This is a genomic window from Nitrospiraceae bacterium (assembly GCA_035623075.1).
Lineage (GTDB): Bacteria > Nitrospirota > Nitrospiria > Nitrospirales > Nitrospiraceae > DASPUC01.
Genome location: DASPUC010000003.1, coordinates 1 through 57,104, shown reverse-complemented (window position 1 = coordinate 57,104; position 57,104 = coordinate 1). Strand labels below are relative to the sequence as shown.

Here is a 57,104-nt window from a genome sequence, read left to right as displayed (position 1 = left end):
CCTTCAAGCTTCACCGCCTGCGCCCCGGCTTGGATGAATCGTCCAGCATTGCGAAGCGCCTCTTCTCTGCTCACTTGATAGGACATGAACGGCATGTCGGCGATGACCAGCGCGCGCTCCGCAGTTTCAGCCACCAGCTTCGCATGGTACAGCATCTCCTCCATCGTCACCGATAAAGTGTTGGCCTTCCCCTGCACGACCACTCCCAGTGAGTCCCCGACCAGGATAGCCTCGATACCGGCCTGTTCTACAATTCGAGTGAAGAGGGCATCGTACGCTGTCACGACGATGAGCTTCCTGCCTTCGCGCTTGGCTTTTTGGAATTCAGGGATGGTCATCAGCCGATTTGGGCCTTGGTGATAATGTCCGGTAAGCGGTGGGTTGCCTTAATCGCCATGATATGGACGCCATCGCAATGTGGCCGCACTGCGTTGATGGTACGCACCGCGATCTCCACTCCGACATCCTCGGCCAGTTTATCGCCGGCCTTCCGAAGTTCCTCGATCATGTCCTGCGGCACGGATACACCGGGGATATTGGCATTCATGAATTCGGCCATCTTGGCGTTACGCAACACCAGAATCCCGGCCAACACTTTGACTTTAAACCGACGAACCGCCTTCATGAAACTCGCAAACTGCTCGGGATGGTAAATCGCCTGCGTCTGAAAAAACTGGGCTCCCGCTTTCACCTTCACTTCAAACTTTGCCAGCATGGGGCCGAGCGGATCCGCTTCAGGGGTCACGGCGGCCCCGATCGTAAAATTCGTTGCTCCATCCAACTTATGTCCGGCATAGTCGCGCCCATGATTGAGTCCCTGTACTAGCTGCATCACTTGTACTGAATCGAGATCATACACCGGCTTGGCATCCTTATGGTCACCCACCGTCGGATAGTCGCCGGTTAAGCACAGAATATTCCGAATGCCCAGCATCGACGCCCCCATGAGATCGGACTGCATGGCGATCCGGTTCCGATCACGGCAGGTGAGCTGCATGACGGGATCATGCCCCAGTTCGTAGAGAAGGCGGCATACAGCCAGCGACCCGGCTCTGACGATCGCCGCGGTATTATCGGTGACGTTAACTCCATGTACCCGCCCGATTAGCTGTTTGGCGTTGTCCAAAACGCCCGCGATGTTGGTCCCTTTCGGAGGATTGTACTCGACCGTCACGGCGAATTGTCCCTGATCAAGCACGTCTTTCAATCGCCGCGGCTCCCGACTCATTGAGTTCTCCTCGCTCCGACCACTTATCACCCTCAGGTCTAGATGCAGGGTGAATTTCCCTGCGCGTGTCCACCGAGCACCGCCCTTAATGTAAACAATACCATGGTCTCCTGTATGCGCGGTGCACGAGCAAGAAATCTACCCTGCACCTAGACTCCTGCCATTCTCTTCGCCGATTCCACCGTGTTCTCCAACAACATCGCAATCGTCATCGGCCCGACTCCGCCAGGCACAGGACTGATCCAGCCCGCTACTCGGCTCACCGGTTCGAAATCGACATCACCGACTACTTTTCCATCCGGCAAGCGATTCGTGCCGACATCGATCACCACCGCTCCTTCACGCACCATATCCGCCGTAACGAATTTCGCCTTGCCGATGGCGACCAATAAGAGTTCCGCCTCGCGACAGACCGCGGGCAGATCCTTGGTTTTCGAATGGCAGATGGTCACGGTCGCATTACGTTGGAGCAGCATCAACGCCAGTGGCTTGCCCACGATGTTGCTTCGCCCAAGGACGACCGCCCGCTTGCCTTCGATCGTCACGCCGGTGGACTCGATCATCTTGATCACACCCTTGGGTGTACAGGCTTCGAACACCGGATGGCCCTCCACCAACCGACCGAAGTTGTAGGGATGAAACCCGTCGGCGTCCTTGTTCGGCGACACGGCGTCCAAGATGACCTTACTGTCGATCTGCTTCGGTAGCGGGAGCTGCACGAGAATCCCGTGGATTTTCGGATCGGCATTCTTCTTTTCAATCAACGCCAGCAACTCGGCTTGCGTCGTGTTGGCCGAAAGCTTGTGGTCGTCGATATAGATACCTGCTGCATCACAGGCTTTTTGTTTATTTTTCACATAGAGATGCGACGCGGGATCGTCGCCGACCAAAATCGTTGCCAGCCCCGGCCTGATGCCTGTCTGAGCAAAGAGTTCGGCGGACTCCTTGGCCAGTCGTTCACGCACTTGCTGTGCCAATGCCTTTCCATCTATCAGTCGTGCTGTCACAAGAACCTCCTCCCCGAGCAGTAGGACAAAAAATCAGCGCACCATATCAGGGCATTTTTATGCAAGTCAACGTGTTGGTTGGCGGGCACGAGGTGCGAGGCAAGGGGCAAGAGGCGACTCTTGGGTTTTCGGCCGTTACCCCCCAAGCCTCTGGCCACTCGCCTCGTTTCCTTGACAGATTCTGAACCCCACCGTTACGATGGTTTGCCTCGAGATTCACACACTGTGATTCACCATTGATCAAACCAGTCACACAACATCCTCCCAATTTGTCCGATTTCAGAGTTTCCATCGGACTGTTTGCCTTTTTATTCGCGTTCTTTGTCTCTAGTGCGGCGCTGGCACAGATCACGGTCACGGAACTGGCATCTCCATATAGCTTCGTCTCCGATACCGCAGGCACAGAGTACTTCATTTCCAGCGTCAATGGCGATCCGGATGCTCGAGACAACAACGGCTTCATTACCAAACTCGACGCCAACGGGAAGATCATCAGCCGCAAATTTATCCAGGGGGGCGTTGGGGACACCACGCTCCACGCTCCGAAGGGCATGGCCGTCGTCAACCACGTACTGTATGTCGCTGATCTGGATCTGCTGCGGGGGTTCGACGCAAGCACCGGCAAGGCCGTCCTGACGATTCCCATCCTCCCAGCCAGCAGGTCTTCGAACAGAGCCTCTCCGGGACACATCAGCGATGTGGCATTCGACGGAAAGGGGATGCTCTATTGCTCCGACCAGCTGAACAACACGATCTATCGGATAGATCTCGCCACACAACAGGTGACGGTCCTCGTGTCCGACAAAACTCTCGCAGGACCATCTGGTGTCGCAGTGCATCCAAAAACAGGGCAGATCATGGCCGTCAGTTGGGACAAGGGGAAAATTTTTGAAATCTCTCCGGAAGGTGAGCTGACGGAAGTGTTCTCGAACGGATTTTTTTCCGCACGGTTTCAGAATCTCCGTGGGGTCGACTTCGATCGATGGGGGAACATGTACACGTCTGATTTCACGACCGGCAAGGTTTGGCGGATGACACGGGACAAGCGGTTTCAGGTCATTGCCGAATACCTGCCGTCCCCCGGCGACCTCGGCATCGATCGGACCAACAATCTGATCCTCGTTCCGTATCAATTGGCCGACGCCGCCGAAATGAACGGGCTCGAGACTCCAAGCGATGGGAAGCCTAAAAAAGAAAAGCGCACGCTGGCCGACTATGGGTTCGTTCCCCCGCCACCGAAGACGGAACCAGGAGGATCGACCGCGAAATGAGCCGCTGTGTCTATTGCAAGCAACGAAAGGGTAAACGGTCCTGTCCGGCCTTGAACGGGCTGATCTGCAGCCAATGTTGCGGCGAACACCGGATCGTGCGCGTCTCCTGCCCGACTGATTGCGTGTACCTCGGAACCGGCAGCGACTATCAACAGAAGCGGCTGGGTGAGCAGTTTATGCCGGTTCGGTGTGAATTCTATCGTGCGGTGAGTGAACTCGGCGGCGAAAAAGCCGTCGCTCTCTTCAACCTCATCGAAGTCGTCACGTTCAGCTATTTTCAGGGGCGACGCGATGGACAGGATGCGGAAGTGGTGGCGGCGATTCAAGCCTTACGGCGAACCCTTAGCCCCTTGCACGTCCCGGCAGCGCCGATGCCGGTCTTCGCCGAACATCTCAAGAAGGAGTACGACACGTTTAAAAAACAGAACCCTCAACAGATTGCCGACACCTCGATGGCGCCGGAGGTCTTGGACTGCGCCATCAAATTTGTCTCGGAGTTTTCCGGAACAGACTTTCAGTCACAGCGATTCCTTGGAGGATTGGTCGGCTATGTCCGTGCGTTCCACCCGGAGATTGCCGAGCATTTGACCAAGCGGCACGAGCCAGGACACATTGTGCTCCCGGGCCAGCAGTTTATGCCGCCTTCAGCTCCTGAACCGCACCAGCACGGCCCGGGCTGCGAACACCACCATCACTGACGCCAGGGCATTCTGGTTCTCTCGCCTCGTTCCTTTGGAGCCCAGGCCAATCATAGCTTGCTTTGCGCAAAGCATCTGCGCCGTCGCTCGGGAAGGGGAGACTACGGCACGATCGTCACAGTCATCTCGACCCGCTCATTCGGGAGATCGCGATCGTCCCGCGGTAAATTCGCGATCTTGTCGGCAACGCCGAGACCTTTAATGACCTCACCGAATACCGTGTACTTTCGATCGAGAAACGGGGAGTTTTCGACCACAATGAAAAACTGCGATCCGGCTGTATCCGGGTCGGCGGCTCTCGCCATCGAGACAATGCCACGTTTATGCGGCGTATCGCTGAACTCTGCTTTCAACAGAATCGGATCGCCTTTCTCGTCTTTCGGGCCACCCTGCCCGTAGGTGTCCTTCTTTAGCGAGTCTTTGGTATTGGGATCGCCGCCTTGGATCATGAAGCCGGGGATTACCCGGTGGAAAATCGTGCCGTTGTAAAACCCCGAATTCGCCAGCTTAATGAAGTTCTCGACATGCTTCGGCGCCAAATCGGGATAAAATTTTACGTGCATGTCGCCAAACTTGGTCTTGATGATGGCCTTGGGGCCTGGGTCGGAAGGAGGATAGTAGACAGGCTTCGCCTCCGGCTTTCCTCCGCAAGCCGTCAACAAACTGATTCCGACAAGCACCGCACTCATCATCAGCCTTTTCACGACGCCTCAACTCCGGTCATCATTCCTCCCCTCACAGGCCTATTCCATGATCGTAATCGTCATCTCCACTCGCTCGGTCGGAAGATCTCGTGGGTTTCGTGGCAAACTGACAATCTTATCCGCTACCTCGATCCCCTTCACCACCTCGCCGAAAGCCGTATACTGGCGGTCAAGGAAGTTCGAATCCTTCACGACGATGAAGAATTGAGATCCGGCACTGTTGGGGTCGCTGGTGCGAGCCATTGACAAAATCCCGCGGTGGTGGGGGATATCATTGAACTCCGCGTCGATCCGCTGGCTCGGGCCCCCCATGCCGTAGGTCTCCGGTTTTGTGGGGTCCTTCGTATTCGGATCGCCGCCTTGGATCATGAAACCCGGAATCACGCGATGGAAAATCGTGCCGTTATAGAACCCGGATTTCGCCAAAGAGACGAAGTTTTCGACGTGCTTGGGCGCCTTGTCGGGGAAGAACGTCACTTCCATATCGCCGAACTTGGTCTTGATAATTGCTTTGGGGGTCTTTGCAGCCGGTGCCTTGTCAGTCGCACGCAGCAATCCGGTGTCCAGTAACAAGGATCCGGCGAAGCCCACCATTACGGCAAGTACACTGATCATCGCTCGTCTCTGCATGAACATCCTCCTTCCTTCACATTGGCGGCGCTGGAGATCATCTTACCATGCGCGATCGTCACATCATGACTCGTTCCAGCGCTTGCTTGGCAGCCTGTTGCTCCGCTTCCTTCTTACTTCGTCCTGATCCGACACCAACGACTTCACCAAGGATGGTCACTTCCACATCGAAACACTTGTCGTGGTCCGGACCCGATTCCCGAATCGTCTTATAGCGCGGCAAGGTGTCATGCCGTTTCTGGCACCATTCTTGGAACTGCGTTTTGTAATCCTCGGCTCCGGCATTGTGCCCACGCAGCCCGACTTGACTGACCTCCGCCGCAAAGATGTGCAACGTCACCCGGCGACTGGCTTCAAAGCCGCCGTCCAGGTATACCGCTGCCAGGATCGCTTCGACCGCGTCGGCCAAGAGCGACGACTTCTCTCTCCCGCGTGATAATTCTTCTCCTCGCCCAAGCTTGAGATATCCTCCCAATTGCAGTCGCCGTGCAACCCGTTCCAACGACGATTCGCTCACGAGCTGCGCCTTCAGTTTCGAAAGGGCCCCCTCGGTCGACTCGGGCAGGCGAGAGGCAAGATACTCGCTGATCACGAGCGACAGTACCGCATCGCCGAGAAACTCAAGTCGCTCGTTGTCCTGACAAGCGACGCCTTTCTGTTCATTGACGTACGACTTATGCGTCAACGCTTCATCGAGTAGGGCTTGATCCTGAAAGCGATAGCCCAACGTCGCCTGGAGAGCTTCAGCGGAAGAGACCGAAGTCATGACGGCACGAACGATGAGTCCTTAAACAATCCGAGAAGGGAGTCGAGACGTCTCCGGTCTGGATGAAACCTGAGTCGGCAGACCGGGAGTGAAAGGAGACGCCGCCGCCGGGATCGGAGAAGGGGAGAAAGAAGCGCTTTCAATCGTCTGCTAGGCATGCAGTTTCTTGAAGAGTAGGCAGGCATTGACGCCGCCGAATCCGAATGAATTCGACAGAGCCACGTTCGCGGTTACCTGCCTCGCCTTGTGTGGTACATAGTCGAGGTCGCACTCGGGGTCGGGATGATCCAAGTTGATCGTGGGAGGAAGGATGCCGTGATAGAGCGCCAAGATGCTGAACACCGCCTCGATACCGCCGGCCGCACCCAGCAAATGACCGGTCATCGATTTCGTTGAGCTGACCGGAATGCGATAGGCCCGGTCTCCGAAGACCTGCTTGATGGCTCTGGTCTCGATGGCATCGGCCATGGTCGACGTGCCGTGAGCATTGATATAGTCGATCTGATCTTTTCCGATCCCCGCATCCTTCAATGCCAACTCCATACACCGAACCGCTCCTTCTCCCTCTTCGGACGGCGCGGTAATGTGATAGGCGTCGCTGTTCATGCCATACCCGATGATCTCAGCATACATCTTCGCCCTTCGTTGGCGTGCATGGTCGAGTTCTTCCAGTACCACTACACCCGCTCCCTCGCCGAGCACGAAACCGTCGCGATCCTTGTCGAACGGACGGCTGGCTTTTGTCGGCTCATCGTTTCGGAACGACAGCGCTTTCGACGCGGCAAATCCCGCTACGCCCAACGTGGTGATGGCTGCTTCCGCTCCCCCTGCGAGCATCACATCCGCATCCCCACGCTGAATCAACCGATAGGCATCACCGATGCAATGGTTTCCTGTGGCGCACGCTGTCACGGCGCAGGAATTCGGCCCCTTCGCTCCTAATCGAATGGCCACTTGACCGGAAGCCAGGTTGATGATGGTCATGGGGATGAAGAACGGCGATACGCGCCCGGGGCCTTTCTCAAGGAGGATCTTGTGGTAGTGCTCGATCGAGCCGAGTCCGCCGATCCCGGATCCAATATAGACGCCGACTCTTGTCGTCTCTTCCGGAGCAACCTTCAGCCCCGCATCATCCGCCGCCATCTGGGCTGCTCCAACGGCATAGTGAATGAACGTGTCCATTTTCTTGATTTCTTTTTTCTCGATGAACTGGGCGGGGTCGAAATCTTTGACTTCTCCGGCTATTTGGGCATCGTATCCCGTGGGATCGAACTTCGTGATGCGGCCGATGCCGGATTCGCCGGCACACAGCGCCTTCCACGTTTTTTCCACACCGGTCCCCAGCGGTGTCACAAGTCCGAGACCGGTCACGACGATGCGTCTGGTCGATCGCTCACCTATCATGGCGAAGCCGCCTATGCTTTCTCCTTGATGTATTCTAACGCTTTCCCGACGGTGAGAATCTTTTCTGCATCTTCGTCCGGAATTTCAATGCCGAATTCCTCTTCGAGCGCCATCACGAGCTCGACCGTATCCAGCGAATCGGCTCCGAGATCCTCCACGAAACTTGCCTCAGGAGTCACCTCGTCTTCCTCCACGCCCAATTGCTCTGCGATGATCTTCTTGACTCGTTCATCTACCGTAGCCATCGATATCCTGACCTCCTTCCCATCATGATCCTGAATCCTCCCGCAGCATCACGGCTGCGGCATCAAGCTCGTCACCGTTTTACGCCATGAGCATGCCGCCGTTGACATGCAGCACATGCCCGGTCACATACGCTGCATCTTCCGAGACAAGAAACCGGACCGCCGCGGCGATATCCGCCGGCGTACCGAGCCGCCCCAAAGGAATCTGCTTTTGCAGAGCCTCCTTCACCTCAGCCGGCAACCCCTGCGTCATCGCGGTATCGATAAACCCCGGCGCAACCGCATTCACGGTCACGTTGCGGCTTGCATACTCACGCGCCACGGTTTTGGTAAATCCGATCACCGCCGCCTTGGAGGCCGCGTAGTTGGCTTGCCCGACATTGCCCATCGCTCCGACAATGGATGCGATATTGACGATGCGACCATACCGCTGCTTGGTCATCGGCTGCAAGACCGCTTTGGTGCAGTTAAACGTGCCGTTCAAATTCACCTGTAAGACCAGATTCCAGTCCTCTTCCTTCATCCGCAGCAACAATCCATCACGGGTGATCCCGGCGTTGTTGACGAGAATATCGATCTTCCCCCAAGCCTTGATAACCTGCTCCGCCATTGCCTTGGTGTCATTGGCGTCGGCGACATTCACCGTGATGTTGAGTGCTTTGCGTCCGATCTTCTCCACCGCTGCCACCGCGTCGGCCGACCGTCCAGGATCGAGGTCAGCCACCGCAATGTCGGCTCCGGCCTGGGCGAGCGCTTCGGCGATCGCACGCCCGATTCCCTGCGCCGCTCCCGTGACGATTGCAACCCTGCCTTGCAATGACATTCGATCGCTCCTCACACCCCCTCACGCAGTAAGCGCGACGCGCGTTGCCTCAAGTGTTTTGGGATCGTTGACGGTCCATGTGGTGGCCTCTGGAAGAATACGCTTGATCAGTCCTGACAAGACGGCTCCCGGTCCAACTTCGACGAATGTGGTGACCCCCATGACAGCCATCGTCTTGATCGAGTCTTCCCAGAGGACCGAAGACGGAAGTTGCCGAACCAGAGACGCCTTGATCTCGGCAGCCTTTGTCAGAGCCTTGGCCTCCGCATTATTGACCAGCGGCATCTTCAGATCCGACCAGTTCACCATCGCAAGGTCAGCGGCCAATCGATCCGCAGCTTTTTGCATCAATGGAGTATGGACCGGAACACTCACCGGTAGCAGAATGGCCTTTTTACAGCCCTTGGTCTTCGCGAGTTCGATCGCCCGTTCAACTGCGGCCTTCTCCCCCGCGATCACGACTTGACCGGGAGAATTGAAATTCGCCGCTGTCACTACTCCTATTGAAGACGCTTCACGACAGACCTCTTTGGCCACGTCAGCTGCCAGGCCGAGAAGCGCTGCCACAAGCCCCGTTCCTGGTGTTACAGCCTCGGCCATATAGCGACCCCGCTTCTGCACCACCGCTACGGCATCGCGATACGAGAGGCCCCCTGCTGCCACCAGCGCCGAGTATTCTCCGAGGCTATGTCCTGCCACGGCAGCAGGAACGAGGCCGATCGGATCCAACGCACGCAGCGCCGCGATGCTGCTCACCAACAGGGCCGGTTGGGTGTACTCGGTGAGATTCAGTCGTTCTGTCGGTCCCTCAAAACAGAGCGCAGCCACGTCGTACCCGAGCACCGATGAGGCTTCGTCGTAGACCGAGCGAAGCGCCGGTTGCGCTTCAACCAACGCTCTGCCCATCCCGACAGACTGGGAACCTTGGCCTGGAAATACAAAGGCAATGTGGGACGACATCGTGATTTGGAGAGTCGCCATGCTACAGAGGCGATAGTACGAGGCGACTCGCTATCCTTCTGTGTGTTTCCTGCGTGCTGGGAAAGGTTGAGACCCCATCCTAGCGGGGTTAGATATCGTCGAATTTGCCTTCAATGTCAACGGGAAAAACGCTTTGGGCAAGCCATCGGCCATTGGCCTTCAGCGATCAGTTACGGCTTCTAAACTCCCGAACTCATAGCTGATGGCTGATCGCTTCTTCCGCTACCATTTGATCAACGCCGAGGCCCATGTCAATCCTGCTCCAAACGCGCCGATCATCACGAGTGACCCTTCCCTGATTCGGCCGGCTTGCACCGCTTCGTCAAGCGCGATCGGAATCGAGGCCGCCGAGGTGTTTCCATAGCGATCGAGATTGAGCATCATCTTTTCGGACGGAAGACCCAGCCGGTCCGCGACAGACATGAGAATCCGCGCATTCGCCTGATGCGGCACATACAGGTCAAGATCCTTGACGGTGAGGTTGTTCGCCGCCAATGTTTCACGGGCGATGTCTTCCAGTGTACGTACCGCCACTTTGAACGTCTCGTTTCCCTTCATCTTGATGTACTGCATCCGCTCCGCAACGATCCTGTCAGACGGAGGATTCCGCGATCCCCCGCCTGGCACCGCGATCAAGTCACATAGCGCCCCATCGGATCTCAGATGACATGAGAGAATGCCCCGCTCCCCGTCGCTGGCACTCACGACTGCCGCGCCGGCTCCGTCGCCGAACAGGATACACGTGTTGCGGTCGGTCCAGTCCGTAATCGCTGACATAACTTCGGACCCAATTACTAACACGTGACGCATTCCGGTTCTGACATACGCATCCGCTACGGACAAGGCATAGACAAACCCACAACAAGCGGCCGACAGATCACAGGCGGCAGCGCGGGTTGCTCCGAGTCGGTGTTGGATGAGGCAAGCGGTGGCTGGCAGCGGATAGTCGCCCGTACAGGTTGCCAGGAGGATCAGGTCCAGTTCAGCGGCGTTCACTGCGGCGGTCTTAAGGGCCCGCTCAGCCGCTTTGACAGCCAGATCAGAGCAAGCTTCACCAGTGCTGACAAGACGACGCTCACGAATCCCGGTTCGTTCGGTGATCCATTCATCCGACGTCGCCACCATGCGCTCGAGATCGACGTTCGTCAGCACCTTGGCAGGAACGTAGGATCCGGTCCCAGTAATGCGTGCTTTCATGCCGTCGGTTCCTCTATCGATCGCTAGCGACTCAGGCTTTCCTCGATGTCGCGCTGAATCAACTCGTCGACACGGTTTTCTGCCAATCCCTTGGCACGACGGATGGCATTCTTGATCGCCTTGGCCGACGACCGGCCATGACAAATCATCGTGATTCCGTTGACACCGAGCAACGGCGCGCCGCCGAATTCTGCGTAATCAATCTTCCGCTTCAAATTCAACAGCGGCACGGCAATGAGCGGATAGGCCAACCGACCGAAGAACGAGCCAGAAATTTCCTTGAGCAAGAGTTTCTTGATGGTGTCGGCTACGCCTTCTGATATCTTGAGCGCCACATTTCCGATGAAGCCATCGCACACCACCACGTCTGCCTCACCGCTGTACACATCCCGGCCTTCCACGTTGCCGATGAAATTAAGCGGGCTCGACTTCAGAAGTTTGAATGCTTCTTTGGTGACTTCGTTGCCCTTGCTGTCCTCTTCGCCGATGCTCAAGAGTCCGACGCGGGGATTCGGTTTGCCGAACAGGTATTTCCCATATTCGTGGCCCATAATGGCGAACTGTTCGAGATGTTTGGCAGAGCAATCCACGTTGGCGCCAACATCCAACATGATGGCGGTGCCGGTCAGCGTGGGAAGACTCGTCGCGATAGCCGGGCGCTCGACGCCCTTCGTCAGCCCTAGCACGAAGAACGAGGCCACCATGCTCGCACCCGTGTTGCCTGGACTCACGACGGCTTGAGCATCCCCGCTCTTGACCAATTCTGTGGCGATCCAGATTGAAGAATCTCGTTTTTTCCGCGCGACCGCCGCAGGAGATTCGTGCATTTCGACCACTTGCGGGGCATGGCGAATCGTGAGACGGGCATCAGTGCAACCAAGACGACGACATTCACTGCTCAAGGCTGCTTCATCTCCGACGAGAATGATGTCGACGTCGAATTCTCTGGCCGCTTGCGCGGCACCTTCGATGGCGGGACCCGAGCCGTGGTCCCCGCCCATCGCGTCGAGGGCAATTTTCATACGGGATTGAGCGTTCACAAAGGATCGTGTGGACAATGGAGGTGTATGGATAACATTCGCGGCCTGGTCGCTTGGGCTGGAAGCTTACAGTAGAATATGCGGCGGCACAACAGGATGGTGAAAACAGGTTTCTGGGGACGCGAATCGCCCCTGGCTGCTCCTCTTACTCCCCATGGACGGGGTGGCTCAATAAGGTCCTCTTTACCATCCTCTTCATGTTTCTTCGACCTGGATAACCGCCTTGCCCTTGTAGGTCCCGCAATTGAAGCAGGCATAATGTGGCAGTTTCAATTCGTGGCATTGGGGGCATACCGACATACCGGGCGGTGTCATGCGCAACTTGGCCGTTCGTCGCTTATCGCGTCTGGCTCGTGAGTGTTTATGCTTCGGATTTGGCATGGCTGCTCCTTAGGACGGCTACCACGGTTGGTTAAGCGGCGCCGTGATCACCGGTCTGTTGTTTCGTGCTCCGGATCACTCGGAATGTTGATGCCGGTGGATCGCCTGCACAGAGACAGGGGCCCTCGTTCAAATCTTTTCCACATGAGGCACAAAGTCCCGCACAGTCCTCTGTGCACAACGGCTGCATCGGCGCTGCCAGGATCACGTGCTCCCGCACCATCGGCGCCAATTCAACATGATCACCCTGATAATGATATTGATCGTCCAATTCCTCTTCTGAATCCTCTCCCGACTCGACGGGAACTAATTGCGATTTTCTCACAGCCACCTGCTTGGGACGCCGCTGGGCGGCTTTGACCTCAGGCGCGTAGGCCGCTCGAATGGAAAATGCGAGCGGATCGTCATACTCTCTTAAGCATCGCACACACTGCCGAACGATCGTGCCTTCCACCACTCCTGTAACCGTGATGAGCCCATCGGCTTTGGCCAGATCCATCGTCACCGCAAGCGGAGCCTTAATGACGGCCTCGGCTTCACTCAATCCCAGCTCTTCGGCAGTCACCTCACCGGACAACGAGAGCCCCGCCGCAGCAATGTCAGCGATTTTCGGTGTGAGGAGGTCCATCGCATCACCTATGAGCATTTCCATCCCGAACATATCCCTTATCGTTCTTCCGCAAAGCTGATCAGGGCGATGTGACGCGCCCGTTTGATGGCCACCGTCAATTCGCGCTGATGGCCCAGGCAATTTCCGGAAATGCGCCGGGGAACAATCCGCCCGCGCTCCGTGAGAAAGTTCCGCAGCAATCCGACGTCTTTGAAATCAATCGACCCCTTATCGAGACAAAAACGGCACGGCCGACGGCGTTGAAAAAATCGTCCGCCTCCCCCACCGCCTTCTCGTCCGCTACCATCTCCCCCACGATCACGATCCATGACGACTCTCCTCAATTAGACATGTTCTTCAGATTCAAAGCCTACATCCTCCGGCATCGGTGGCTCACCACCGCTGGTCTCGCCGCGCTTCGGCATAAACGTGACCGTCTGCGCGACAACTTCGTGCTTACTCCGCTTTTGACCGTCTTCTGTTTCCCAGCGACGCTGCTGCAACCGGCCTTCGATGATCGCGCCGTTCCCCTTGCTCAAATATTGCCCGCAATGTTCGGCCTGCTTCCCGAACACGACGATGTCGACGAAGCAGACTTCTTCTTTCAACTCCTCGCCTTGCTTGAATCGACGGCTGGTGGCTAAGCCAAAGCTCGCTACCGGCGTGCCGCTCGGGGTATAGCGCAATTCCGGATTGCGCGTCAGATTCCCCATGAGGATGACTTTGTTAAATCCTGCCACCAGCGAACTCCTCTGACGGGGCTTCCATCGGCCGACGCGGCACCAACTCTTTCTCGAGATGCACGGTCAGAAATTTGATGATGTTGTCTTCCAAGCGATACGCACGCTCCAGTTCACCCACGGTATTGTTGGGCGCCTTGAAGTAAAAGTAAACGTACGTGCCCTTCCGCTCCCGACGGACTTCATAGGCAAGCTTCTTCCGACCCCAATTTTCGGCTTTGATGAACTGCGCGCCGGTTTTGTCGGCAACGCCCTTCATCTTCTCGATGAGCGTGTTCGTCTCCTCATCGGAGACGGATGGACGAATAATGAATAGAGACTCGTAGAGCTCCATGAAGCAATCCTCCTGGACAAAGGCCCTCAAACGCGTTGAGAGCGAGGTGTAGGGCGCCTCTGCGGCGCAACGAACGGTGGACGGTACCACGGGCCTTACAAAACTGTCAACACAGACTGGAGATCCCGTATTCTTACTCTCTCGCTATGTGGTGGTTGGCGACTGCTATACATTAAACCGGAAATAGACCACATCCCCTTCTTTGATCACGTATTCTCTTCCTTCGAGCCGAAACAACCCCTTCTCCTTCACCTTCGCCTCCGATCCGCAGGCTACAAGATCATCGTAGTGATACACCTCGGCCCGAATGAAGCCTCGCTCCATGTCGGAGTGGATTTTGCCCGCTGCCTGGGGAGCCGTGAGTCCTTTCCGTAACGGCCAGGCGCGTGACTCAGTTTCGCCGGCGGTGAAGAACGTAATCAGATTGAGCAACGCATAGGCTTCGCGCGTGAGGCGCACAAGACCCGATTCCGTGAGTCCCATGTCTTTCAGAAAGGCGCCCCGGTCCTCTTCCGGCAACGCCGAAAGCTCGGCCTCGATCTGGCCGCAGATCGTCACGACCCGCGCACTGCGCTTCTCGGCGAAGTCACGCACCGTCTTGACCATCGCCTCGTCGGCGTTAGCCCCATCCGAGATGTTCGCGACGAACAGGACCGGCTTGGCCGCGAGTAATTGGCACTCGTCCAAAATCACCCGCTCCTCGGGCGTGTAATGCAAGTTCCCCAACCACTCACCCTTGTTCAGCAATTCCGTCAACCGTTGGAGAAACGTCATCTCAAAGCCGGCTTTCTTATCGCCGGCCCTCACTTTTTTCTCCACACGCTGTTTGCGACGATCCAGCGTTTCCAAGTCGGCAAGCAAGAGTTCCGTTTCGATGGTGCCGATGTCGCGAATCGGATTGACACTGCCACTGACGTGGACCACGTCACCGCCTTGGAAACAACGGACGACGTGCATCAGCGCATCCACTTCTCTAATTTGTCCCAGAAACTGATTGCCCAATCCTTCGCCGGTGCTGGCTCCCTCAACCAATCCCGCGATGTCCCGCACCTCCAGCGTACTCGGCGTCTTCTTCTTCGATTTGAAGATCTCGACAAGCTTGTCGACCCGCGGGTCCGGGACCGTCGCGATACCGACGTTCGTCTCCACGGTCGAGAAGGGATAATTGGCGACGACCGCACCAGCGCCGACCAGCGCATTGAACACCGTCGTCTTCCCGACGTTCGGCAATCCGATCATGCCGCAACACAGTCCCATATCTATCGTGATGTGTGAAACGTGATGCGTGACGAGTTTCGCCTGCTCGTCACCGGTCACCTGTCACTCGTCACTCTTCTCCTTCTCCCGCACGTTAAACTCGCTCATTGCCGCCGCCACTCCTCGATGCACCAAATATTCCAGCGCGTCGACCGCACGATCGAGACAGGGGTTGAGAACTTCAACCTCGTCGTTTGTGAACGGTTCCAGCACATAGTCGGCCGGATTCTGATGTGGTGCGGGCCTCCCGATGCCGATCTTCAGCCGCACGAACTGCTGTGTATCCAGCGTTTCGATAACCGATTTGATTCCGTTGTGGCCGCCGTCACCACCGGTTTGCTTGATCCGCAGCCGACCTGGTTCCAGATCCAGATCGTCGTGAATGAGGACGAGATCGTCGATGGTTAGCTTGAGCTCGCGCAGGAGCCCTTTCAGCGGAGGACCTGTGACATTCATCCAGTCGAGGGTACCGGCAAGTTCGAGCAACTCGGACCCCAACCGCCCGGACCCGCGCTGGGCTGTACCGCGTGTGGTGAGACGGATCGACCACCGAGCGGCCGCTCGTTCGACGACCCGCGTGCCGACATTGTGGCGGGTTTTGGCGTAGGCGCTGCCGGGGTTGCCCAAACCAACAATCAGGCGCAACGTTACTTCTTCTTCTCGGGTTCCTTCTTCTCAGCTTTTGGTGCTGCCGCCGCGGCCGGTTCCTTTTTCTCGCCTGGCTTGGCTTCGGCACCAGCTGGGGCGGCCGCTCCAGGCGCTGCTGCTGCAGCCCCTTCCGCTGCTTCAGCCACCGCCTTCCCTTTGAGGGCGACTTCCGGTTCCTTCGCTCCTTCCGGTCCCACAGCTTGACTGGTCAAGAGCGCTTCGAGCTTCGCATCAGACATCGGCGCCGCCACGCTCACGACCATCTGGTCGGGATCGTCCAGATAACGCAGGCCGTCCTTCTTCGTCATCTCTTTCAAGTGGATTCCCTGGCCGATCTTAAGCGCTGAAGCATCCACTTCAATGAAATCGGGTAGCGCTGACGGCAAACATTCGATGTGCAACTCGCGCATATTATGGTGAAGGATGCCGCCTTCTTTCACACCCTCTGGCATGCCACCGATCACATGCAGAGGCACCTTCACGCGAATCGGCTTGTCCATGGAAATTTCGAAGAAGTCCGCGTGGAGTACGTGACCCTCGACCGGGTCGACTTGAAAGTCGCGGAGCAAGGCCGTTCGCTTGGGCTTAGCTTTCGCTCCGGTAATCGTGAGTGAAAGCAACGCCGTGCTTCCCGCATGCGAATTGAGAATCTTAGCCAACGCGTCTGGATTGATCGTAACCAGGAGACACTCCCCTTGACCGTAGAGTACGCCAGGGACTTGCCCCTCGCGCCGGAGTTGGCGCGCCGCCCCCTTACCGCTTTTCTCTCGAACCGTCACCGCTAAATCGAATTTCATGATACTCCTCCGTCCCTCTCTCGGTGGTCGTTATCTGTGTGGCTCCCGATCAGGCAAACAAGGAACTGACCGACTCATCCTCATGAATGCGCCGGATGGCCTCGCCCAACAGTGGGGCTACCGATAATTGATGCAGCTTCGGACAAGTCTGTTCCTTACCCCGCAAGGGGATGGTATTGGTGACGATCACCTGCTTCAAGCAGGATTTCTGTATTCGCTCCAAGGACGGCCCGGTGAGGACCGCGTGGGTACAAGCCGTCCACACTTCCCGCGCGCCCTTATCGGCGCAGGCTTGCGCCCCCTGAACGATGGTCCCGGCCGTATCGATCATGTCATCAAGCAACAACACGCTCTTGCCTTCGACGTCGCCGATAATGTTCATAATCTGTGTCTGGTTCGGCCCCTCGCGCCGTTTGTCGATGATCGCCAAGTTCGCTTGGAGCCGCTTGGCGAAGGCCCTGGCCCGTTCCACGCCACCGGCATCCGGCGAGACCACGACCAGGTCGTTGAACTTCTTTTTCGTAATGTAATCCAGCAACACCGGGAGCGCGTAGAGATGGTCCACGGGCACGTTGAAAAATCCCTGAATCTGTCCGGCATGGAGATCCATCGTCAACACACGGTCGGTGCCGGCTGTGCTGATGAGATCCGCCACCAGCTTTGCAGAAATGGGTACACGGGGTTGATCTTTTCTGTCCTGCCTCGCATAGCCAAAGTACGGTATCACTGCGGTAATACGATTCGCCGACGAGCGTTTCAGCGCATCGATGATAATGAGCAATTCCATGAGCGAGTCATTGACCGGTTGACAGCAGGACTGCACGACAAAGACATCGGCCCCACGGACGTTTTCCTCGATCTTGACTCGGATTTCTCCATCGCTAAACGATGACACCGTGGCTTCGCCAAGTTTCTGCCCCAGATAGGCGCAAATTTCTTGGGCGAGCGCCAAGTTTGCGTTGCCAGAGAAGATTTTCAATTCTCTGTTCATCGACCCCTCGGACGGTTCTCGGACACAGGTGCTAAGGTTCTGATTTCGTTCGTGGTTCGTCTCGACGGCGGGCGTCGGGGGGCGTGATCTCGAACCCGCCTACCGCTTTCGCTGCGCGCTGTTGAGGAAGCCAACCGAAGTGAGAAATGTACCGGAAACGACAGGAGGTTGTCAACGGATGAAGCAGGAATGTGTCTGTTCATTCAGTGACACACCACGGGCCCGGAACAGGTTGACACAACAAAGACGTTCAACCTGTTGTCACGTAAGCAATGGGCCTCTGCCCCACGCGCTCGGGTCTCATCAGGAAACAGACCGAATACTGTCGCACCACTTCCTGAAAGAAGCGCGATGTCCGCCCCTCGGTCCAAGAGAGCCTGCTTGATTTCGCGGAGTCCCGCATGAGCGGCGAACACCGGAGCTTCAAAATCGTTTTCGGCTGCGGCGCAGAGATCACTCCATCTTATGCGCCGCTGGTGATCGATCTCCTGGTGGAGACGTGACAAGGGACGAACTCCTTTCCTCGTCGAGGCCAGTTCGCTATAGGCCCATTTCGTTTCGACGCCGAACCCCGGATTGACGAGAACTGCCCATCTGAAGCCTTCTATGGCCACAGGCTGAACCGTTTCCCCTCGACCCGATACAATCGCGGTGGGGCCGTACAGAAAGAACGGCACATCGCTCCCTAACGACTGCCCGACTTCTGCCATCTGTGTCAGAGACCAGTTCAGTTGCAGCAACTGGTTCAGTCCGACAATGGTCGCCGCGGCATCACTGCTCCCTCCGCCGAGGCCGGCTCCCATGGGAATGCGTTTCCGCAAGTCGATTTCGACTCCGATTGAGTGCCCTGCGCGCGCCAGCACCGCGGATGCCGCGCGATGGACCAGGTTGGTACGGTCGACCGCCAGCTCCGGGACGTCACACTGAAGCTGTATACCCTCATGACCGGGACGAAGTCGGATACGCACTTCGTCCTGCAGCGTCACGGTCTGCATAACCGACCAGAGGTTATGGTAGCCATCGGAACGGCGGTCGAGAATACGAAGGATGAGATTGACTTTTGCAGGAGCAAGAACGATGAGTTCGGAGGATGCTAACGGTACCTTAGTCACGACCTCCTTTAATAGCATACTTCTCTAACCGATAGCGAAACGACCGCGTGTTCAGCCTTAACAGTTGGGCCGCCTTCTTCTTGACCCACTTCGCACGCTCTAGCGCCTTCAGCAACAGATCCTTTTCGATGCCGTTGATCAGCGCCTCAAGATCCAAGCCGTCGTCCGGCAAATCCGTCGGCATCCCGGGCTGTTGTGGTGTCACAGACCGATGGAGCCAGCCGCGCACATCTGCATCGGTGACGGGGGCCCCAGACGAGAAGGCCACGACGCGCTCGATGAGGTTCTCCAATTCGCGCACATTGCCTCGCCATTCGTGCTCCAAGAGGACGTGCAAGGCCTCCGGCGTCAATATTGGGGCCGGCTTACCGCTGTCTTGCGAAAATTTCTCCAGGAAATGAGTGACCAGGAGCGGGATGTCGCCGGTCCGGAGGCGAAGAGGCGGGAGTCGGATCGGGATGACGTCCAGTCGATAGTACAAGTCTTCGCGAAACGCTCCCTCTGCCACCGCTTTCTCCAAATCGCGATTGGTCGCTGCGATCACACGGACGTCTACCTTCATATCTTGGTTACCGCCGACTCGGCGGAACTCCCGTTCCTGGATGACTCGCAATAACTTCACTTGGATCGTCGGCGTCGTGTCCCCGATCTCGTCCAGAAAGATAGTCCCGCCGTTGGCCACTTCAAAGAGACCGGCCTTATTGGAAATGGCGCCGGTGAAGGAGCCTTTCACATGGCCGAAGAGTTCGCTTTCCAACAACGTTTCCGGGACGGCGCTGCAGTTCACCGCCACAAACGGCATCGCACTCCGGGCGCTGTTGTAGTGAATCGCGCGCGCGACCAATTCCTTGCCAGTCCCGCTTTCCCCGCAGATGAGGATATTGCTCCTGGCGTCTGCAACCTTCTTGACTACGTCAAACACCTTCTGCATGGCCTCGCTCTGACCGACGATTTTTGCGAATGAGGACTGACTCGCCATTTCGCGCTTCAGCAGCATGTTCTCCGTGGAGAGCCGCCGCTTTTCCAGCGCATTGCGGATGATCAATTGCACTTCGTCGACTTGAAACGGTTTCGTCAGGTAATCGTACGCGCCTTGTTTCATCGCCTCGACCGCTGAATCGGACGTGGCGAAGGCCGTAATGACCAACACAACGGTATCGGGTGACGAGGACTTGACCGCTTTGAGGACATCCATTCCGTCCGCCTTCGGCATGCGGAGGTCGGTGATGACTAAATCGTAGATCTCTTTGTTGACGTGACCGATCGCTTCATCGCCGTCACAAGCCTCCGTGACGGTATATCCGGCTCGCTTGAGCATAATGCTCAAGACTTCCCGCAGGCTTTTCTCATCATCGACGACTAAGATTTTTTCCACGGCGTCCTACCCTCATGCCACAGCCGCATGCCTTCGCCACCGGAGCGCGGAAGACAGACGACAAATCGAGACCCTTGCTGTTCCTGACTCTCCACCTTAATCCAGCCTCCATGCAAATCGACAATCCGATGCACAGCCGCGAGACCCAACCCCGACCCTTGCTTCTTGGTCGTAAAGAACGGAAGGAAAATTTTATCCAGAAGTTGTTTGGGGATGCCGTCTCCTGTATCGTGAAAGGCGATCTCGATTACCTCGCACCTTTTCCCTCCCATATCAATCAGGCGGGACCCAGTCGAAATCGTCAATTGCCCACCCTCCGGCATGGCATCAAACGCATTCATGGACAGGTTCCAGAACACCTGCTTCAACTGATCCTGATCGACCTTCGCGGTCAGAGGTTCAGTCGTCAGCGAGGTGCTGATCTTGATGTGAGAACGTGTCCGAGCTTCATGTTGAACGAGATCCAGAGTCTCGGCAAGAATTTTGTGAAGATTGCACTCGACCAGATTGAGGGCCGGTGGGCGGGCGTATTGCAGAAACTCCGTGATAATGGTGTCGAGTCTCGTCGCTTCTCGGATCGCGATATCCATCAACCGGCGGTTCGTCTCGTCCCCGGTCGCGTCCTGGCGGAGCATCTGCATCGCGCCCGCCAAAGCCCCTAAGGGGTTTCGAATCTCGTGGGCCATCCCGGCGGACATTTCACCCAGACTGGCCAGCCATTCTTTTCGACGCATTTCCTCTTCGAGTTCTCGAATCTGCGTGAGATCCTTGAACACCCCTACCAAACCCGTCTGGTGTCCCTGCTCGTGAAGGGGGGCGAGCGTCATGCCGAGAATCAGCCGATTGCCATCAGCTCGTTTGCATTCCACGTCGAAGCGGACCATCGTCGGAAGTGTCACCGCAAGCCGTTCGTCGGATTGCTGGTTGGGATGCCAATTGAAGATCTCCCGCCACGGCCGTCCCAACACCTGGCTCAGCATATAGCCCGTCGCTTCCAGCGCGGCCGGGTTGAACGACGTGATGCCTCCAGACGCATCCGTTGTAAAGACGCCGCTACTGATACTTTGGACGATATTCTCATGAAAGGCCTGGAGCCGGGTGAGTCCCTGCTCCTTCTCACGCAATGATTGATCCGCTTGCTGCAACTGGTCGGCCAACGCACCGCTCAGGAAGCCCACCACGAGGAAGGCCAACCCATAGGCTCCGAAGGTTTGAAGGGTTTCCGGACCGGTCAGGCGACTTTTCGGAAGCCACCCCCAAGGCTCAAGTAGACCATAGAGTTGGACGTTCGTCACAATTCCAAACAGGATCATGCACGAACAGGCCGTGAGGACTCCGACGCGACGACGCGGAACGAGACTCGCGACCGCTACCGTGATGACATACAGCACGGCAAACGGGCTTTCGACCCCACCCGTCTTGGCTACCAACAACGTCTCGAGTGCGAAATCGATTCCTACCTGGGCCCAAAAGAACGTGGTGAGCGCGAACGGAGTTGAAACCGATCGAAGTAACAATGCGGAAGGGATTGTAAGGGCGTAGGTGGCAATGATGAGAGTGTAGAACGTTTCGACTCGCTCACCGTTCGATGCTTGGAAGGCAAGAGAGAACCCCAACAATAAGGTGACGACGGCCACTCGCAGGGCCATCAACCAATGCAATCGATTGCGCAAGTCTTTCATCGCACCTGACTCTTGCTACCAACCGTCGAATTCACCGGGAGTTGAAACGAACTTCTTTTGGCAGGGTAGCGGCACCTGCCTTTCCTCACTGACGAGCAGGTACCTGGATCGAAAAGCGACACGTCTCGGGCTTTCTTGGCGGGAAGCCTGACCGTCTCTGTATTAGCCGATCGCGTTCGCCATCTGGAAAATCGGGAGATACATGGCAATGACGATAAAGCCGATCACAACGCCCAACACGACCATCATGACCGGTTCAAGCAACGATGTCAGAGACGCCACGGCTTGATCGACTTCATCTTCATAGAAGTCAGCGATCTTTCCTAACATTGCATCGAGCGCGCCAGTGGACTCACCCACCGCGATCATGTGCGTCACCATCTTGGGGAATACTTCGCTTTTCGCCAACGGCTCGGCGATGGTTTTCCCACCGCTGATACTCACACGGGCATTGATCAGAACCTCCTCAATCACTTTGTTGCCGGAGGTTTTGGCGCAGATCAAGAGGCCTTCCAATAACGGGACGCCACTGGAAATCAACGTGCCGAGCGTGCGGGTCAATTTGGCTACCGAAGCTTTTCGAATTAAATCCCCGACGACGGGAATTTTGAGCAGCAGTCTGTCGATATTCATCCGGCCCTGGGGCGTCGCGCGATACTTTTTGATGGCGAAAACGGTCGCAACAATGACGCCAATCATCACATACCAATACGACTGGAAAATATTACTGACGTCGATGACAAGTTGCGTCGGGCCCGGCAGTCCCACTTTCCCGCCAGATAGCTCATTGAACATTTTTGCGAAAATCGGGATGACCCAGATCATGAGGACAGAAATTACCGTGACCGCAACTCCGATGATGGCGGACGGATAGACCATGGCGGATTTGATCTGACCCTTCAGCTTCATCGCTTTTTCAATGTGCTTGGCCAGCCGCGTCAAAATCGTGTCAAGCAGCCCGCCAACTTCTCCGGCGTGCACCATGTTGACATAAAGATCATCAAAGACTTTGGGAAATTTGCGAAGCGCATCTGAAAAGGTCGAGCCGGCCTCAACTTGAGTTTTGACCTCGCCGACGGTCTCGCGCAGCAATTTGTTTTCAGATTGTGTCGATAGGATTTCCAAGCATTGCACCAACGGCAATCCCGCATTGATCATCGTGCCGAACTGCCGGGTGAACACGACTAGATCTTTATCAGTCAATCCTGAACCGAGAAGGGAATTGACGTTGAAACCGCCGGCCTTTCCTGTTTTTTGTTCCAGGCTGGTGACGACCACATTTTGTCTACGTAGCTGATCGACCGCCTCATCGCGGGTCTTGGCCGACAATTCCCCTTTCTTGACGGCACCTGACCGATTTCTCCCGACGTATGCAAATGTACCCATAGGAGACTCTCGTCTTTCGATACGGCCGGGCCGCCGGCCTGTGTGAATCCGCGCGGAATACCTCTTGAGCGAGTCTACTGGTGACCTCAAAACCTGTCAAACAAATGCACAATCTGCGCGCACCATCGTCATTCCGGTCGTCGGCTCAACGAAGAAGAGCTACGCGCTTTGTGTATTGGAATGCCGATATCCGCGATAGAGGTAATGCAGCCCGGAGAGGAGCGTGAATGCGACCATCCCGGCCAGGAGAGGGTCGATGAGGGACAGATCGATCCGTCGAGAGCTCAAAAAAATGACGAGAAGCACGTACGTCAACTGAAGGAAGGTCGTCCCTTTGCCTAAAAAGGTCGGCGTAATATCGACGGGTGTCTCGGTAAACTGAGCCACAGCCGTGCCCAATAACAGCATCAGATCCCGACTCACGACAACAATGGTGACCCACAACGGAATAAGATGAGTCGCGGACAGCGCGAGAAATCCAGACGTCAACAACAACTTGTCGGCAAGGGGATCCAAGAACGAACCCAACCGCGTCCGTTGATTTGTCACCCGCGCAATGGTGCCGTCGAGCGCGTCTGTCACTCCGGCAAGAAGGAGGACAACGAGTGCCAGGTCATACTGCTCATACACCAACAACCCGATATAGACAGGGATCAGGAGAATGCGGAGGATGGTCAAGCTGTTAGGAATATTCATGCTCGTCCGACGCAAGTCGGCCACATTCCCCGAAGCGAGGTGGATGATAGAGAGGGGGTTGGAACCTTGTCAACGTGTTGCACTCCAACCGGACACACTCCTATAATCGGGCCAACTGAACTCAATGGTCTGATGTCGTAGGAGGTCGTGATGAGTTCGCTTCCGCTCATGCTGAAAAAAGAAGGTCTCGTTGAAAAACACCAACTCGAAGGAGTCGATCCGAGTGAGCGCTATTTTAATCGTGCTATCCTGGTCAATCGGACGCCGTCCGGCTATTCAGCCAAAGTGATGTATGAAGCTCTGACCGTCGAAGGGCGTACCCACCCGACGATTGGCGCGGCCGTAAAGGAACTGGTAGAGAAGCTGCAGGGATTAGGGTTCAGCCGAATGAGGACCCGTACCAACTTCAAAGGCACCAAGTACCTCGCCGAAAAAGAATCTTGGCTCGAGTATCAGGACCGCTCGTAAGTCCGATCTACCTTCCGGCAACATATTCCCGATATACCAGATCGTGAATCAGCGGACGAAACTCACGAATCTTCTCATTCTTCCTCGTGGGATAGACACGGTTGGATAAGAGCACGACTTCCAGCTCACAGGTTGGATCAATCCACAAGGATGTGCCTGTATAGCCGAGATGACCGAACGCCGTGGGTGAAAAGTACGACCCAGACGAGGACGGGATCGAAGGCGTATCCCATCCCAGCGCCCAGCTGGAATTTCGGATATGTGACGTTCGCGTGGTGAACCGAGTAACCAGGTGAGTCGCCAGGATTGATGGTCGCTGGTGGTAGGCCGCAAGCCAGGCTCCGGAAACTGCCAGAACAGCTTCGGCTGTTCCGAACAGACCCGCATGCCCGGCCACGCCCCCCAAAGCCGCTGCGTTTTCATCGTGTACTTCGCCCTGCAATTGCCTGTTGCGCCACGTGTCGAACTCCGTCGGAGCAATCTGTGCTCGAACGATCGTCTGGTTTGACAAACCCTCAGGCTTCCTGGTCAGAAGTGGGCAAAAGAGCAATGGTTCCGCTCCAAGAGGCTGAAAACACTGTTGCCAAGCAAACTGGTCGAGCATCGTGTGACTGATCCGCTCAACCATGAATCCCAACAACATGAATCCTAAGTCGCTATACAAACTTTTCTCGCCATTGGCATAGACGAGCGCCTCGTCGCGGATCAGTCGTACAACTCTTTCTTTCGTCCGTTCCGCTTGATCCGGCGAGAGAGCGGTAGCACCTTCTTGCTCCAGCTTCTCATAAATTGGTCTCCAACCCGGCAACCCGGAACTGTGGCTCAACAAATCCTGCACCAGCGCCTCCCCAATCGCCGATCCCTTCAATTCCGTCAAGACATGGCACACTTGATCACGAAGCCCAAGCCGTCCCTCTTGGATGAGAAGCAGAATCGCGGTCGTGGTGGCCAACGGCTTGGTGAGCGAGGCAAGATCGTATACCGTCGTGACCTCGACGGGAGCGTCCGACTCGCAGGAGGCCATTTGCCCTGCCGCAACCAGGCATTGCACCTCTCCGCGAAGGCGAACCGCTAAGACAGCGCCGGGGAAGACTCCGTCATCAACGGCCGACCGCAATGCCGCTTCAATGGCCCGATTGGTCTTCATCTGATGAGGGATGTGGAATCCGCTAACAACGCCTGAATCCCACAGCGCGTGAACGTGAATGAGAGACCGCCACCTCTCCGCCGGGGGAATGACGGACTGGGTCGTGCGCTGGTCACAACGCCGGGCTGGACTCTCCTTCGAGTTTGTCTTCCGAAGCCGTCGCCGCGTCCTGATACACCTCGTGTTCTTCGACTTCCAACATTCGTTCGAATGTGCGAAGCGTGGCACGCAGCCGTTCAACCATCAGCAATCGCTGTTTCTGAAGGGCGGAGAGATCCCGTTGCGTGTCGGTTAACTGAGCTCTGGCTTGACGGATCAACTCTCCCGCTTTCAGTTCCGCTTCCTTCATCACGAGGTCCGCTTCTCGGTGCGCAGTCCGTTTCACATCTTCCGCGAGCGACTGCGCCGAGACCAGGGTATTGGAGAGCGTCGCCTCGGTCCGCTTCAGTTCGGCCAATTGTTGTTCGAGAAACACAATCTTTTCCCGCGAGATTGCGTTGTCTCGGTTCAACTCCTCAACCGTTTGCGCCAACTCCTCGAGGAATCGATTGACTTCGTCTTTGTCATAACCACGGAAGCGGGATCTGAATACCATCTGCTGGATATCGAGCGGCGTGATCTTCATGACATCCCCCTTGATCGGTTCAGTTCAGGCGTACTGCCAAATCTTTGAGCGTTTGGACGACCACAATTTGGAGAAACCAGATCGCTAAGATTGCGACAATGGGTGAGAGATCGACGCCCATCCGCCAACCCAGCCATCGACGAATCGGCGAGAGCACCGGTTCCGTAACACGCTCGAGAAATTGTACGATCGGATTCCATGGATCCGGATTCACCCATGAAATCAACGCCCGCGCAATGATGATCCACATATAGAGCCACAGCACATAGTCTACAATGGTTGCTGCCGCCAGCAACATATTACCGAACACGAACATTAGCGCCCCAATTCCTGCGATCGCTTCGTGGCCGCTTCGACCGCCGCGATCAAGGTCGCACGTAACCCGCCCGACTCCAATTGGTGAAGTCCGGCGATCGTCGTTCCACCCGGCGAAGCAACTCGATCCTTCAACTTCGCAGGATGTTCTCCTGATTCAAGAACCAGGCGCGCCGCACCCAAAACCGTTTGGGCAGCCAACAGTTCCGCCGTTGCGCGGGGCAGTCCCATCTTCACGCCACCGTCGGCAAGCGCTTCGATCGCCTGAAATACGTAGGCCGGACCACTACCGCTCAACCCTGTCACAGCATCCATCAATCGCTCTTCGACCAGCACCACCCGCCCCACCGACTCGAAAATATCCCGTGTGATCCGCATCTCATCCTCGGACACACCAGGTCCCTTTGCAAGCGCAGTCATACCTTCCCGAACCACGACCGGTGTGTTCGGCATGGCGCGAATGACCTTGGCCGAAGCAGTTGTCTGCTCCACGATCGAACCGATGGTCGCGCCCGCCACGATCGAGATGACCACCTGTTTGCCAAGAGCCTTGCGTGTTTCCTTTAGAACGCCGGGCAAGGCCTGCGGTTTCACTACCAGCAGCGCGATATCGGCCCAGGTAACCGCCTCCCCGTTATCTGCACCGACTCGTATTGCAAACTGACTCTTCAATCGATCGCGTCGGTCCGGCAATGGATCGGTGGCCCAAATCAACTCTGGCACACAAACCTGCCCAGCTAGGAGCCCGCCGATGAGCGCCTCAGCCATTTGCCCGCCGCCGATAAACGCAATGTTCTTCTTCATCATCAGGTCAGTCGCGCCTGGTCCCGAAGATGGCGGTGCCGACCCGGACGAGCGTGGCCCCTTCTTCTACGGCCACGACATAGTCGTTCGACATGCCCATCGACAGTTCATCCATTGACAAGCCTGGTACGCCCTGCCCCAGCCTCCGCGCCATTTCCCTTAGCCGTCGAAAATACGGACGGGCTCCCTCGGCATCCATCGTTGGAGGAGGAATCGTCATCAACCCTTTCACTACCATATGAGACAACCGGCTCAGCTCCGGGAGAAGCGCGATGAGTTCGTCGGGCCGAAAACCGGCTTTCGTTGCCTCGTCCGCTATATTAACCTCAAGCAATACCGCTTGCCGATGACCGCTCTGCTCCGCACGCCGGTCGATTTCCTGGGCCAACTCGAGGCTATCGACAGAATGAATCAGGTCGAATAGGCCGACCACAGACCGGACTTTCCGCCGTTGGAGTCGACCGATGAAATGCCAGTGAACCGACTCTCCTCGTAGCGCTTCGATTTTCGGAAGTGCTTCTTGCAGCCGGCTCTCACCGAGGATGTTCAACCCCGCTGCGAGACCTTGTCGAATGGCCTCGACTGAGACGGACTTCGTGGCCGCCACCAGTCGAACGCTGTCGACTCGACGTCCAGCCCCAAGGGCTGCTCGATGAAGCCGTTCGCATACGTTCCGGACATTGTCGCCGATCGAACGGCTTGGCTCTGCATCCATCCCGTCCTAAATACAGACCATCCCTTAACGGCACCTCGGTTCTTGTCAGCAAACATTGTACCCAAAGTGCCGGGGAATTGGCAGGTCGGTGACACTCCCTCATTATTATTCGCGTGACAGGAGTGCGATTCCACTGACCATGGTCCCAACCACTCGCCCTTCACGTCGATAGGAGTAAAACAGGTCGTCGTGGCAAATCGTACAGAGATTGACGGCCGACACATGTGTCGTGCTGACCCCATGCCGTTCTACTTGTCGGCGGATGAGGCCCCTCAAGTCGAGGCGTGCCCTGTCACCATCACATCCACGCACCACGCTGGGCCACTCCTCAAAGCCCGCCCGCAACTGATGCAACACGGGCCCATCAACCTCGTAGCAACAGGAGCCGGCCGACGGACCGATACTCACCCGCAGATCCCTCGCATGGGATCCAAACCGTGAGTGCATGAGCGCGAGCGTCTTGGGAACAATGTCGGCAACGGCACCGCGCCAACCCGCGTGGATAGCTGCCACCACTCGACGGCGCGGGTCATAGACGAGAACCGGCACACAATCGGCCGTGCGAACCGTCACCGTGATTCCCGGCTGATCTGTTACCAAGGCATCCCACTCACCCTCGAACCGGTCGGAATCGCGGATCGGTCGATCCACAACGAGGGCCTCGGTTCCGTGCACTTGCCTGACCGAGAGCATCCATCCTCGTCTTTTCGGATCATGTCCTCTGGCCGGCACGCCGATATCAAGGGCGAGCGTTCCGGCATGGAGACGTGTCCCGAAAAAGTGTTGGACACCGCTTCTCGACGTGGCAAACGCTGGAACCGTGATGACCGGTGCCTGCATATTTGGTCTCCTCAGTCTTTCGTCGTTCTGTCCTACAGAGGCGATCAGTCTGCTTGCTTGCGCAAGAATGTGGGAACATCCCACTCGTCTTCCTGCACAGTCGTGATACGGTCCATGGTCTCTCTCGTATCACTCGTTCGTCGCAGGAACGCGGGACGGTCGAGATCCTTATGCGACCGCTCGCCCATCGTGGCGCCGACCCCGGCGAGGACCTGTTGATTTGTCCTCGGGCTACGGGCTGCCGAGAGCCGATCCGCTGACGAGGCAACCGGTTGGTCGTCCCGCTCGAAGCCAGTCGCGATCACGGTGACCACCAGATCGTCACCCATGTCGGGGTTGATCACCTGACCGACGATAATATTGGCTTCGGGATCCGCCGTCTGCTGAATAATCGACGCGGCTTCTTCAATCTCATGCAACGACATGTTCGGACCACCGGTGATGTTCAGCAACACCCCGCGAGCGCCCTCCACACTTCCTTCCTCGAGCAATGGACTGCAGATGGCTTTCTGGGCCGCCTCGATCGCCCGGTTGGTCCCTCGCGAAACACCCATTCCCATTACAGCTCGGCCCGTGTGCGACATGACCGTCCTCACGTCTGCGAAGTCCACGTTCACGTGGCCGGTTGTGGTTATGACATCGGCGATCCCCTGAATAGCCTGTCGCAGCACGTCGTCCGCCACTTTGAAGGCTTCGAGCAGCGGCGTCGCCTTATCGACGATGCCCAGCAATCGTTGATTGGGAATGACGAGCAAGGTATCGACATGCCGCCGTAAATCGCGGATCCCCTCCTCCGCGTAGGCCGCACGGCGGTGCCCTTCGTATTGGAAGGGTTTCGTGACGACGCCGACCGTCAGAATGCCTAACTCGCGCGCAATGCTTGCCACGATCGGAGCCGCCCCGGTACCGGTCCCGCCACCCATTCCTGCCGTGACAAAGACCATGTCGGAACCCTCCAAGCACTCGCGAATGTGATCTTTGCTCTCGAGCGCAGAATCCTTTCCAACTTCAGGCTTGGCTCCGGCACCCAGTCCTCTCGTGCGCTCCGGCCCAAGCTGAACTTTATAGGCCGCCCGTGATCGATCCAAAGCCTGTACGTCGGTGTTGGCCGCGATGAAATCGACTCGCGCCAACCCCGCCCCGATCATGGTGTTGACTGCGTTGCATCCGGCACCGCCGACACCAATCACCTTGATTTTCACGGGCGACGCGAGATCTTCCTGAAATGAGAACATCGTGACACCTCCCTTACGTGGCTCGTGCGCGGCGCCCTGCCGCACACGAAGGTTAAAAGAATTCGAACATCCAGGACTTCATCCGATCAAACACCTTGGCAAACGGTCGTCCGTTGCGAAGACCGGCAGTCGCCAGTTCATCCATGTGACGCCACGCGTGAAGCAACAGTCCCACACCGGTTGCATGCATGGGATTGCTGACAATGTCGCGTAATCCGCCGACACCGGTCGGGACCCCTCGTCGAGCCGGCAAATTCAGCACATGTTCGGCGGCATCGGGCATTCCTTCCAAAAGGGAGGTACCGCCGGTAATGACGACGCCGGCTCCTAAAATGCCTTCATAGCCGGCACGGGCGATTTCTCTTCGAACGAGCTCGAACATTTCTTCGACGCGAGGTTCCAGAATTTCTGCGATATCCCGCCGCGAGAAAGTTCGGGGCGGGCGGTCGCCGACCGACGGCACCTCAACGCTCTGGTGGGCCTGCACGAGTTCCGTTCGCGCAACACCATGGTGAATCTTGATCTTCTCCGCCTCTGTTTGAGAGGTCAGCAACCCGATCGCCAGATCCTTCGTGAGATTCTGCCCTCCGATCGGCAGAACCGCGGAGTGACGGATGCTGCCCTCCAGGAAAATGGCCAGGTCCGTGGTTCCTCCGCCAAGATCGACCATCGCGACACCGAGGTCTCGTTCTTCTTGACCCAGAACCGCCTCGCTCGAGGCCAAGGGCTGCAGCACAATGTCGACGACATCGAGCCCGGCGCGATTGACGCTCTTGATGATGTTTTGCGCCGACGTGACGGCTCCGGTGATGACGTGAACGTTCACCTCGAGACGATTGCCCGAGAGCCCCAGCGGTTCACGTACACCTTCCTGCCCGTCCACCATGAACTCGCGCGGCAGGACGTGAAGGATGCGCCGCTCGTGCGGAACCACCGCGAGAGTCCGCGCACTCTCCACGGCACGCTGGATATCGTCACGCGTCACCTCGGATTTCTTGAGCGCAACGACTCCTTTACAGTTCTCCGCTGAGATATGGCTTCCGGCAATGCCGGTATAGACAGAATTGATCTGGACTGCCGCCATCAGCTCCGCTTCTTCGACCGCTTTCTTGATCGATTCCACGGTGCTTTCGATGTCCACCACCACTCCCTTGCGCAGACCGCGGGACGGACTCGACCCCACGCCGATGATGTTGAGGGCCCCGTCCTCGGTGACTTCGGACACGATCGCGAAGATTTTGGTCGTTCCGATGTCAAGACCGACGAGAATTTGGTCTCGTTTGGGCACAGCCCTCACCCCCTTTCGCGCACGATCACGCGGTTGTCGTATCGGAGATCCACTTCGCTCATGTCACGTTTCTTGCCATCGAGTGCTACGAGCTTGAGCGAGGATTTGACCTTGCGAAAGCGTTCCCACTGATCGCTTAACGCCTCACTGCCGAACTGAAAGCGGACTCCTTTTGTCGATGCAACGAGACCAGACGAATGAGTCGCGTCGATCTCAACACGTCCGTCGAACGCCATCGCAATCAGCTTCGCCAGATTCACGCCAGATTGAATCGCTTGCCGTACCCTTCCATCTCCTTGTCCCGACGCCTTTGTGTCGAACCCGATGAGCAAGGGGAATGACGGATCGTCCTGAACGCCCAACTGATTCAGCACGAAGCCCTCCGCATCGCAGAGGAAATGGCTGGAGCCGGTGCGAAGAACCGCTGCCGGTAGGCGTTCGAGCACAGTAATGGCCAGCGTGTGAGGTGGCAGCCGTTCGACCGTTGCATCCTTGATCCAAGGGTGAACACGAAGTCGTTCAATAAGAGAGGGCACGCCGATCTGATGAAGCGCAACGCCCTTACTCAATGCAAGGCGATCCAGTACATCCTGTTTTGCGATATGTCGTATTCCTGTCACCTGCACTTCCCGAATCTCCAAGCCTCGCTGGAGGATTGGGGCGATCTTCCCCGCTGCCACCATGATGCCCCATACGACCACGACACCTCCGGCCAACCATCCGCTGGCAAGCAGAACACAGCGCCAGCGTGCCCATCTTCTGGCTCGATGCGCTTGCTGCCGCTGATGAAGGGCCAGGGTCGCCCGCGGTCCCTTCCACCGATTCTGCCGGGGCCCCGGTGCACGTCGTGGTCTTTTGCGCAACCACAACATCATTGCATCACCCTCTCGACAGGACCGCTGCGCGGTCCTTTGCGCGTACCAATGCCGATTGCAGAATCCGTTCTGTCAACTCGTCATAGTCAATGCCGGCTTGAGCCGCCGCCATAGGCAACAAACTGGTTTCCGTCATGCCCGGCACCGTGTTGATTTCCAGAACATAGGGGCGCCCGCGCGGCGTGATCCGAAAATCGACCCTGATGGCCCCGTCGCACCCCATGACTTGATACGTCTTCAAGGCCAACGCACGAATCTCTTTGGTGATCGCTGCCGATAAGGGAGCGGGGCAGAGATATTGAGTTTTTCCCTTTTGATATTTGGCGGAAAAGTCGTAGAAGCCCTCCGGAGCCACGATTTCAACGGCGGGCAAGACCGTCGGCACTCCTTCTCCGCTTCCGATCAATGATACGGTGACCTCATGACCGGGAATGTAGGCTTCGACCATCGCCTCAGGATCGTATCGATGTGCCAGTTCCAGCGCCTCGGACCATTGCGACGGCTTCCGGACGATCGTCACGCCGATCGTCGACCCCTGCGACGCCGGTTTCACGACGACCGGCCAACGCAATTTTGCCGAGCGCAGGGCGGTCCCGCTCGAGACCTTTTCACCTCGTTTAATGACAGTCCCGGCTGGAACAGGAATCTTGTAGGCTGCCAAGATCATCTTGGTTGTCACCTTATCCATTCCGAGCGCGTTCGCCTGAAGACTAGAGCCCGTGTACGGAATACCCACCGTTTCTAGAAATCCTTGGACGACGCCGTCTTCTCCGCCGGGCCCGTGGAGGGACACAAACGCGATTTCGATTTTCTGCTCCTGCAGATCACGATAGAGCGTCGGACCGACATCGATCGCGACCGCGTCATAGCCTCGCCGAGACAACGACCGATGCACCGCGGTCCCCGTACGGAGCGAGACCTCCCGTTCGGGAGACTGTCCGCCCATGAGGACTCCGATCCGCGCGCGCGTGAGTAAGGGACGATCCGATGTCATGCGACCTACGCCTCTCCGACGATCTTGAGTTCTAGCTCCAACGACACTCCAGCTTGTCGCTTCACGGCGCGTTTGACTTTTCCAATGAGGTCGAGCACATCCCGAGCGCGCGCCTCTCCTCGATTGACCATGAAGTTCGCATGCTTGGTCGACACTTCGACGTCTCCAATACGCGCGCCTTTCAGACCGACGGACTCGATGAGCCGGCCGGCGGAATCCTTTGGAGGATTCTTGAACACACAGCCGGCGCTCGGCATCGCGAGCGGCTGCGTATCCCGTCTATAGTGGAGGTAATCCTTCACGACCCGCTCGATCTCTGCCCGCACACCTTGTTTCAATTGCAACCAGACCCCCACGACGATACCGCGTGGCAGCGTCGCTCGCCGGTAACTAAACGGAATCTTCGAGACGGGCAGATCGATGATCGTGCCTTTCGAATTCACCAGCCGCACCCCTTTGACTGAATCTTTCATTTCTCCCAATCTAGTTCCGGCATTCATCACCACACAGCCGGCCACAGTTCCCGGGATTCCGGCAGCCCATTCCAACCCTGCGAGAGACCGCCGAATCGCATGCCCGATCAGAGTCGGCATCCCGACGCCTCCTTCGGCATACAACACCGACTCCGGTTCCTCCTTGATCGCACGCAGCTCGGCCAAACTGACGACGATCCCGCGAATCCCTCCGTCCCGCACGAGGAGATTCGTCCCCCCGAGCACAAACCATGGAATGTTTCTCGCACTCGCCTGGCGAACCAGCCGGCAGACATCGTCGACGTCCACCGGCTCGACCAAGACGTCCGCCGGTCCGCCGATCTTGAACGACGTATAGTCGCGTAGCGACGCATGAAACGACACAGAGCCTTTGAGACCTGAAACGGCCGCTTGCAGATCCTTTTTCTCGATTTTCGATCCAACGGATTTCGATGCATGACGACGATCCTCTGCGTTCATTGCATCATGACGAAGGAGCCAACCGTGACAGCAGTCCTGTGCCCGCCTTCCAAATGTCTCCCGCTCCCAATGTGATCACGAGGTCTCCCGGCTTCAATTGCGGCAACACGTGATCGGGCAGGGTTTCCTTCTGCGCCACGAACGCCACGCCAGGATGACCGGCGGCGCGGACCGATTCGGCCAGCTTGGCTCCCGAGACGCCGGGAATGGGCTGTTCTCCCGCGGCATAAATCTCGGTCATGAAGAGCAGATCCGCCTGATCGAAGGCATGGGCGAATTCTTCGGCACAATCTCGCGAACGCGAATACCGGTGCGGCTGAAAGAGCACCACCAGCCGACGGTCCTCCCATCCCTGTTTCGCCGCAGCCAAGGTGGCTTTGATTTCCGTCGGATGGTGACCGTAGTCATCCACCACCATGATCCCTCCCGCTTCTCCCCGAAGATGGAATCGTCGCTCCACACCGGTGAATGCGGCCAAGGCCTTGCGGATCAGATCCACCGGCACGTCCAATTCCACGCCGATCGCGATGGCGGCAAGAGCGTTCGAGACGTTGTGGATTCCTGGTACAGATAGGCGAAACGGACCGAGGTTGCGCCCCCGGAAGTGAGCGCGGAACTCCGCACCCCATTGCTTCAAACTAATATCGGTCGCCTTGAAATCCGGTCCTCCTCCTTCGCGCTCCTGAAGTCCGTAGGTTTGGTAGCGCTTCACGATGCAGGGGAAGAGCCCGCGGAGCCGTTCATCGTCCGAGCAGACTACGGCCAATCCATAAAAGGGGACCTTGTTAATGAACTCGAGAAAACTTTCGTTGATCCGCTCCATGCTTCCATAGTGGTCGAGATGCTCGCGATCGAGATTCGTCACCGCAACGATCGTGGGAGACAGTCGAAGAAACGAGCCGTCGCTTTCGTCGGCTTCCGCGACCAGCACATCACCGCGACCGAGCCGGGCATGACTGCCGAGCGCGTTGACTTTCCCGCCGATGACCATGGTCGGGTCTAACCCGCCTTGAGCGAGTACATTGGCGGCCATCGAGGTCGTCGTCGTTTTGCCATGTGCACCGGCAATGGCCACACCAAACTTGAGCCGCATGAGTTCCGCCAACATCTCGGCCCGGGGGATGACCGGAATTTGTTTGGCCTTGGCAACCGTGACCTCCGGGTTCTGCGCAGACACGGCTGACGAGATCACAACGACCTGGGCTTCACCCACGTTTGATTCCTGATGACCGATGAAGACGCGGCCACCGAGCTCTTCGATCCGTCTGGTTGTATCGGATGCTTGGAGATCGGAACCGGTGACCTTGTAACCAAGGGTCAGCAACACTTCGGCAATGCCGCTCATGCCGGCTCCGCCAATCCCGACCAGGTGAATGTGCTGTGTCTTGCGAAACATCGACACTCGTTTTACCCCTCCCAAGACCGACGACGAACGTGACTCGGTCTCGCGCTGCCCAATCCCATTAGACGCTCGTTGCTCCAACAGACTGGTGGCCATCATGGTGGTCTCCTACGAGTGCGTAGCATTCACGGACGATTGCATCGGCCGCGTCAATTCGCCTCATGCCCCGACTACGATCGCTCATTGTTCGCAGTCGATCCGGATCATCGAGAATTTGTGTGACAGCGCCAGCCAACCGAACGCCGGTCAATTCCGCTTGAGGTAGGACGACAGCGGCACCGGCCGCCTCCATGACTTTCGCGTTGTGCATCTGGTGGTCATAGATCGCCTGGGGCAGCGGGATTAGCACGGCGGGCTTCCCACAAGCGGTCAGCTCTGCGACGGTCATGGCGCCGGCTCTCGCTACCACTAAATCAACCGATCGCAAAACCGACGGCATGTCGTACAGGAACGGGGTCACCTGCGCAGAGATTCCCGCGCGACGATAGGCGTCGGTGACGCGACCGTAATCGGCGTCACCGGTTTGGTGAATGACTGACAGCTGTGGGTGGCGTTTCATCAAATCTGGCAACCCTTCGACAACGGCGCTGTTGATTGCCCGTGCCCCTTGACTACCTCCGAAAATCAGCACCCGGCGCTGACCGGTCGCTGGAGCGACGGTATCTTTTTGCGACGACTGCTCCACAAATTCCTTGCGAATCGGCGTACCCACGACGCGAACTTTCCGTCGATCGAACGGCGCCGCCGCAGATTCGAACGAAAGAAATACCAACTGGGCGAAGGACCCGACCGCCTTGTTGGCCATGCCGGGATAGGCATTGGGTTCGAGAATCACCCGCGCAATGCCGGTGAGCGCCGCAGCGAGGACCATCATAGGACTGGTATAGCCCCCGACCCCGATCACAAGATCGGCGCGCCGCGTTTTCAGTATTTTCAGACACTGCCACAGGCTGGCCGGCAACGAGAGCAGACCCCGCACCGCCTCGAGCATGCCCTTCCCCATCACCGGCTTCGCGCTGATGGGCAGCAGCTCGAATCCTTCGTGCGCGAGCACCTTCGACTCCAACCCGCGTGCCGTGCCGACGAACACAATTCTGGTGGCTGCGTTCCTCTGCTGAAACGCGCGGGCCAGCGCAACCGCCGGATAGAGATGGCCGCCGGTTCCTCCCGCTGCAATGACGATCATCATCGGTGATCCGACTCACCACGTCCGCCTCGTTGCCCGCCTCCATGTCGATCGCGGGAAATACTGAGCAAGACTCCGACTCCGAGAAGACTGACCACCAACGACGATCCCCCGTAACTGACGAAGGGAAGGGTCAATCCTTTTGTCGGTAACAGCCCGGTCACCACCGCGGCATTGACCAGCGCTTGCATGCCGATCAAGAGTGTAATTCCCATGCCCAGATACCGCCCGAACGGCGCGCGCGCGCGCGCCGCAATCTGAAATCCGCGCCACACAAAAACGGCAAACAAGAGAATGACCGTCGCGGTCCCGGCCAACCCCAGCTCTTCGCCGATAAGGGCCAGCACAAAATCCGTGTGGGCCTCTGGCAAGAAGAAGAGTTTTTGTTTGCCCTCTCCCAGCCCCACACCGAACGGACCTCCGCTGCCGAAGGCTAAGAACGACTGGGTGATCTGAAATCCGGTATCCGAGGCATCCTTCCAAGGAGCCAGGAACGTCATGAGTCGCTGACGCCGATACCCAGATCCCAGAACGAGGACCAACACCACCGGGATGGCACAGAGTGCCAATCCGAGCAGATGCGAGATCTTGGCTCCGGCCAAAAAACACAGGCCCACGGTAACGAATCCGATCACGACGACAGTGCCCAGATCCGGTTCGAGGAGGATCAGTCCACTCAGCACCCCGATTACCATCAGTGCCGGCAGCAGTCCGCTTTGAAAGAATTTGATTTTCCCCTCTTTCTTCGTGAGATAGGCCGCGAGATAGATCACTCCGACCAGCTTTGCCAGTTCGGCAGGCTGAATCGAAATCAGTCCCGCTCGCAGCCAACGGCGGGCACCCTTTGCTGCGACGCCAAGTGACGGAACCAACACCATGACCAACAGAACCACCATGCAACCGAGGATTGGAACCGACAGTTTTTTCCATAGCGTGTAATCGATCCGTGAGGTCAGGTGCAGGAGCAGAAATCCGAACGCGAGCCATGCCACCTGCCGCTTGAGAAAAAAACCCGAATCGTGAAACCGATTCCCTGCAACAATCGCGCTTGCGCTGAACACCATGACCAGGCCGATCAACGCCAACGTGACGGTTACCATCAGCAGGGTATGGTCCATTGCCACTCGCTGCTTGGTAGGACGCTGGCTGGCCGTCGGCCACGGAAGTGACAACGTTCCCGCTGATCGCTGTGCCATGGCTCAGAACAATCCCTCCCATACGATCCGAGATCATGCGGCCAAGGCGTTCACACAGGCCTTAAATTGCCGACCTCGGTCTTGATAGTCCGCGAACATGTCGAAGCTGGCGCAGGCCGGCGACAGCAAGACGACTTCCCCGGGCGAGGCTTCCCGCGCCGCGAGCTCAACGGCTTCCCGTAATGTCGCGGCGTCGCGCATCTCAACGAGTCCGTTCCATGCCGTCCGCATCAGCGAGGCAGCCTCACCGATCAGAATGACGCGCTTCGCGTACCGTTTAAGAACCTGGGCGAGCCGCGAAAAATCTCCCCCCTTATCCCGTCCACCAGCGATCAACCAGATCGGTTGATCAATGCTTTCCAGAGCTTTCAACGTTGCATCGACATTCGTTCCTTTGGAGTCATTGACAAATCTGACGCCACGACGCTCCCGGACGACTTCCAACGCATGCTCAAGACCCGGGAAAGTTGCAAGCACGTCACGTATGGCCTGCAAGGAGCAGCCGCACAACACCGCATAGGTGACGGCTGCCATGACGTTTTCGATATTATGGTTGCCGATGAGGCGGATCTCTCCGCGCCGACAAATTTCTTGTCGCGTACCGGTCACCGTCGTCACGATTTGATCGCCATCGAGAAACGTGCCTCCGTCCCAACCCGAGCCGATGGATTGAGTCCGCGTGAACCCCAGCCGCTTGGCTTTGATGCTGCTTCCAAACGCCGCTACTCGGGCATCATCCAGATTCACCAGCGCATAGTCGCTCGCCGTCTGGTTTTCGAAGATACGTCGCTTCGCCGCGGCGTATTCGTCCAGCGAAGCATAGCGATCCTGATGGTCGACGGTGATATTGAGGCAGGCCGCGATCCAGGGATGGAACCGCTCGATCGTTTCGAGCTGAAAACTGGAGACTTCGACGACAAAATATTCATACGGGCTCGGCCGACCGGCTTGCGATGCCTGCAGTGCCGCTGCGGCCGCCTCACTCAGGGCCGTTCCCAAATTTCCGCCAACGAACGCCGATTTTCCGCTCTTAGCCAGGAAGTGACCGATCAGCGTCACCGTCGTGCTTTTGCCGTTCGTGCCGGTCACCGCAACAATCGGGTTCCGCAGAAATTGCGACGCCAACTCCAATTCGCTGATGACCTTCACGCCTCGTCGGCGCACGCGTTCGAGCGCGTCCATTCGATACGGCACCCCCGGGCTGATCACCACCAAATCCGCGTCATCGAGCGACGCTTCATACCCCGAACCGACTCTGATACCGACTCGGCCCGTGTCGATGCTCCCGAGAATGTTCGCAAGTTCGCCCCGTTCTTTCCGATCGGCCACCGTCACCCGAGCTCCGACGGTCTGGAGCAAGCGACAGGCCGCGACGCCGCTTCTCGCAAGGCCGACGACCGTGACATGAGCACCGGCAAGTTCCACCGTCTCAACTCCCATCATCCCATCACCGCAACTTCAACGTGCTGAGACTCAGCAACGCCAACAAGATGGCGATGATCCAGAGCCGCACCACCACTTTCGGCTCTTCCCATCCCTTCATCTCGAAATGGTGATGGATCGGCGCCATGAGAAAGATCCGCTTGCCTCTCGATTTGAACGACAACACTTGAAAGATCACCGATACCGCTTCGATGACGAACACACCCCCGACCATCAATAACAGCAATTCGTGCTTGCTGATAACCGCCGCGGTGCCGATTGCGGCGCCAAGAGGCAGAGATCCGACGTCGCCCATGAACACCGAGGCAGGATAGGCGTTGAACCAGAGAAATCCGAGACTGGCTCCGAGAATCGACGCTGTGAAGACCGCGATTTCGCCGGCGCCTTCAATATGTGGAATCAGGAGATAATCTGACATGAGACGATTGCCCACTACATAGGCGACGATCGTATAAGCCAGCGCCGCAATCATGACTGGCCCAACAGCCAATCCATCGAGCCCATCAGTCAGATTGACCGCGTTCGAGCTGCTGACGATGACGAGGATGGCGAAGACGATGTAGAACCGACCCAGGTCGGGCATGATGTTCTTAAAGAACGGCACGCTGAGTTTGGTCGTATAGCTCGGAAGAAAATAGAGCACCAACGCAATGACCGCGGCGACAGCGACTTGGGCGGAAAACTTCTGCGCGGCTGTCAACCCTTTCGACCGGGCCTTGACGAATTTGAGGTAATCGTCCGCAAACCCAATCGCCCCGAACCCCAAGGTCGCCAGAATGACCAACCATACATAGCTGTTCGTAAGGTCCGCCCATAAGAGCGTCGAGAGGACCACGGCAAAAATGATGAGAATCCCGCCCATGGTGGGCGTCCCGCTCTTGGCCAGATGCCGCTGGGGACCGTCATCACGCACCTGCTGCCCCAGCTTGATGTCTTGGAGCTTGCGGATCAGCCAAGGGGCGAGCACAAACGCGATCAAGAACGCCGTTACCGCCGCATAGATGATGCGGAAGCTCTGGTATCGAAAGACATTCAAGAACGAAAATTCAGTATGGAGCGGATACAACCAGTTAAAGAGCATTCAGTCTGTGCTTTCCCTACACGGGGTCCGTTCCAGCGATCTCAGCCCCTGCAGTGGAATCTTTGTTTGTTACGATGCCTGCTTCGCAATCGCCCTCATCCCCATGACGGTCTGAACCACCTGTTCCATCTTCATGCCACGCGAGGCCTTCACCAGCACAACATCGCCTTGTTGTACGATCGTCTTCAGAAGATCCGCCGCTGCGACAGCATCAACCGTTTCAGCAATCCTGGTCGAAGCCATCCCTCCTTGACGGGCGCCTTCGGCGATTTCGCGACCGAGCGATCCGGCCACGATGAGTCGTGAGATATTGTGCGTCGCAAGAAAGCGTCCCACATCCCGATGCAGCCGTTGTGTCTCCATCCCGAGCTCCAACATATCTCCCAAGACTGCGATGCGTTCGCGGGCCGGGCTCCACTGGGCCAGCAACTGAATGGCGGCCTGCATCGAGGCAGGGTTGGCGTTGTAGCAATCGTTGATAATGTGGACGCCCTGATGTGCCACCACCTGCGACCGCATTTCCGCAGGACGAAAACGCGCCAATCCCTGTGCGATCACCGCGCCGGGCAGGTTCAACACCACACCGACAGCCGCGGCAGCCAGAGCATTGGTGACGTTGTGTGTTCCGTGCACCTTCATCCGCACGATGATATGGCGCACTTTCCCGGGCAACAGGAGCCGGAACATGGTGCCGTGGCGCACATCCGTCTTCACGTGGACGGCACGAACGTCCGCCTTGCCGGCAAACCCAAAGGACACAACACGACAGCGGGCACGCGCAGCCAGATAGTCGAAATAGACGTCGTCCGCATTTAGAATGGCGGCGCCGTCTGCCGGAAGAAAATCCAGGAGCTCGGCCTTGGCCTGAGCGGATCCTTCCATGCTGCCGAAGAATTCGAGATGATCGGGGCCGATGTTGGTAATGAGGCCGATTGTCGGCCGTACGATCTCGCAGAGCCTGGTCGTCTGGCCCTTTTGGTCGACTCCCATCTCGATCACCGCTGCCTCGTGGCGGGAGGTGATCCGAAGAATCGTGGCAGGGACTCCGATCCGATTATTGAAGTTGCGCTCGGTCTTCAGGACGTTCCATCGCTGCGCCAACACGCTCGCGACCATGTCCTTGGTGGTCGTTTTGCCATTACTGCCGGTAACCGCAACGACCGGGATGTCGAACCGGCTTCGATGGTGAGTGGCCAATTGTTGATAGGCAAACAACGTGTCTCGCACGCCCAAAAGAAACGGGGTGGCACATCCCTGAGTGGCCTTGCCCCCGGCGACTCCTTCCGGCAGCCGATATTGGTCGTGCACGATCGCGCCGGCTGCTCCACCGGCCAATACGGCAGGAACGAACTGATGGCCATCGAATCGTTCGCCCTTGAGTGCGACGAAGAGATCCCCGGGACGAATTGCACGTGAATCCGTACTGATGTGATCGATCCGGCATTTGTCCTGAGTCACATCCAGGCCTGTCAGGACTTTCACGCTGATCACTTCGCGCAACTCTTCGAGCGTGAACAACGCCATGCCGCTACGTCCTTGTTCTACCGCAACCGCTAAAGAGGCGTTCACGCGCAGGGCCTCAGACGTTGAATGGCCTCTCGCGCGACCTCCCGATCGTCGAAATGAAACTTCTTCGTGCCGATAATCTGGTAATCTTCGTGCCCTTTGCCAGCAATGAGCACCATGTCGCCGGATCGGGCTTCGCTGATGGCCGAACCGATGGCCTCACGCCGGTCCGGGATCATGCGATAGGCTACCTGCGGCCGGCGCTGCAGCGCCTCACGGACACCGACTTCCACCTCGCGGAGAATGGCCATCGGGTCCTCCGTACGAGGGTTGTCAGATGTCAGCACGACGACATCGCTCTGTTCTACGGCAGCTCGGCCCATCTTGGGGCGTTTGCCGCGATCGCGATCCCCGCCGCAGCCGAAGACGGTGATGATGCGATGGGTCTTCACGGCCTGCGCGGCCGTCAGCAATCTGACCAACGCATCTGGAGTGTGCGCATAGTCCACAACGACGGTGAAGTCCTGGCCGGCAGTCACACGTTCAAATCGGCCGGGTACGTTTGTCACCCCGGCTGCAGCCTCCTGCACTTGTCCCGGTGTCGCGCCGGCATGCAGCGCCACACCAATGGCACCAAGCAAGTTGTAGACGTTGTGCTCGCCGACCAAACGACTCTCGACGAGGAACGATCCCGCCGGGGTTGCAGCCGTGAACGTTGTGCCGTTCGGCGACAGGCACACTCTTTCGGCTATCAAGTCCGCTTGACTGGAGAGAGCATAGCCCCACACCGGAACGGGACAGGCGGCGCGGACCCGTGCACCGTAAGGAGCATCGAGATTGATGATCGCCCGCTTTCCGGTCTTGCGTCCGCCGGCGAGCTCGATGAAGAGCTGTAGCTTTGCCTGGAAGTAGTCCTCCATATCAGAATGGAAATCGAGATGATCTTGCGTCAGGTTCGTGAACACCGCGACGTCGTATTCACAACCGACCGTCCGATCGAGCGCCAAGGCATGGGAGGACACTTCCATGACCGCCGCGTTGAGTCCACTCTCCACCATCTTCGCCAGCAATTGCTGGAGTTCCAGCGCACCCGGCGTCGTGTGGGAAGCCGGAATCGTTTCGCTCCCGATTTGATAGGCCACGGTTCCGATCAACCCCACACGTCGGCCGATCCCTTCCAACAGAGCTTTGCAGAGATAGGTGGTTGTCGTCTTGCCATTCGTGCCCGTGATACCCACCATTGTGAGCCCAGCGGACGGATCACCATGGAATCGGCTACCCAGCCATCCGAGCGCTTTCCGGGAGTCTGAGACTCGTATATACGGAAGCGGGCCGGTATCAACGGATCGCTGAGCCACCACGGCAGCGGCGCCGGCTTGTCTTGCGTTTTCTACAAAGTCATGCCCGTCCACCCGTTCACCTTTGACCGCCACAAAGAGACTTCCCTTCGACACCATCCGTGAATCGTCCGTCATGCTCGTCACGGTCAGATCGAGATTCCCTCGCTGCTCCAGCACCTCAACTTGCCCACGCACCAAAGCCAGCAGCTGAGCGACCGTCATCGTGTCTCTACCGCCCCTGCTCCGCCATGGCGACCTTGACCTGGTCGTTCGGGGACACGCCCAGATAATTCAGCACTTGCTCGCCGACCCGTCGAAAGACCGGTGCAGCGATTGTGCCGCCCCAAGCTTCTCCCTGCGGTTCGTCGATCACGATGATCATCGCCAATCGTGGCGCGTCCGCCGGGACATAGCCGACAAACGACCCGACAAATTGCGTGGCTGAATAGGTTCCCGACCTCGAATCGATCTTTTGGGCCGTGCCGGTTTTCCCCGCGACTCGATATCCAGGAATGGCCGCCTTCGCGCCAGTCCCGTTCGTCACGACTCCTTCCAGAATGGTGGTCATCGTCCGCGCCGTTTCAGGAGAGACAACCCGCCGTTTCACTTGGGGCAGAAATTCTTTCAGTAAATGGCCTTTTTGATCGCGCACCTCGGAAACCAGATACGGCTTCATCATGACGCCGCCGTTGGCGAGAGTAGCCGCCGCGGTTAGCATTTGAATGGGCGTGACGCCGATCTCCTGCCCCATTGAAATCGAGGCGAGTGAGCGCCGCCCCCATTCTTTGGGAGCCTTCAATAGTCCGCTGACCTCGCCTGGCAGATCGATGTCCGTCTTCTGACCGAATCCGAACCCCTGGAGGTAACGGTAGAGGCGGTGTTCTCCCAGGATCATGCCGGTTTTTGCCGCACCGATGTTGCTCGACTTCTGAATCATCTGCGCAAACGTCATCCAACCCAGTTTTTCATGGTCGTGAATCGTGGTATTCGCAACCAACATCCGACCGTTTTCACCGAAAACCATCGTCCCTGGAGTCATGAGGTGCTCTTCCAGCGCGGCTGCCGCGACAACTACTTTCATCGTCGATCCCGGCTCATACGTATCCGTCAGAGCTCGATTGCGCCAACGGTCGGGCGTCAACGCAGCAACCGCGTTCGGGTCGAACCGCGGACTGACGGCCATCGCCAGAATCGCTCCCGACTGGGGATCAAGTACAATAATGGTGCCAGCCTTGGCATGAGCATGGTTGACCGCCTCTTCCAATTCCTTCTCCGCTATATATTGAACCACTTCGTCGATGGTCAGTGTGAGGGCATGGCCAGGAGCGGGGGGTTGCTCCGCCAAACCCTTCGGGAAGACGGTTCGACCCAAGGCGTCACGTTGAAGGATTGTGATCCGCTTCTCGCCGTGGAGGTGCGGCTCATAGCGCCGCTCTAGTCCTTCGAGTCCCTCGCCGTCTATCCCAGCAAATCCAAGCACATGAGAGAGGAAGGGCCCCTTGGGGTAGAACCGCCGCCCTTCCATCACTACGCCGATCCCTTCCAGAGACATTTGCTCTAACTGGCGCCCCTGTTCCGGCAAGACCTTGCGCGCCACCCAGACGAAACTTCGATCCTGACGCAGTTTCTTCTCGATCTCGTCGCTTCGGATGTGGAGGACGGGGGCAAGATGGCGAGCAACGCGCAACGGATTCTCAAGAGCCGTGGGCACGCCAAAGATCGACGGCACTTCCATGTTCATAGCCAAAACTTTGCCATGCCGGTCCGTGATGGCACCTCTCGCACCCTCGAACGTCACACTCTTTTGGTGTTGTCGGTCGGCTTTCGCCGTCAGTTCCGCCGCCTGCAACACTTGCAACGTCACCAAACGAAACAGAATGAGGCCGAATCCACAAAGCAGCAGGATCAGCACTAGATAACGCCTCGGGCGAGAAGGGCCCATAATTACTCGCTTAACCTCTTCGGCGAATCGTTCTTTGCGACTCGGACCTCATTCGGTACAGGAGGAGGCACCGGTACTCCCTCTGGCCTGACACGCACCGTCACCACTTGTCCCTGTTGAGGCTGGACCATACCCAGACGTTCCATCGCCATCTTCGCGATTCGCTCAGGTGCCGTGAGTGAGGAAAACCGCACTTGGAGTTGATCACGTTCCCGCTCCAACAAAAGCTTCTGAGCCTTCGATCGTTCTATTTGATAACCGACGCGAACGGTATCAACTCGTTCCCAGACAAACACAAAGACCAGAATCAAGCCGGCAAGGATCGTCAACATTTTCATGAATGGCCCCCCCTCTCTCGGCGTTGAACGACACGCAACTTGGCACTGCGTGACCGAGGATGCTCACGAATCTCATCCTCCCGTGGGAGCTGCGGCTTCTTCGTGAGGATTGTGATCGGCGCATTGATGCCCAGGGACAGGGAACGGAACGTTTGCTTCACAATTCGGTCCTCGAGTGAATGGAACGAAATGACACACAGGCGACCGCCTGGAGCCAAGATCTCCACTGCGTCGCGCAGTGACGATTCGAGACATTCCAGCTCTTGATTAACGGCAATCCGAAGTGCTTGAAACGTTCGCGTAGCGCAATGGATACGACCATGGCGATAGTGCGCCGGGACGGCTCCTTCGATCACCGATGCCAATTCCTTCGTCGTTGTAAGCGGTCGAACTGTTCGAGCACGGACAATCGCACGTGCGATCCGACGAGCGAATCGTTCTTCGCCGAATTGAAAAATGATGTCCGCCAATTCAGACTCAGGCCGCTGGTTGACCAGATCGGCAGCCGTCAGTCCATGTGACTGATCCATGCGCATATCGAGCGGACCGTCCCATTGAAAACTGAATCCGCGCGCGGGTTCGTCGATCTGAGGCGACGACACACCAAGATCAAACAGAATCCCATCGACCTGTGAGAAGCCGCATTCCGCAACGTGGTGTTTCAGATCCATGAAGTGGCCGTGGCGGAGAATGGCGCGTTCGCCGAATTTTCTCAGCCGTTTCTTACTCGCCGCGATGGCACTGGAATCACGATCAAGGCCGATGAGGACTGAGTCCGAATGACTTGCCCCAAGAATTGTTTCAGCGTGCCCACTGTATCCCACCGTGCAATCCAGATAGATTCGAGTGTTCTCTTTAAGAAGCCAGGAGAGGATCTCCTGCTGCATAACAGGAAAATGATGCAGAGCCCCATCAGCACTATGAAATTCACTCTCGCCCACTTTCTCCCACTCACCGGGCGCAGTATACACTCACTTTAAGACTTGTCAATAGCAAATTCATGGGCTTATGAGATTTTCCCATGATTATATACTTGACAAACCCAGAAGGATTTTGTACTCTGTTTTCAGGCATACAACAGGGGGTGGAACATGAGTCAAAATCTACTGGCTGGCGACCATCTGACGGACGAAAAAAAGGCCTATGAATATCTGGCCAAGCTGCGTTGGCCGCATGGTCCGAAATGCGTGCATTGTAAATCCGAAAGAGTGTACACACTGAATGTTAAAACATCCAAACGAGTTGTTTTGAAATGCGGAAAGTGTCGTAAGCAATTCTCTGCGACTGTCGGAACAATCTTTGAAGACTCGCATATTCCGCTCACTAAGTGGATTCAAGCGATGCAGCTAGTTTGTTCCTCGAAGAAAGGAATCAGTGCCCATCAGCTTCATCGTATGTTGGGAATCACCTATAAGAGTGCATGGTTCATGGAGCATCGTATTCGGTATGCAATGGCCCATTCGCCATTCAGCGGCAAGCTTGGTGGGATTGTGGAAGCAGATGAAACCTACATTGGAGGGAAAGAGAAGCGCGGGAGAGGACCATCGAAAAAGAAAGCCGTCTTCGCGCTAGTCGAGCGGCAAGGCCGTGTCCGATCCTTCGCCCTACCAACAGTGACAAGTAAAAATCTTCGCGCAATCATCTGTGAAAACGTTTCGCCTGAGACACGCATGATGACGGATGAATTTAAAGGCTATCGCGGACTCAAGAAAGAATTTATCAGTCATGACACCATCAACCATTCTCGCGGTCATTATGTGCGCGGAGAAGTGACAACAAACACGATTGAAGGTTATTTCAGCCTCCTCAAGCGTGGTCTGACTGGAACGTATCACCATGTGTCGAAGCATCATCTGCATCGGTACTTAGCCGAATTTGATTTTCGGTATAACGCTCGGAGAGAAGATGATGCCACAAGAACCTTACTTGCGTTTAGAGCCACTGAAGGGAAGCGGTTACAGTATAGGTCAGCTAGCTAGGCGTGCCGGCGCGAAGACTTCTTCGATGGCTTCTTGGAAGCGGATCGTTTCGGCGATTTTACGGAAACCATAACTTTGAGCGCTTGCTCAAGTGAGAGGGGATGCAGTGAGAGATTTTTGCTTTTCGCCATAGATTTGGTTAGACTCTCCAGACATTAAGGCCCAGACTCTATTGCCGTAGAGTCCGGGCCATAGTTCATTGTCTACATCTGGAAGAAACTTTCCCCTGGGCTATCATTGATCAGAATGATGGCCACAGTCTCCCACACTCTAACAGAAGGAGACTGTAATGGCAATCACCCAAAATCGGTTCACTGAAAATTATGCCGACGCCGAGAGGCCAACGTCTGAATTATGGCATCCTGAATGGCTAGTCGATGACGGGAATGAGGTCCAGATAGGGATTGTGATGGATGATGGATGCTATGTTGTACTAGCGCAAACGCATATCGGACACTGGCGACCCATAACTCATATCCCTGTTGAGGCGGCCAAAATGATTGGCCGCCTCGCAGGCTGTTAGCCATTACAGGTGGGATTCCACTTCTTGATCAGATCAGATTCCTCTTCGAGGCGCACTTTCTGATCTGAATTTGTATGGGCATGAATGTGCGTTGCACCGTTCCGAGTGAAACAGCTCCACTTATGATGATTATCGAACCGCTCACTCAGATCGGCGGTTTCACCGAAGTAGAGAGGGCGAAAACGGCCAGGCTCTACTTCTTTAGCAACGCAATAGCTTCCAGGTGTCGCATTGAAGGAAACGCTAATCGGGTAGATCCAATATGTATAGGTCTTACCCGATGCGCCTTGCCAGTTGATTGTATCTGCCATAAGGTACTCCTTTGTTCATGGCTTGATTGTTTGCCGTCTGTTGCTGATACGGCGATATGCATGCTAGGCTGCAAAGCGTAAGGGGCGGGTTTCCCCGCCCCCATGGCCCTTCTTAGGGGCGGTGGACTGACATTTGTGCCACCTCCTCGGTAATGGCGGCGCTGGTCTTCCGGGCAAGGACGAATCCGGCGCTGCCGTTGTTCTGTATTTTCCCCTTGACATAATTTTCCACATTCTCTATAAACAGCACGTCGCCGCCACGAATAGTGGTGGGATCCATCTGCAATAAACCCCGTTGGCGCGGGGCGTGGATTTTGAGAAAGCCGTCTGGTCAACACGATCAGGCGGCTTTCTTTTTTAATCCAGCGAGTAGCTACATATAGCTATTGAAATTAATTGTCAACACTAAATATTGTGGGTTCTCTGTGGAAAGAGAGGAAAAGCTGTGGATAACTCTAAGCCTGTAAACGACGCCATTTCCCACGAATTCTGGCTCGCCTATCCACAGACCGAAAACAGGGCTTTGGAGCGTTTTTTTTACAGATAGGTTTGGTGGGTGAAAGTGGCGCCTCCTATTTGGGTTTGTCAGCTATACAATCATCGATTTTCCCCTCTAGCAAACTTGATGGGCTTTTCAGAGTCGCAAGGCAGGAATGCAGAGGAGACTGGCAAACCATCCAGGAGGGTCCGTTTGACACTAGGGATACAACTTATAGAGCATTCTAGGGAACGGAATCGTTTCACGGACGTGTTCAAGTCCACAAATCCACGCCACAGCTCGCTCGATTCCCATGCCGAATCCCGCATGAGGAACGGAGCCGAGGCGGCGCAAATCCAAATACCACCGGAACGCTTCTTCCGGTAAATGTTGTTCGCGCAGACGCGCGCGAAGCAAGTCGTGATCGTGAATGCGTTGTCCACCACCGATGATTTCACCATAGCCTTCCGGCGCCAACACATCCATGCACAAGGCCAAATCGGGGCGCACAGGATCAGGCTGCATGTAAAACGCCTTCAACGTGGTCGGATAACGATGCACAATCACAGGACGATCAAACTCGCTCGAAAGAATAGTTTCTTCGTCTCCTCCGAAATCATCTCCTAGCTTGGTGGGATTGCCTTTCTTCTGCAGAATCGTAATAGCGTCTTCATACGTGATGCGGGGGAACGGCGCGACGACACGTTCGAGCCTCGCGATGTCTCGCTCCAGGGCACTGAGCTCATTGCGTTTCGTTTCAAGCACCCTCTGCACAATCGCAGAAAGAAATTGCTCGGCAAGATCCATCATATCGGCGAGCTCGGCAAACGCGACTTCCGGCTCCACCATCCAGAATTCCATGAGATGGCGACGGGTCTTGGATTTCTCCGCTCTAAACGTCGGTCCGAAACAATACACTTTGCCGAACGCCGCAGCGGTTGCTTCACTATAAAGCTGGCCGCTCTGCGTAAGATACGCCGTCTCATCGAAATACGGAGTCTGAAACAACGTGGTCGTGCCCTCACAAGCATTCGGCGTGAAGATCGGTGCATCTATGAGGACGAATCCGCGGTCGTCAAAAAAATCGCGCGAGGCCCGAATAATCTCATGCCTGATACGCAGAATGGCATGTTGGCGAGCGGACCGAAGCCAGAGATGGCGATGCTCCATGAGAAAACCGACCCCGTGCTCCTTCGGTTGAATCGGAAACGGCTCAGCAATCTGTACCGCCTGCAATTGCGCAACATCCATCTCGTACCCGCCGGGCGCGCGCGGGTCCGTATGCAGTTGACCCGTGATGATGAACGATGATTCCTGTGTCAAACTTGCTGAGACGGCGAATTGCTCATCCCCTACAGTTTTCTTACTCACAACCGCCTGGATATCTCCGGTGCCGTCTCGGACGGTCAGAAAATGGAGTTTCCCACTATCCCGGCGGCTTCGCAGCCAGCCTCGGATTGTGACAGTTTCCCCAACGTGTTGCCCTGCATCCTCAATGGAAATGATCGACATAACCTGGACTCCTCAGCGAATTCACCGCTCAACCAGCTCGATTATTAAACCCATCCCCCCCTGTATGGACGCGCAGTTCGCATGTTTCATTGACAATATTCTATCTTCGGGTTGAAATAAGCATATGGACAACCCTTACAGACCAACCCTGCTTCTGGCCACCCTCACCATTGTGGGTATGTCTGCCATATTTGACGGGGTAGGCGCCAAACCAGCGATGGCCGCGTCCCCGCTCTATTGGTGCCCTAACGAAAAAGCTGACAAACAGTATTCATCCAAACCCAGACCTGGCTGCGTACCATGGGTCGAGAAAAAAGAACCTGTGGAGCAACAGCAAGACGACTCCACTTTGCCGAAATCGGCGCCGCGAGAAATGAAAATTGAAAATCTTCAAATCGAAGTCTCCGACTTTTTACAAAAATACCGGCGCTTCCTCGAGTGCTGCAAGACCGACCCTGCCGAATTGCAGCGGGTTGAAACATTGGGCAACGAAGTCTCCGAGTTGCTGGAATTTGCGCAGGCGAATCTCTCGAATCATTCGATGGCATCGCGAGGCATCATGCTGCGCGAAATGATCGGCTCCGTGGCAAAGGCCCGCGCAGATCTCGAGACGCTTCACGCCAGACTCGAACGTATTGACACGTTGAGGGAACGACAAGACAGCCTCGACTTCGAAGACGCGGGACGAGACAGGCGCACCATTCAGGACACCGAAGACACCATCAACAGAGGAATCCGCGAGCCCCAGTTGTCCACCGGCCCCAAGACCGGCGCCGACATCGGCATCGCTCCGGCAGCTGGGCCGAACATCGGGAAAACCCCGACGACCGGGACCGCCATCGGAGGCCAAGGTGTAGTGGGCCAAGACGCTGGCGCATCTTCGAAAAACAGCCAGGAGATCGGCGCATCGGGACCAACCGGATTTAGCATCGGCGCCACCGGTCGCGCAGGAGCGTCCATCGGAGAATCAAACCTCAACAGCGAATCGTCTTCCGCAGTCGGATCGTCGCTGCAACGGTCCACAGTCGGATCCACTTTGCCCGATTCAAGCGTGGGATCAAGTTTTGGCTCGTCCAGTGTAGGTTCGAGCCTTCAGGATTCTACCGTGGGGTCATCGCTCGGATCTTCCTCGGTAGGCTCGACTCTTCAGGATCGCGGAACCGCGCCTCAACCGTAACGCACGACTCTCCTCGCGTACAATATCACGTTTAGTTCGGAAGCACTGTCGGAACCGACTCCCACGTCTCCCCCCGATTCCGACTCCGATACAATCCGCTACCGTTTGTGCCGGCATAGAACAATGAAGGATCGGTCTCGCTTTGCGCGATTGATCGCACATTCAGCGTCGCAAATCCATTGTTCATTGCTGCCCATGTCGCGCCTCCGTCCTCGCTTCGATGCACACCGCTCCGACCGACCAAATAAATTACACCGGCGCGCGACCGGTCCAATAGCATCCCGATCATCATCTGGTCTTGCAGCGACTGCGCGATTCGTACCCAGGATTTTGCGCCGTCCGTTGTTTTGTAAAGTCCGTCGAGTGCGGCCGCATACACCGTGTCCGGCGCAGAGGGATCGACTTGAATCGCGGTTACACCTAGCGCCCGCGACGATTTAATGATTTCCGGCGGCACCAGCCCATTGTTGACCTTCTCCCAATGGCCCGCACCATCGGTCGACTTATACACCCCCCCGCTGGTCCCGGCGTACAATACGGACCTCACCGTCGGGTCCATTCCCAGTGTCACCACCATCAACACTTCCTTCATGCCATCCATCCGTTTTGTCCAACTCTCGCCGGCATTTCTCGTTTCAAAGACACCCATCGTTGTCGCGGCGTACAGGTGAGTAGTATCGGCTGGATCGAAGACAAACTGATTGACCACGGACGAAATCGTTGCATCATCCAATCCCGCACGCTGCGACACCCACCGCTGGCCGCCGTCGTAACTCTTATAGACCGCATCGCCCTTCGTACCAGCATACACCGTGGCGGGATAAGCCGGATCGACCGCCATCGAGATCACGCGGGAGTGACTCATCCCTTTCGACAGATTAGCCCAGATCTGACCTCCGTCGCGCGTCTTATAGATGTAGTCGTTGGTTGCAACGTAGATGATGTCGGGATTCTTCGGATGGAGCTGAATGACGACGATGGGATCGCTGCGGTTGCAACCGGCGAGAAATGCAGAAACCAGAAGCGGGAGAAGCAGGAGCGTTTTCATTTCCCAAAGAGACCGACGGCTCACATTACCTGAAATTCACAAATTGGAGATCGATGCCGAAGTCTTTGCCCTTCAAAAACGCTATCGTCGCTTGCAGCTCATCCTTGCTCTTGCTCTGGACACGCAGCTGCTCGCCCTGGATCTGCGTCTGGACTTTAAGCTTGGAATCCCTGACGGTTTTTGAAATCTCCTTCGCTTTCTCCGAAGCGATGCCGCTCTGAATCTTAATCACTTGTCGCACGGTGCCGGCCAAGGCATCTTCGACCGAGCCGTAGGTCAGCGCCTTGAGCGACACATGCCGTTTCACGCATTTGGTTTTGATGATCTCGTTCACTGCATTGAGTTTGTACTCATCGTCCGAGACAACAACCAATTCCTTCTCCTTCTCTTTGAGCATGATCTCCGTCTTGGAGTCTTTGAAATCGAAGCGCTGCTTGATCTCTTTCGTCGCCTGATCCACGACGTTCTTCATCTCCTGCATGTCCACTTGCGAAACCACGTCGAATGAAAATTGATCAGCCATGTTCGCCTCCTACCCGTTCACCCACGCCTCTCCCAGTTGAGGAAAGAAAGGGAAGAGGAACTTCTCTCATAAACACGTCAGCAGCAACCGCCACAGTGCGGCAGGCGGAAACTCGTCTCTTCATGATTATTGGTAATCGCTGACTGCATTCGCCCGGGTGAGCCGCCACCCGCCATCACTACCACTTCGCTGCTCGTAAACGGACGCTTCAAAATCATATAGCCATACCACTGTTGCGCACTGTCACCGAGCACGATCAATCCGAGAACCGCCACCACTGCGACCAACACTGCGTCAAGATAGAGCGGAAGAGATTGGCTCGCCGCCAGCGTCGCCGCCTTGGCCAGAAACATGCCAAACATTTCATAACAGCCGGTCAGTGTAATCAAGCCCACGAAGACCATCGGCACTGCGGTCACCCAGAGATACGGCGACTTCCACATCTTAATCAGCACCGTGGTCCCGATGCAGAGCGCCAGCGTTCCCAGCAGCTGATTCGCCGCGCCGAACATCGGCCAGATCGTCGAGATGCTACCAGTGCTGATCAAATAACCCCACGCCCCCACCACCAGCCCACTGCTCGCCAACACACCGGGCCACCAATTGATCTGTTTCAAAGGAGCATAGACTCGTCCCCCCATTTCCTGGATCAGATACCGCGCCACGCGCGTCCCGGTATCGATCGTCGTGAGGATGAACAGCGCCTCGAACACGAGCGCGAATTGATACCAGTAGGCCATCAGCCCCGACATGCCGGGCAGTGCGGCAAAGATCGAGGCCATGCCGACTGCAAGCGACACCGCTCCGCCAGGTCGACCTGCTACATCGACCTCGACCAGTTGCGATAGTTCCTGAATCCGCAAGACTGGAAAGCCTATCGCCATCAGTGCATCCGTCGAGAGCGTCGTATTGATCGCCAGATAATCGCCGGGGATCAGGACCGACGCCGCGATCAGCGCCATCACGCCAACAAAGCTTTCCAAAAGCATTGCTCCATACCCGACCGTGGCTTGTGATTCCTGCTCGATCATCTTCGGTGTCGTACCGGAGGACACCAGCGCATGGAAGCCCGAGACGGCTCCGCAGGCAATCGTAATAAAGAGGAAGGGGAAGAGGGTACCAGGAATAATCGGCCCGCCGCCGCTGGCGAACGTCGTCACCCGTGGCATCTCGATCGTCGGCGCCATAAGGATCACACCAAAGCCGAGCAGAAACACCACGCCGAGTTTCATAAAAGTCGAGAGATAACCCCGCGGCACGAGCAGCATCCAACCAGGCAGTACCGAGGCGAGGAATCCGTAGCCGGCGAGGAGCCACACCAATATCGGACGGTCGAACTCAAAAAACCAGGCATAAGATGACTGAGCGACGACACGACCATACAGCACAGCCGCAATCAGCAGCACGACCCCGAGCATCGAGACTTCGGCCACAGCGCCAGGCCGAAACTTCTGGAGATAGAAGCCCATGAGGAAACCGATGGGAATCGTCATCGCAATGGTGAAGGTGCCCCAGGCGTTGTAATAGAGCGCATTCACCACCGCGAAGCCGAGCCCAGCCAGCGCCACCACCACAATAAAAAGCACCGCCACCGCCGTCGCCGTGCCGGTGATCACACCCAACTCATCACGCGCGATCTCCGGCAACGAGCGCCCGTTCCGACGCATCGATGCGACGAGGATAACGAAGTCCTGTACCGCCCCAGCAAGCACCGCGCCGATAACGAGCCAGAGAAATCCCGGCAAAAATCCGAATTGCGCCGCAAGCACAGGCCCAAGTAATGGCCCCGCACCGGCGATCGCCGCGAAGTGATGGCCGAAGAGAACAACTTTATTGGTGGGGTGGAAATTCACGCCGTCATTCAAGCGCACCGCCGGAGTCACACGCTGGTTATTTAACTCGACAACTTGCTTGCCCAACCAGCGACCATAGAAGCGATAGGCCAGCACATAGATGCAGGCTGCTGCAACGACCATCCAGAGCCCATTCACTTTTTCGTCGGGATGAACGAGACCCGTCACAAATGCGAGCGCGACGGCGCCAATCATCGCAAGCAGCACCCAGAGCAGGCTAAAGGCCGCGTTCATGCGCGGCATCCTACCATAAAGGGGAAGTACAACAGCACCCGTCTTCGTTCTATGCTCACGGGGCACGCATGCAAGAATGATCACATTTTTAGATCAAGGGCGGTACTCGCTCCATGTGCGTAGTGGAACCAATCACGGGCACCGTTTTGGGTGGACGTTCAGTAAGCTTGGAGGGAGCATTTATATGTTTGGGCTCGGTGCCTTTGCGCAGTGGGAACCAGATCAGCGTGTCCCTTCTGAGAGGCGAAAACGAGTGAGCGTGGAAGGAATAATTGTATTCTTTCTTGGACGGCCCCAGGATTATTATACGCTGAGATCAGCCTAAGACCCGCGGTTTAGGAAAGCGCGATCACGACTCTGCTCAGGTCTACTGGAACTCCCTCGGGCCCACTGAGACCAAGGTTTTCGAAAAATTGGATCTTTGGCTGGAGTAGGCCGGAATGAGTTGGGGTGAGGCGGAGTTGAGCACGAAATGAGCACAATCAGCTATTGATTTTAGCGAGCAGGTAGGCTGAGACGAATAATGCAAAACTCCCCAGGCTCGTCCTCTGATTCAGCCCAGGGTCTGGACTTGTAGTATTGCAAGAACTGCGTTGCATGCTCTTGGCTATCGAACAAGACGTGCTGATTCAGAGACCGAAGCTGGCCTGCCACTTCCTGAAAGTCCTTGGGATCAGGCGGATGCCACCGAGGCATCACCGCACAATCGCATACCAATGAGAAGTGATCACCGAGAAGTGATCATCTCCCCAATAACCAATGTCGAACCCAAGCAAACTATTATCAGTAGAAATGGTTTCGTTCGAAAGATAAACCACCTCATATTGCTGTGGCGTGGCTAGAAGAGCAGAGATCCTTGTCGCCATTTCGAGGGTAGGTAACAGGTCTTCATCGAATCTCTCGCGCCAATTCTGGATGGTGCCTCTGGGCCCGATGATCTCTCGAAAAGCGAGTTGAGCCTCTTTATTCGGTTCAGATCGCTCATGAATAAATGTGCCTCCGGAAGGAAAAGGCTGCACTGGTTCCCGGGATATGCCTCGATACTGAGAGGGATTAACGAAAGGCAGAGCATTTCTTAAGTTTCTGATGCTCTCTGCATTGTCTTGTGCGAATTGGGAACACGAGTACTGATCAAGTAGTAGGCTTGGGTGTTTCAGTATGGCGTAACCCGACTGTTGCACTGGTGTTTTAGCTCGCCCCACTAGCAAAGAGCGCTGGACACGATCTCTCAGGTCAGAGACTGACATCAAGCTCTAAGAGTTTTCGCGCAATTGGTTGCAACGATGTCATAGACCCACCCGACACACCAATAGTGTCGCGTTCGATGTGAAGAAGAAGCTCGATAAGCTCCTGCCCGGAACGACTACCAACTAGGACCCGGTAAACTGGAGCGATGTAGCTATCATACTCGTATTCTGGTGCTGCACCAGAAACTCTGATCGAGTCCCACTCGTGATAAAGAATTTGTCGAATCGAATCCTGAATCGCGGCTGCTCTTTTCTGATCTTTCATGTGAGTCGCCACTCGTTTTAACTGACCTGCCCCCTGTAGTTGTACCACTTGCAATGTGACTCACGCGCACCGTGGCGCGATGGCTTCCGGTACCGGCGGACGATAGCCCAGGGCGCTTGTGGGGCCGAATCCGGTTGTAGGTCTGCCGCCAGCGCTCCACGAGCACCTTCACCTCCCAGAGTGTATCAAACAGTTCCCGATCCAACAGTTCATCCCGTAGTTTGTTCGGTGATGCTGAGCGCACGGCAGACATGAGCC

Annotated in this window: 59 protein-coding genes and 1 pseudogene (1 of these 60 running past the window's edge); 5 read left to right on the top strand and 55 right to left on the bottom strand. The window is 56.7% G+C overall.

Annotation, left to right across the window (positions count from 1 at the left end):
• The 3 genes from panB to folD all read right to left on the bottom strand — a co-directional run.
• Positions 1–338 carry the beginning of a 3-methyl-2-oxobutanoate hydroxymethyltransferase gene (gene panB, locus VEI50_00425; GenBank protein ID HXX73576.1) on the bottom strand. The gene continues 451 nt to the left of window position 1, outside the view, so 338 of the gene's 789 nt are visible here — the first part of the coding sequence; the start codon lies at positions 336–338; its stop codon lies beyond the left edge, outside the window.
• Positions 338–1,228: a methylenetetrahydrofolate reductase gene (locus VEI50_00420; GenBank protein HXX73575.1), complete on the bottom strand. Its 891-nt coding sequence runs from the start codon at positions 1,226–1,228 to the stop codon at positions 338–340. Before VEI50_00420 ends, panB begins: the two co-directional genes overlap by 1 nt.
• 149 nt (positions 1,229–1,377) lie before the next feature.
• Positions 1,378–2,235 (bottom strand): bifunctional methylenetetrahydrofolate dehydrogenase/methenyltetrahydrofolate cyclohydrolase FolD, encoded by an 858-nt coding sequence (folD, locus tag VEI50_00415; protein HXX73574.1) that lies wholly within the window; start codon positions 2,233–2,235, stop codon positions 1,378–1,380.
• A 269-nt stretch (positions 2,236–2,504) separates the two neighbouring features.
• Between folD and VEI50_00410 the strand changes: the two genes are divergently transcribed.
• Together VEI50_00410 and VEI50_00405 are read left to right on the top strand one after the other, a co-directional pair.
• Entirely contained in the window at positions 2,505–3,506 is a 1,002-nt protein-coding gene (locus VEI50_00410) for a hypothetical protein (protein HXX73573.1), read from the top strand.
• Entirely contained in the window at positions 3,503–4,204 is a 702-nt protein-coding gene (locus VEI50_00405; protein ID HXX73572.1) for a hypothetical protein, read from the top strand. Before VEI50_00410 ends, VEI50_00405 begins: the two co-directional genes overlap by 4 nt.
• Before the next feature lie 101 nt (positions 4,205–4,305).
• Here VEI50_00405 and VEI50_00400 read toward each other — a convergent pair whose 3' ends face one another.
• The 23 genes from VEI50_00400 to VEI50_00290 form a co-directional block, all read right to left on the bottom strand.
• Positions 4,306–4,908 (bottom strand): peptidylprolyl isomerase, encoded by a 603-nt coding sequence (locus VEI50_00400; GenBank protein HXX73571.1) that lies wholly within the window; start codon positions 4,906–4,908, stop codon positions 4,306–4,308.
• Positions 4,909–4,947: 39 nt separating this feature from the next.
• Positions 4,948–5,538: a peptidylprolyl isomerase gene (locus VEI50_00395; GenBank protein HXX73570.1), complete on the bottom strand. Its 591-nt coding sequence runs from the start codon at positions 5,536–5,538 to the stop codon at positions 4,948–4,950.
• 58 nt (positions 5,539–5,596) lie between these two features.
• Complete coding sequence (gene rnc, locus VEI50_00390) at positions 5,597–6,304, bottom strand: ribonuclease III (protein ID HXX73569.1); 708 nt, start codon at positions 6,302–6,304, stop codon at positions 5,597–5,599.
• Positions 6,305–6,454: 150 nt separating this feature from the next.
• Positions 6,455–7,708, bottom strand: a complete 1,254-nt coding sequence (gene fabF / locus VEI50_00385; GenBank protein ID HXX73568.1) for a beta-ketoacyl-ACP synthase II — start codon at positions 7,706–7,708, stop codon at positions 6,455–6,457.
• Positions 7,709–7,719: 11 nt separating this feature from the next.
• Positions 7,720–7,953 carry an acyl carrier protein gene (acpP, locus tag VEI50_00380; protein HXX73567.1) on the bottom strand — a complete coding sequence of 78 codons (234 nt, stop codon included), beginning with the start codon at positions 7,951–7,953 and terminating at the stop codon, positions 7,720–7,722.
• A gap of 79 nt (positions 7,954–8,032) precedes the next feature.
• Positions 8,033–8,776 (bottom strand): 3-oxoacyl-[acyl-carrier-protein] reductase, encoded by a 744-nt coding sequence (gene fabG / locus VEI50_00375; GenBank protein HXX73566.1) that lies wholly within the window; start codon positions 8,774–8,776, stop codon positions 8,033–8,035.
• A gap of 21 nt (positions 8,777–8,797) precedes the next feature.
• Positions 8,798–9,757: an ACP S-malonyltransferase gene (fabD, locus tag VEI50_00370; GenBank protein HXX73565.1), complete on the bottom strand. Its 960-nt coding sequence runs from the start codon at positions 9,755–9,757 to the stop codon at positions 8,798–8,800.
• Positions 9,758–9,979: 222 nt separating this feature from the next.
• A complete protein-coding gene (locus tag VEI50_00365; GenBank protein ID HXX73564.1) occupies positions 9,980–10,954 on the bottom strand; it encodes a beta-ketoacyl-ACP synthase III in 975 nt (324 codons plus the stop codon).
• Positions 10,955–10,977: 23 nt separating this feature from the next.
• Complete coding sequence (plsX, locus tag VEI50_00360; GenBank protein ID HXX73563.1) at positions 10,978–11,976, bottom strand: phosphate acyltransferase PlsX; 999 nt, start codon at positions 11,974–11,976, stop codon at positions 10,978–10,980.
• Between the two features lie 213 nt (positions 11,977–12,189).
• Positions 12,190–12,375, bottom strand: coding sequence for a 50S ribosomal protein L32 (gene rpmF, locus VEI50_00355; protein ID HXX73562.1), 186 nt, complete (start codon positions 12,373–12,375; stop codon positions 12,190–12,192).
• 31 nt (positions 12,376–12,406) lie between these two features.
• Complete coding sequence (locus tag VEI50_00350) at positions 12,407–13,027, bottom strand: DUF177 domain-containing protein (protein HXX73561.1); 621 nt, start codon at positions 13,025–13,027, stop codon at positions 12,407–12,409.
• Between the two features lie 14 nt (positions 13,028–13,041).
• Complete coding sequence (gene rpsR / locus VEI50_00345; protein HXX73560.1) at positions 13,042–13,314, bottom strand: 30S ribosomal protein S18; 273 nt, start codon at positions 13,312–13,314, stop codon at positions 13,042–13,044.
• A 15-nt stretch (positions 13,315–13,329) separates the two neighbouring features.
• Entirely contained in the window at positions 13,330–13,725 is a 396-nt protein-coding gene (locus tag VEI50_00340) for a single-stranded DNA-binding protein (GenBank protein ID HXX73559.1), read from the bottom strand.
• The gene (gene rpsF / locus VEI50_00335) at positions 13,712–14,059 is read right to left on the bottom strand and encodes a 30S ribosomal protein S6 (GenBank protein ID HXX73558.1); all 348 of its coding nucleotides are present in this window, start codon (positions 14,057–14,059) and stop codon (positions 13,712–13,714) included. Before rpsF ends, VEI50_00340 begins: the two co-directional genes overlap by 14 nt.
• Positions 14,060–14,224: 165 nt before the next feature.
• Positions 14,225–15,376, bottom strand: a complete 1,152-nt coding sequence (ychF, locus tag VEI50_00330) for a redox-regulated ATPase YchF (protein ID HXX73557.1) — start codon at positions 15,374–15,376, stop codon at positions 14,225–14,227.
• Between the two features lie 3 nt (positions 15,377–15,379).
• On the bottom strand, positions 15,380–15,961 hold the full coding sequence (pth, locus tag VEI50_00325) for an aminoacyl-tRNA hydrolase (GenBank protein HXX73556.1): 582 nt from the start codon (positions 15,959–15,961) through the stop codon (positions 15,380–15,382).
• Between the two features lie 2 nt (positions 15,962–15,963).
• Positions 15,964–16,761, bottom strand: a complete 798-nt coding sequence (locus VEI50_00320; GenBank protein HXX73555.1) for a 50S ribosomal protein L25 — start codon at positions 16,759–16,761, stop codon at positions 15,964–15,966.
• Between the two features lie 49 nt (positions 16,762–16,810).
• Positions 16,811–17,752 carry a ribose-phosphate pyrophosphokinase gene (locus tag VEI50_00315; protein ID HXX73554.1) on the bottom strand — a complete coding sequence of 314 codons (942 nt, stop codon included), beginning with the start codon at positions 17,750–17,752 and terminating at the stop codon, positions 16,811–16,813.
• 203 nt (positions 17,753–17,955) lie between these two features.
• Positions 17,956–18,864 (bottom strand): 4-(cytidine 5'-diphospho)-2-C-methyl-D-erythritol kinase, encoded by a 909-nt coding sequence (ispE, locus tag VEI50_00310; GenBank protein ID HXX73553.1) that lies wholly within the window; start codon positions 18,862–18,864, stop codon positions 17,956–17,958.
• Complete coding sequence (locus VEI50_00305) at positions 18,857–20,239, bottom strand: sigma-54 dependent transcriptional regulator (protein ID HXX73552.1); 1,383 nt, start codon at positions 20,237–20,239, stop codon at positions 18,857–18,859. The genes ispE and VEI50_00305 overlap by 8 nt, the downstream gene beginning before the upstream one ends.
• Complete coding sequence (locus VEI50_00300; protein ID HXX73551.1) at positions 20,224–21,921, bottom strand: ATP-binding protein; 1,698 nt, start codon at positions 21,919–21,921, stop codon at positions 20,224–20,226. The genes VEI50_00305 and VEI50_00300 overlap by 16 nt, the downstream gene beginning before the upstream one ends.
• A 162-nt stretch (positions 21,922–22,083) precedes the next feature.
• The gene (locus VEI50_00295) at positions 22,084–23,307 is read right to left on the bottom strand and encodes a type II secretion system F family protein (GenBank protein HXX73550.1); all 1,224 of its coding nucleotides are present in this window, start codon (positions 23,305–23,307) and stop codon (positions 22,084–22,086) included.
• Positions 23,308–23,466: 159 nt separating this feature from the next.
• Positions 23,467–24,003, bottom strand: a complete 537-nt coding sequence (locus VEI50_00290) for a CDP-alcohol phosphatidyltransferase family protein (protein ID HXX73549.1) — start codon at positions 24,001–24,003, stop codon at positions 23,467–23,469.
• A 150-nt stretch (positions 24,004–24,153) separates the two neighbouring features.
• Here VEI50_00290 and VEI50_00285 point away from each other — a divergent pair, with 150 nt between their 5' ends.
• On the top strand, positions 24,154–24,471 hold the full coding sequence (locus VEI50_00285; GenBank protein ID HXX73548.1) for a hypothetical protein: 318 nt from the start codon (positions 24,154–24,156) through the stop codon (positions 24,469–24,471).
• Between the two features lie 7 nt (positions 24,472–24,478).
• Here the strand turns inward: VEI50_00285 and VEI50_00280 are convergent, their stop codons facing one another.
• The 21 genes from VEI50_00280 to rsmH form a co-directional block, all read right to left on the bottom strand.
• Complete coding sequence (locus VEI50_00280; protein HXX73547.1) at positions 24,479–25,618, bottom strand: serine hydrolase; 1,140 nt, start codon at positions 25,616–25,618, stop codon at positions 24,479–24,481.
• Between the two features lie 112 nt (positions 25,619–25,730).
• Positions 25,731–26,243, bottom strand: coding sequence for a DivIVA domain-containing protein (locus VEI50_00275; GenBank protein HXX73546.1), 513 nt, complete (start codon positions 26,241–26,243; stop codon positions 25,731–25,733).
• Between the two features lie 19 nt (positions 26,244–26,262).
• The gene (locus VEI50_00270) at positions 26,263–26,559 is read right to left on the bottom strand and encodes a YggT family protein (GenBank protein ID HXX73545.1); all 297 of its coding nucleotides are present in this window, start codon (positions 26,557–26,559) and stop codon (positions 26,263–26,265) included.
• Entirely contained in the window at positions 26,559–27,365 is an 807-nt protein-coding gene (gene proC / locus VEI50_00265; GenBank protein ID HXX73544.1) for a pyrroline-5-carboxylate reductase, read from the bottom strand. The genes VEI50_00270 and proC overlap by 1 nt, the downstream gene beginning before the upstream one ends.
• Positions 27,366–27,369: 4 nt before the next feature.
• Entirely contained in the window at positions 27,370–28,077 is a 708-nt protein-coding gene (locus tag VEI50_00260) for a YggS family pyridoxal phosphate-dependent enzyme (protein HXX73543.1), read from the bottom strand.
• A 105-nt stretch (positions 28,078–28,182) separates the two neighbouring features.
• Positions 28,183–28,917, bottom strand: coding sequence for a peptidoglycan editing factor PgeF (pgeF, locus tag VEI50_00255; GenBank protein ID HXX73542.1), 735 nt, complete (start codon positions 28,915–28,917; stop codon positions 28,183–28,185).
• A 44-nt stretch (positions 28,918–28,961) separates the two neighbouring features.
• Positions 28,962–30,152 carry a cell division protein FtsZ gene (gene ftsZ / locus VEI50_00250; GenBank protein HXX73541.1) on the bottom strand — a complete coding sequence of 397 codons (1,191 nt, stop codon included), beginning with the start codon at positions 30,150–30,152 and terminating at the stop codon, positions 28,962–28,964.
• A gap of 52 nt (positions 30,153–30,204) precedes the next feature.
• Positions 30,205–31,440, bottom strand: a complete 1,236-nt coding sequence (gene ftsA / locus VEI50_00245) for a cell division protein FtsA (protein HXX73540.1) — start codon at positions 31,438–31,440, stop codon at positions 30,205–30,207.
• A gap of 5 nt (positions 31,441–31,445) precedes the next feature.
• Positions 31,446–32,315, bottom strand: coding sequence for an FtsQ-type POTRA domain-containing protein (locus VEI50_00240; protein ID HXX73539.1), 870 nt, complete (start codon positions 32,313–32,315; stop codon positions 31,446–31,448).
• Between the two features lie 4 nt (positions 32,316–32,319).
• Entirely contained in the window at positions 32,320–33,309 is a 990-nt protein-coding gene (locus VEI50_00235) for a D-alanine--D-alanine ligase (GenBank protein ID HXX73538.1), read from the bottom strand.
• 5 nt (positions 33,310–33,314) lie between these two features.
• Positions 33,315–34,262, bottom strand: coding sequence for a UDP-N-acetylmuramate dehydrogenase (gene murB / locus VEI50_00230; GenBank protein HXX73537.1), 948 nt, complete (start codon positions 34,260–34,262; stop codon positions 33,315–33,317).
• 4 nt (positions 34,263–34,266) lie between these two features.
• The gene (murC, locus tag VEI50_00225; GenBank protein ID HXX73536.1) at positions 34,267–35,763 is read right to left on the bottom strand and encodes a UDP-N-acetylmuramate--L-alanine ligase; all 1,497 of its coding nucleotides are present in this window, start codon (positions 35,761–35,763) and stop codon (positions 34,267–34,269) included.
• Positions 35,726–36,853: an undecaprenyldiphospho-muramoylpentapeptide beta-N-acetylglucosaminyltransferase gene (gene murG, locus VEI50_00220; GenBank protein ID HXX73535.1), complete on the bottom strand. Its 1,128-nt coding sequence runs from the start codon at positions 36,851–36,853 to the stop codon at positions 35,726–35,728. Before murG ends, murC begins: the two co-directional genes overlap by 38 nt.
• The gene (gene ftsW, locus VEI50_00215; protein HXX73534.1) at positions 36,850–38,046 is read right to left on the bottom strand and encodes a putative lipid II flippase FtsW; all 1,197 of its coding nucleotides are present in this window, start codon (positions 38,044–38,046) and stop codon (positions 36,850–36,852) included. Before ftsW ends, murG begins: the two co-directional genes overlap by 4 nt.
• 33 nt (positions 38,047–38,079) lie before the next feature.
• Entirely contained in the window at positions 38,080–39,489 is a 1,410-nt protein-coding gene (gene murD, locus VEI50_00210; GenBank protein ID HXX73533.1) for a UDP-N-acetylmuramoyl-L-alanine--D-glutamate ligase, read from the bottom strand.
• A 4-nt stretch (positions 39,490–39,493) separates the two neighbouring features.
• Positions 39,494–40,570, bottom strand: a complete 1,077-nt coding sequence (gene mraY / locus VEI50_00205) for a phospho-N-acetylmuramoyl-pentapeptide-transferase (protein HXX73532.1) — start codon at positions 40,568–40,570, stop codon at positions 39,494–39,496.
• Between the two features lie 69 nt (positions 40,571–40,639).
• Positions 40,640–42,139 carry a UDP-N-acetylmuramoyl-tripeptide--D-alanyl-D-alanine ligase gene (gene murF, locus VEI50_00200; protein ID HXX73531.1) on the bottom strand — a complete coding sequence of 500 codons (1,500 nt, stop codon included), beginning with the start codon at positions 42,137–42,139 and terminating at the stop codon, positions 40,640–40,642.
• Positions 42,136–43,638, bottom strand: coding sequence for a UDP-N-acetylmuramoyl-L-alanyl-D-glutamate--2,6-diaminopimelate ligase (locus VEI50_00195; protein ID HXX73530.1), 1,503 nt, complete (start codon positions 43,636–43,638; stop codon positions 42,136–42,138). Before VEI50_00195 ends, murF begins: the two co-directional genes overlap by 4 nt.
• A gap of 7 nt (positions 43,639–43,645) precedes the next feature.
• Entirely contained in the window at positions 43,646–45,358 is a 1,713-nt protein-coding gene (locus VEI50_00190; protein HXX73529.1) for a penicillin-binding protein 2, read from the bottom strand.
• 2 nt (positions 45,359–45,360) lie between these two features.
• On the bottom strand, positions 45,361–45,696 hold the full coding sequence (locus VEI50_00185) for a cell division protein FtsL (GenBank protein ID HXX73528.1): 336 nt from the start codon (positions 45,694–45,696) through the stop codon (positions 45,361–45,363).
• Positions 45,693–46,637: a 16S rRNA (cytosine(1402)-N(4))-methyltransferase RsmH gene (gene rsmH / locus VEI50_00180; protein HXX73527.1), complete on the bottom strand. Its 945-nt coding sequence runs from the start codon at positions 46,635–46,637 to the stop codon at positions 45,693–45,695. The genes VEI50_00185 and rsmH overlap by 4 nt, the downstream gene beginning before the upstream one ends.
• A gap of 150 nt (positions 46,638–46,787) precedes the next feature.
• On the opposite strand from rsmH, the gene VEI50_00175 reads away from it, so the two are divergent.
• On the top strand, positions 46,788–47,675 hold the full coding sequence (locus tag VEI50_00175; GenBank protein HXX73526.1) for an IS1595 family transposase: 888 nt from the start codon (positions 46,788–46,790) through the stop codon (positions 47,673–47,675).
• Positions 47,676–48,194: 519 nt separating this feature from the next.
• Here the strand turns inward: VEI50_00175 and VEI50_00170 are convergent.
• From VEI50_00170 to asnS, 3 genes are all read right to left on the bottom strand, one after another.
• The gene (locus VEI50_00170; GenBank protein HXX73525.1) at positions 48,195–48,509 is read right to left on the bottom strand and encodes a hypothetical protein; all 315 of its coding nucleotides are present in this window, start codon (positions 48,507–48,509) and stop codon (positions 48,195–48,197) included.
• A gap of 112 nt (positions 48,510–48,621) precedes the next feature.
• Positions 48,622–48,789, bottom strand: coding sequence for a hypothetical protein (locus tag VEI50_00165; protein ID HXX73524.1), 168 nt, complete (start codon positions 48,787–48,789; stop codon positions 48,622–48,624).
• 417 nt (positions 48,790–49,206) lie between these two features.
• Positions 49,207–50,499: an asparagine--tRNA ligase gene (gene asnS, locus VEI50_00160; protein ID HXX73523.1), complete on the bottom strand. Its 1,293-nt coding sequence runs from the start codon at positions 50,497–50,499 to the stop codon at positions 49,207–49,209.
• A 124-nt stretch (positions 50,500–50,623) separates the two neighbouring features.
• Here asnS and VEI50_00155 point away from each other — a divergent pair, with 124 nt between their 5' ends.
• The gene (locus VEI50_00155) at positions 50,624–51,676 is read left to right on the top strand and encodes a hypothetical protein (GenBank protein ID HXX73522.1); all 1,053 of its coding nucleotides are present in this window, start codon (positions 50,624–50,626) and stop codon (positions 51,674–51,676) included.
• Between the two features lie 31 nt (positions 51,677–51,707).
• On the opposite strand, the gene VEI50_00150 is transcribed toward VEI50_00155, so the two are convergent.
• From VEI50_00150 to VEI50_00130, 5 genes and pseudogenes are all read right to left on the bottom strand, one after another.
• Positions 51,708–52,724, bottom strand: a complete 1,017-nt coding sequence (locus VEI50_00150; protein ID HXX73521.1) for a hypothetical protein — start codon at positions 52,722–52,724, stop codon at positions 51,708–51,710.
• A 25-nt stretch (positions 52,725–52,749) separates the two neighbouring features.
• Positions 52,750–53,247, bottom strand: coding sequence for a YajQ family cyclic di-GMP-binding protein (locus VEI50_00145; protein ID HXX73520.1), 498 nt, complete (start codon positions 53,245–53,247; stop codon positions 52,750–52,752).
• Positions 53,248–53,324: 77 nt separating this feature from the next.
• Complete coding sequence (locus VEI50_00140; GenBank protein HXX73519.1) at positions 53,325–55,334, bottom strand: carbon starvation CstA family protein; 2,010 nt, start codon at positions 55,332–55,334, stop codon at positions 53,325–53,327.
• A 1,233-nt stretch (positions 55,335–56,567) separates the two neighbouring features.
• A complete protein-coding gene (locus VEI50_00135; GenBank protein HXX73518.1) occupies positions 56,568–56,846 on the bottom strand; it encodes a hypothetical protein in 279 nt (92 codons plus the stop codon).
• A 60-nt stretch (positions 56,847–56,906) separates the two neighbouring features.
• Positions 56,907–57,104, bottom strand: a pseudogene (locus VEI50_00130) (transposase).

What these genes read in the sequence shown, in the direction of transcription:
- acpP (HXX73567.1), bottom strand. Translation starts at nt 7,953, where the DNA reads ATGGCTACGGTAGATGAACGAGTCAAGAAGATCATCGCAGAGCAATTG.
- plsX (HXX73563.1), bottom strand. Translation starts at nt 11,976, where the DNA reads ATGAAAATTGCCCTCGACGCGATGGGCGGGGACCACGGCTCGGGTCCC.
- ftsW (HXX73534.1), bottom strand. Translation starts at nt 38,046, where the DNA reads ATGGCACAGCGATCAGCGGGAACGTTGTCACTTCCGTGGCCGACGGCC.
- asnS (HXX73523.1), bottom strand. Translation starts at nt 50,499, where the DNA reads ATGTCGATCATTTCCATTGAGGATGCAGGGCAACACGTTGGGGAAACT.
- pgeF (HXX73542.1), bottom strand. Translation starts at nt 28,917, where the DNA reads ATGCAGGCACCGGTCATCACGGTTCCAGCGTTTGCCACGTCGAGAAGC.
- VEI50_00290 (HXX73549.1), bottom strand. Translation starts at nt 24,003, where the DNA reads ATGAATATTCCTAACAGCTTGACCATCCTCCGCATTCTCCTGATCCCT.
- murB (HXX73537.1), bottom strand. Translation starts at nt 34,262, where the DNA reads ATGAACGCAGAGGATCGTCGTCATGCATCGAAATCCGTTGGATCGAAA.
- proC (HXX73544.1), bottom strand. Translation starts at nt 27,365, where the DNA reads ATGATGAAGAAGAACATTGCGTTTATCGGCGGCGGGCAAATGGCTGAG.
- VEI50_00300 (HXX73551.1), bottom strand. Translation starts at nt 21,921, where the DNA reads ATGAAAGACTTGCGCAATCGATTGCATTGGTTGATGGCCCTGCGAGTG.
- VEI50_00280 (HXX73547.1), bottom strand. Translation starts at nt 25,618, where the DNA reads ATGAAGACCAATCGGGCCATTGAAGCGGCATTGCGGTCGGCCGTTGAT.
- fabF (HXX73568.1), bottom strand. Translation starts at nt 7,708, where the DNA reads ATGATAGGTGAGCGATCGACCAGACGCATCGTCGTGACCGGTCTCGGA.
- VEI50_00175 (HXX73526.1), top strand. Translation starts at nt 46,788, where the DNA reads ATGAGTCAAAATCTACTGGCTGGCGACCATCTGACGGACGAAAAAAAG.
- murG (HXX73535.1), bottom strand. Translation starts at nt 36,853, where the DNA reads ATGATGATCGTCATTGCAGCGGGAGGAACCGGCGGCCATCTCTATCCG.
- rpmF (HXX73562.1), bottom strand. Translation starts at nt 12,375, where the DNA reads ATGCCAAATCCGAAGCATAAACACTCACGAGCCAGACGCGATAAGCGA.
- murD (HXX73533.1), bottom strand. Translation starts at nt 39,489, where the DNA reads ATGATGGGAGTTGAGACGGTGGAACTTGCCGGTGCTCATGTCACGGTC.
- VEI50_00190 (HXX73529.1), bottom strand. Translation starts at nt 45,358, where the DNA reads ATGGGCCCTTCTCGCCCGAGGCGTTATCTAGTGCTGATCCTGCTGCTT.
- VEI50_00165 (HXX73524.1), bottom strand. Translation starts at nt 48,789, where the DNA reads ATGGATCCCACCACTATTCGTGGCGGCGACGTGCTGTTTATAGAGAAT.
- VEI50_00285 (HXX73548.1), top strand. Translation starts at nt 24,154, where the DNA reads ATGAGTTCGCTTCCGCTCATGCTGAAAAAAGAAGGTCTCGTTGAAAAA.
- VEI50_00185 (HXX73528.1), bottom strand. Translation starts at nt 45,696, where the DNA reads ATGAAAATGTTGACGATCCTTGCCGGCTTGATTCTGGTCTTTGTGTTT.
- ftsZ (HXX73541.1), bottom strand. Translation starts at nt 30,152, where the DNA reads ATGTTCTCATTTCAGGAAGATCTCGCGTCGCCCGTGAAAATCAAGGTG.
- VEI50_00240 (HXX73539.1), bottom strand. Translation starts at nt 32,315, where the DNA reads ATGATGTTGTGGTTGCGCAAAAGACCACGACGTGCACCGGGGCCCCGG.
- VEI50_00155 (HXX73522.1), top strand. Translation starts at nt 50,624, where the DNA reads ATGGACAACCCTTACAGACCAACCCTGCTTCTGGCCACCCTCACCATT.
- rpsR (HXX73560.1), bottom strand. Translation starts at nt 13,314, where the DNA reads ATGGATCGTGATCGTGGGGGAGATGGTAGCGGACGAGAAGGCGGTGGG.
- VEI50_00145 (HXX73520.1), bottom strand. Translation starts at nt 53,247, where the DNA reads ATGGCTGATCAATTTTCATTCGACGTGGTTTCGCAAGTGGACATGCAG.
- VEI50_00350 (HXX73561.1), bottom strand. Translation starts at nt 13,027, where the DNA reads ATGGAAATGCTCATAGGTGATGCGATGGACCTCCTCACACCGAAAATC.
- VEI50_00150 (HXX73521.1), bottom strand. Translation starts at nt 52,724, where the DNA reads ATGAAAACGCTCCTGCTTCTCCCGCTTCTGGTTTCTGCATTTCTCGCC.
- VEI50_00315 (HXX73554.1), bottom strand. Translation starts at nt 17,752, where the DNA reads ATGAACAGAGAATTGAAAATCTTCTCTGGCAACGCAAACTTGGCGCTC.
- VEI50_00405 (HXX73572.1), top strand. Translation starts at nt 3,503, where the DNA reads ATGAGCCGCTGTGTCTATTGCAAGCAACGAAAGGGTAAACGGTCCTGT.
- VEI50_00235 (HXX73538.1), bottom strand. Translation starts at nt 33,309, where the DNA reads ATGACATCGGATCGTCCCTTACTCACGCGCGCGCGGATCGGAGTCCTC.
- rnc (HXX73569.1), bottom strand. Translation starts at nt 6,304, where the DNA reads ATGACTTCGGTCTCTTCCGCTGAAGCTCTCCAGGCGACGTTGGGCTAT.
- murC (HXX73536.1), bottom strand. Translation starts at nt 35,763, where the DNA reads ATGATGGCCACCAGTCTGTTGGAGCAACGAGCGTCTAATGGGATTGGG.
- VEI50_00170 (HXX73525.1), bottom strand. Translation starts at nt 48,509, where the DNA reads ATGGCAGATACAATCAACTGGCAAGGCGCATCGGGTAAGACCTATACA.
- VEI50_00195 (HXX73530.1), bottom strand. Translation starts at nt 43,638, where the DNA reads ATGACGGTCGCTCAGCTGCTGGCTTTGGTGCGTGGGCAAGTTGAGGTG.
- VEI50_00420 (HXX73575.1), bottom strand. Translation starts at nt 1,228, where the DNA reads ATGAGTCGGGAGCCGCGGCGATTGAAAGACGTGCTTGATCAGGGACAA.
- fabD (HXX73565.1), bottom strand. Translation starts at nt 9,757, where the DNA reads ATGGCGACTCTCCAAATCACGATGTCGTCCCACATTGCCTTTGTATTT.
- rpsF (HXX73558.1), bottom strand. Translation starts at nt 14,059, where the DNA reads ATGGAGCTCTACGAGTCTCTATTCATTATTCGTCCATCCGTCTCCGAT.
- VEI50_00135 (HXX73518.1), bottom strand. Translation starts at nt 56,846, where the DNA reads ATGAAAGATCAGAAAAGAGCAGCCGCGATTCAGGATTCGATTCGACAA.
- VEI50_00395 (HXX73570.1), bottom strand. Translation starts at nt 5,538, where the DNA reads ATGCAGAGACGAGCGATGATCAGTGTACTTGCCGTAATGGTGGGCTTC.
- VEI50_00365 (HXX73564.1), bottom strand. Translation starts at nt 10,954, where the DNA reads ATGAAAGCACGCATTACTGGGACCGGATCCTACGTTCCTGCCAAGGTG.
- fabG (HXX73566.1), bottom strand. Translation starts at nt 8,776, where the DNA reads ATGTCATTGCAAGGCAGGGTTGCAATCGTCACGGGAGCGGCGCAGGGA.
- VEI50_00320 (HXX73555.1), bottom strand. Translation starts at nt 16,761, where the DNA reads ATGAAATTCGATTTAGCGGTGACGGTTCGAGAGAAAAGCGGTAAGGGG.
- mraY (HXX73532.1), bottom strand. Translation starts at nt 40,570, where the DNA reads ATGCTCTTTAACTGGTTGTATCCGCTCCATACTGAATTTTCGTTCTTG.
- VEI50_00140 (HXX73519.1), bottom strand. Translation starts at nt 55,334, where the DNA reads ATGAACGCGGCCTTTAGCCTGCTCTGGGTGCTGCTTGCGATGATTGGC.
- VEI50_00295 (HXX73550.1), bottom strand. Translation starts at nt 23,307, where the DNA reads ATGGGTACATTTGCATACGTCGGGAGAAATCGGTCAGGTGCCGTCAAG.
- VEI50_00260 (HXX73543.1), bottom strand. Translation starts at nt 28,077, where the DNA reads ATGGATGCAGAGCCAAGCCGTTCGATCGGCGACAATGTCCGGAACGTA.
- VEI50_00275 (HXX73546.1), bottom strand. Translation starts at nt 26,243, where the DNA reads ATGAAGATCACGCCGCTCGATATCCAGCAGATGGTATTCAGATCCCGC.
- VEI50_00270 (HXX73545.1), bottom strand. Translation starts at nt 26,559, where the DNA reads ATGTTCGTGTTCGGTAATATGTTGCTGGCGGCAGCAACCATTGTAGAC.